Origin of the sequence: Streptomyces sp. NPDC059248, from assembly GCF_042753905.1 — a bacterium.
Classification (GTDB): domain Bacteria; phylum Actinomycetota; class Actinomycetes; order Streptomycetales; family Streptomycetaceae; genus Streptomyces.
On sequence record NZ_JBHYZV010000037.1, the window covers coordinates 1 to 56,966 of the forward strand.

Genomic DNA, 56,966 nt, shown 5'->3' on the forward strand with positions numbered 1-56,966 from the left:
GTACGGGACCGGGCCGTGGTGGCGTTCATCGCCGAGGGGAGAAGGTACCGGTGTCCACCGGGTGAAAGGCGCCGCGGGCGGTGAGGATGGCACCATGGGATTCCATGTCGACTCCGAGACCGGGCGGCTGCGCCGGGTCATACTGCACCGGCCCGATCTGGAGCTGAAAAGGCTCACCCCCAGCAATAAGGACGCCCTCCTCTTCGACGACGTGCTGTGGGTGCGCCGCGCCCGCGCCGAGCACGACGGATTCGCGGACGTCCTGCGCGACCGGGGCGTCGAGGTCCATCTCTTCGGCGATCTGCTGCGCGAGTCGCTGGAGATCCCCGACGCGCGAGCGCTCGTCCTCGACCGCGTCTTCGACGAGAAGGAGTACGGACCGCTGGCGACCGGCCATCTGCGTGCCGTCTTCGACGACATGGCCGTCCCCGATCTGGTGGAGGCGCTGATCGGAGGGATGACCAAACGGGAGTTCCTCGCCGGGCATCCGGAGCCGACATCCGTACGGTTCCACGCGATGGACCTGGACGAGTTCCTGCTCGATCCGCTGCCCAACCACCTCTTCACCCGTGACACCTCGGCCTGGATCTACGACGGGGTCTCGATCAACGCCATGCGCTGGCCCGCCCGGCGGCGCGAGACGGTGCACTTCGAGGCGATCTACCGGCACCATCCGCTGTTCACCGGGCCCCAGGCCGGGCCGTTCCACCACTGGTCCCAGGGGCAGAGCGACTACCCCTCCACCATCGAGGGCGGGGACGTCCTCGTCATCGGCAACGGCGCCGTGCTCATCGGAATGAGCGAGAGGACCACACCGCAGGCGGTGGAGATGCTGGCGAGAGGGCTGTTCGCGGCCGGCTCGGCGCGGACCATCGTCGCCCTCGACATGCCGAAGCGACGGGCCTTCATGCATCTCGACACCGTGATGACCATGGTCGACCGGGACACCTTCACGCAGTACGCGGGGCTCGGCATGCTCCGGTCGTACACGATCGAACCGGCCGAGGGGCCGCAGGCACTCAAGGTCACCGACCATCCGCCGGAGCAGATGCACAGCGCGATCGCCGCGGCGCTCGGGATGCAGGAGATCCGGGTCCTCACCGCCACCCAGGACGTGCACGCCGCCGAGCGCGAGCAGTGGGACGACGGCTGCAATGTGCTGGCGGTGGAGCCGGGCGTGGTCGTGGCGTATGAACGCAACGCGACCACCAATACGCATCTGCGCAGGCAGGGCATCGAGGTCATCGAGATCCCGGGGAGCGAATTGGGGCGGGGGAGGGGCGGGCCGCGATGCATGAGCTGCCCCGTCGAACGGGAAGCGGTCTGACCGCCTCTGTCCCGCCCCTGCTCCCGGCGCCGTCCCGGCACCGCGCCGCGGGAGGGGCGGGGGTTTGCCGGGGAAGGGCGGAGGGCACTCTGTATACTGATACGGAGAGCCGTATGAACTTCCATTCGGGCAGGGTGGGGCGGGGCGGGCGCGCGACGGGATCGCTCGTCCCGGCCCCGCACCGCTCGTCCCCCGTCCTCGTCCCTGCCCGCTTCGTCCGCCCGTCTTTGTTCCCGATCCCGATCCCGTTCCCGTTCGCGTTTTCGTTTCCGTCCGTCGACCGTCCCGTGTCACCCGACCTACCGCGCCCCAGGAGCACGCCATGGCGATACATCTCGAAGGCCGCCACTTCCTCAAGGAGCTGGACTTCACCGCCGACGAGTTCCGCGGACTCGTCGATCTGGCGGGACGGTTGAAGGCTGCCAAGCGGGCGGGGGCCGAGGAGCGGTTGCTGAGCGGGAAGAACATCGCCCTGATCTTCGAGAAGCCGTCGACCAGGACCCGCTGTGCGTTCGAGGTCGCCGCCGCCGATCAGGGCGCGTCCACGACGTACATCGATCCGTCCGGTTCGCATATCGGCCGCAAGGAGTCCGCGAAGGACTCCGCGCGGGTGCTCGGCCGGATGTTCGACGCCATCGAGTTCCGCGGTGACGAGCAGTCGACGGTGGAGGAACTGGCGGCCCATGCCGGAGTCCCGGTCTACAACGGGCTGACCGACGACTGGCATCCCACCCAGATGCTCGCCGATGTGCTCACCATGGTGGAGCACAGCGACAAGCCGCTGACGGGGATCGCCCTCGCCTATCTCGGGGACGCCCGGTTCAATATGGGCAACTCCTATCTGATCACCGGTGCCCTGCTGGGGATGGATGTCCGGATCGTGGCGCCCCGGGAGTACTGGCCCGCCGAGGAGATCCAGGACAGGGCGCGGGAGCTGGCCGGGGCGAGCGGGGCGCGGATCACCCTCACCGAGGACATCGCCGAGGGCGTCCTGGGCGCGGACTTCGTCGCCACCGACGTCTGGGTCTCCATGGGTGAGCCCAAGGAGGTCTGGGAGGAGCGGATCAAGTCCCTGGGGCCGTACACCGTCACGATGGACGTGCTGCGCGCCACCGGTAATCCGGAGGTCAAGTTCCTGCACTGCCTGCCCGCGTTCCACGATCTGGAGACGGCGGTGGCGCGGGAGATCCATGCCTCGTACGGCCTGACGGAGCTGGAGGTGACGGACGAGGTCTTCGAATCGGCCCACTCCGTCGTCTTCGACGAGGCGGAGAACCGGCTGCACACGATCAAGGCCGTGCTGGTGGCGACGCTCGGGCCCGCCGTCGGAGAGGGCTGATCCGGGGAGGAGTGGTTCCGGGCGTCCCGGCGGCGGCGCGCAGCTCGTCCGCGGGCCGGCCCGGGGCCTTGCTGTGGGGCACCCGGATCCGGTCTATCGCGCACTCGTGACGGAAGTCACGGACGGGTGATAGCTTCGGGAGGAGGCAGAGGCGGGCGGGAACCCCCGCGGCCGGAGGAGGCCCCACTCCATGAGCCCCTTTACCGGATCCGTACGACCCACCGAGGAATGGCGCCATCTCGATCTCACCGTCGAGAACGGCGTCGCGACGGTCACCCTCGCCAGACCGAGGAAGCTCAACGCCCTCACCTTCGGCGCCTACGCGGATCTCCGCGATCTGCTCGCCCAGCTCTCTCGGGAGCGGTCCGTACGGGCGCTGGTGCTCGGCGGTGAGGGGCGCGGCTTCTGCTCGGGCGGTGACGTCGACGAGATCATCGGAGCCACGCTCGCCATGGACACCGCCGAACTGCTCGACTTCAACCGAATGACCGGCCAGACGGTACGCGCCATCCGGGAGTGCCCCTTCCCGGTGATCGCCGCCGTGCACGGGGTCGCCGCCGGGGCGGGCGCCGTACTCGCCCTGGCCGCCGACTTCCGGATCGCCGACCCCACCGCCCGGTTCGCCTTCCTCTTCACCAAGGTGGGGCTGTCCGGCGGGGATATGGGCGCGGCCTATCTGCTGCCCAGGGTTGTGGGGCTCGGCCACGCGACACGGCTGCTGATGCTCGGCGAACCCGTTCTCGCGTCCGAGGCCGAACGGATCGGGCTGGTCTCCGAACTCACCGCCGAGGGCGGGGCCGGTGACCGGGCGGCCGAGCTGGCGGCCCGGCTCGCCGCCGGACCCGCCCTCGCCCAGGCGCAAACGAAGGCGCTGCTCACGGCCGAGCTGGATATGCCACTGGCCGCCGCCGTCGAACTCGACGCCGCCACCCAAGCACTGCTGATGCACGGTGCCGACTACGCCGAGTTCCATGTGGCCTTCACCGAGAAGCGGAAGCCGATATGGCGCGGACGCTGAGGACGCTGAGAGGCACCCGGTCGTGAGCCGCCGCCCGCGCGGGCCGCTGCGGATCGCCGTCATCGGGGGCGGACCCGGTGGGCTCTACGCCGCCGCCCTGCTCAAACGGCTCGACCCGCGCCGCGAGATCACGGTCTGGGAGCGCCGGGCCCCCGACGACACCTTCGGCTTCGGTGTGGTGCTCTCCGACGAGACCCTCGGCGGGATCGAACACGCCGATCCCGTGGTCCACGGGCTGCTCCGGCGGGAGTTCGTCCGTTGGGACACCATCGAGATCGCCCACCGGGGCCGGGTCCTCACCTCCGGCGGACACGGCTTCGCCGCCCTGGGCCGCCATCGGCTGCTGGCCCTGCTGCACCGGCGCTGCGAAGACCTCGGCGTACGGCTCCGCTTCCGGACCTCGGCGCCGCCCGCCGCCGAACTCGCCGCCGGGCACGATCTCGTGGTCGCCGCCGACGGCGCGGGCAGCGGTACCCGGGAGGCGAACCCGGCGCGCTACCGGCCGCGCGTCGTCACCCACCGCTGCCGCTACCGCTGGCTGGCCGCCGACTTCGCCTTCGACGCCTTCCGCTTCGAGATCGCCGAGACGGAGCACGGGGTGATGCAGCTCCACGGCTATCCGTACGCCCCCGACGCCTCCACCGTGATCGTCGAGATGCGGGAGGAGGTGTGGCGGGCCGCCGGATTCGACACCGAGGACGAACCGGATGGCAGGGTTCCGCGATCGGTGGCCCGCTGTGCCGAGATCTTCGCCGGGGCGCTCGGCGGTCGCGCGCTGCGCTCCGGCGACTCGGCGTGGACCGCGTTCCGTACCGTCGTCAACGACCGCTGGTCCCATGGCCGGACCGTCCTCATCGGCGACGCCGCCCATACGGCCCACTTCTCCATCGGATCCGGAACCAAACTGGCGGTCGAGGACGCCCTCGCGCTCGCCGCCTGCGTCGAGGAGCACCCCGCGTCGCTCGCCGACGCGCTCGCCGCGTACGAGACGGAGCGCCGCCCGGTCGTCGAGTCGACCCAGCGCGCCGCGAAGGCCAGCCTGCGCTGGTTCGAGGAGCTGGGTACCTATATCCGGCAGCCACCGCGGCAGTTCGCCTTCAATCTGCTGACCCGCAGCCGTCGGGTCACCCATGACAATCTGCGGCTGCGGGACGAGCGGTTCACCGCCGCCGTCGACCGGGACTTCGGCTGTCCGCCGGACACCCCGCCGATGTTCACCCCGTTCCGGCTGCGCGGGCTGACCCTGCGCAACCGGGTCGTGGTCTCACCGATGGACATGTACACCGCCCGGGACGGCGTGCCCGGCGATTTCCATCTGGTCCATCTGGGGGCACGGGCGCTCGGCGGGGCCGGGCTGGTGATGACCGAGATGGTCTGCGTCACCGCCCAGGGGCGTATCACCCCGGGCTGCGCGGGCCTCTACACCGCCGAGCAGGCGGACGGCTGGCGGCGGATCACCGACTTCGTGCGTGCCCGGGCCCCCGGTACGGCCGTCGGCGTCCAGCTGGGGCACTCCGGCCGCAAGGGATCCACCCGGGTGATGTGGGAGGGGATGGACGAGCCGCTGCCGGACGGCAACTGGCCGCTGGTGGCCGCGTCGGCGCTGCCGTACCGGCCGGGCGGCCGGCCGCCGAAGGCGCTGGACCGGGCGGGGATGACAGAGATCAGGGCCGCGTTCGCCGCCGCGGCGCTCCGGGCCGCCGAAAGCGGCTTCGACCTGCTCGAACTGCACTGCGCCCACGGCTATCTCCTCTCCGGTTTCCTCTCGCCGCTCACCAACCGGCGTACCGACGCCTACGGCGGTGACCTCGCCGGACGGCTCCGCTTCCCGCTGGAGGTGTTCGACGCGGTCCGGGAGGTCTGGCCCGCCGACCGGCCGATGACGGTCCGGATCTCGGCGACCGACTGGGCTCCGGGAGGGACGTCGGACGAGGAGGCCGTGACGATCGCGGGGGCCTTCGCGGCGCACGGCGCCGACGCGATCGACGTGTCCACGGGCCAGGTGGTTGGCGGGGAGCGGCCGGAGTTCGGGCGCTCCTACCAGACGCCGTACGCGGACCGGATCCGCAACACCCTGGGCGTGCCGGTGATCGCGGTGGGGGCGATCTCGTCGTGGGACGACGTCAATTCCCTGCTGCTGGCGGGGCGGGCCGATCTCTGTGCTTTCGCCAGGCCCCATTTGTACGATCCGCACTGGACGCTGCACGCGGCGGCCGAGCAGGGCTACAGCGGACCGGGCGCTCCCTGGCCGCTGCCGTACCGGGCGGGGAGCCGCCGGCCGCCGACGGGGCGTACGGATGTGCCCCGTCCCCGGCTTGCCGCGCCTGTGCCGCGAGCCGAGACGGGTCGGGTGGAGGCCGCGGGACCGGGGTCCGGGCACGCGGCGGACGGCTGAACCCGGGCCCGAGACCCGGGCCCGGAAACCGGTGGTGATGACAACTTGTTAACTGTGTGTGAGTCGAGCGGGTGGGGGCATGCTCTCCGTAGCAAGTGACGGAGCTTTCGTCACTGCCGGTGACGCGGACGGGATGTGGCTCGTCGTCGGGTGGGACGCCGCCCCTTGCTCTATCGTTCCCCGTCCGTTCCGTCGCCGCCCCCGCCCCGGCCCCCGGGTGCGATGGACTCCTCCGTCGTGAAGCCGGTGGTGTCGTCGTCCCCGGTGCCTTCTCCCACGCCGTTGTCTCCGGTGCCATCGGGGGACGGGCCGTCCGGGGCGCCACCGTCCGGCCGGTGGACGAAGGCCGCGCCCGCGTGCCGCAACAGATCGTGCACCTGCCGGAAGACCTCGGCCGAGCGCCCGCCCGGCCAGCCCTCGGGCAGCAGCTCGGTCGGCAGTCCGGGGTCGGTGTAGGGCAGTCGCCGCCAGGAATCAAGGGCGAACAGGTAGTCCCGGTAGGCGTCTTCCGGGGTGCCGGTCCGCCCGGTCGACCACTGGCGGAGCACGGGCTCGTGGGCGTCGAGGAACTCCTCGTGCGCCTTGGCGATGGCGCCCAGGTCCCACCAGCTCGCGACGGCCTCGGAAGTCGCGGCGAAGCCGAGGTGGGCCCCGCGGAACAGCTCGACGTACGGGTCGAGCTGGAGGCGGCGCAGGGTGTGCCGGGTCTCCTCGTACAGCCGGGCGGGGGCGACCCAGACACCCGGAGCCGCCGAGCCGAAGCCGAGGCGGTGGAGACGGGAGCGGAGCAGATGTCGCTTGTGGCGTTCGGCCTCGGGCACGGAGAAGACGGCCAGGACCCAGCCGTCGGAGAGGAGGGGAGTGCGATGGTCGTAGATACGGCGGTCGCCGTCGTCGAGGAGCTGGCGCGCGTCGGCCGACAGGTCGTATCCCGCGGCGCCGTCCGGGGTGCGGGCGGACACCAGCAGCCCGCGCCGTTTGAGCCGGGAGACGGAGGAGCGCACGGAGGGCGCGTCGACCCCGAGCGCAGCCATCAGCCGGATCAGTTCGGCCACGGGGAGCGCGCCGGGGTGCTCGCGCCCATAGGCGCCGTAGAGGGTGACGATGAGCGAGCGGGGAGTGTGCTGGTCGGCCACGTGATCACTCTAGGGTCAGTTCCCGGTCCGCAGCCGGAAGCGCTGGAGCTTGCCGGTCGGCGTGCGGGGGAGCGCGTCGAGGAAGACGAAGAGACGCGGGCATTTGTAGGGGGCGAGCCGGGCCTTGACCGCCGCGCCCAGCACGGCGGCGGTCGCGGCGGTGGCGTCCTCGGCCGGGACGCCGTTCCGCAGGACGACATGGGCGACGACGATCTGGCCGCGGAGTTCGTCGTCGTGGCCGACGACGGCGGCCTCCACCACTTCGGGGTGGGTGAGCAGGGCTTCCTCCACCTCGGGCCCGGCGATGTTGTAGCCGGCCGAGACGATCATGTCGTCGGCGCGGGCGAGATAGCGGAACCAGCCGTCGGGGTCGCGGATATAGGTGTCGCCGGTGAGGTTCCAGCCGTCACGGACGTACTCCCGCTGGCGGGGGTCGGCGAGATAGCGGCAGCCGACGGGGCCGCGGACGGCGAGCAGTCCCGGTCGGCCGTCGGGGACGGGGGAGCCGTCGGTGTCGACGATCCGGGCCTGCCAGCCGGGTACGGGCAGGCCGGTGGCGCCGGGCCGGGCGGCCTCGTCGGCGGCGGAGACGAAGATATGGAGGAGTTCGGTGGCCCCGATGCCGTTGATGATGCGCAGCCCCGTCCGCTCGTACCAGGCGTGCCAGGTGGCGGCGGGCAGGTTCTCCCCGGCGGAGACGCAGCGCCGGAGGGAGCGGAGATCGCCGCCGCGCGGGTCGGCCAGCATCACGCGATAGGCGGTCGGCGCGGTGAAGAGGACCGTTACCCGGTGTTCGGCGACGGCAGGCAGTAGTTGTACGGGGCCCGACTGCTCCAGCAGGAGGGCACAGGCGCCCGCGCGGAGGGGGAAGACGACGAGCGCGCCGAGTCCGAAGGTGAAACCGAGCGGCGGGCTGCCGGCGAAGAGGTCGTCGGGGGAGGGGCGGAGCACATGGGCGGAGAAGGTGTCGGCGACGGCCAGGACGTCGCGGTGGAAGTGCAGACAGCCCTTGGGGCGGCCGGTGGTGCCGGAGGTGAAGGCGATCAGGGCGACATCGTCGGCGGCGGTCGGCACACAGGGGGCGGGAGAGACGGGCGCGCGGGCCGCCAGCCGGAGCAGATCGCCGGGCGTCTCCCCGCCGTACGGGGTGATCCGGAGCCCCGGCACCCCGGCGGCGTACAGCTCGTCGAGGGCGCGGGCGTCGCACAGGGCGTGCTCGACGGCGGCGAGTTCGCAGATCGTGGCCAGTTCCCGGGCGCGGTGCTGGGCCAGGACGGTCACCGCGATCCCGCCCGCCTTCATGACGGCGAGCCAGCAGGCGGCGAGCCAGGGGGTGGTGGGGCCGCGCAGCAGAACGCGCCGGCCGGGGACGACCCCGAGCCGCTCGACGAGGGTGCGGGCGATCCGGTCGACCCGGTCGCGCAGCTCTCCGTACGACCACACCTCACCGGTGGCGGTGCGGAAGGCCGGACGGTCGGGGCCGAACCGTTCGATGGTGCGGTCGAGAAGTTCCTCTCCGCAGTTGAGCCGGTCGGGGTAGGTCAGCTCGGGGAGGTCGAAGAGGAGATCGGGCCACTGCTCGGCGGGCGGGAGACGGTCGCGCGCGAAGGTGTCGAGATGGGCCGAGGGTGTCAGCTCCATGGTGCGCCCCCTTCTCGTGGTGGGGTCGTGCAGGGAGCGTATCGTGATGGTGACGACAGTCAACGGTCCGCGATAGATGAGATGTATGGGGGGCAGATGCCCGTATTCTCGCTCGATCCGGTACAGATCGCCTGGTGTGCGGAGCTGCGTGAGCTGGCCGCCGGGCCCCTGCGGGAGCTGGCGGCACGGGGTGAGCCCGGCCGGGTGAACCGCCCGCTCCTGGCCGAACTCGGTGAACGGGGGCTGCTGCGGCGGATGTTCACCGGCCCACCGCCGCGACCGTCCGGGGCCGGCCCCGGCGAGGGTGCGGGGGGCCGCCCGGACGGTGCCGTCGCCGGCCCGGGGCGGAGCGCTGCGGCCGCTCGCGGCGGGGGCACGGCAGGCGGTCCGGGAGTGGGGCCGGGCGCGATGTCGCGGATAAGCCCCAGCGCCCTGGAGTTGTGTCTGCTGCGGGAGTCGCTGGCGTACGGCTGTACCGAGGCGGAGACCGCCCTCGCCCTCCAGGGGCTGGGGGCGTGGCCGGTTGTCCGATCGGGAAGTGCCGCCCAGCGGGAGCGCTGGCTGCCGGGGGTGGCGGCGGGTCGGACCGTCGCGGCCTTCGCGCTGAGCGAGCCGGGCGCGGGGTCGGACGCGGCGGCGCTGTCGCTGCGGGCGGTGCCCGACCGGCGGGCGGGCCGGGACGGCTGGCGGCTGACCGGGCGGAAGCGGTGGATATCCAACGCGCCCGAGGCCGATGTCTATACGGTCTTCGCCAGGACGGCGGAGGGCGCGGGCGCGCGGGGGATCACCGCGTTCGTGGTGCCGGCGGACCGGCCCGGACTCTCCGGGAGCGCCCTGGAGATGTTGTCGCCGCACCCCGTGGGCTCCCTCGACTTCGACGGCACACCCGTGACCCGGGCCGATGTGATCGGGGAGCCCGACCGGGGGTTCCGGGTCGCGATGGAGACGCTCAATCTGTTCCGGCCGAGCGTCGGGGCGTTCGCCGTGGGGATGGCCCGGGCGGCGCTGGACGCCACCCTCGCCCATACCGCCGTCCGCACGGCCTTCGGCGGGCCGTTGAAGGACCTTCAGTCGGTCGCCCACCAGGTCGCGGAGATGGCGACACGGACCGAGGCGGCCCGGTTGCTGGTCCTCAGCGCCGCGGAGGCGTACGACGCGGGCGCCCCCGATGTGCCCCGGCGGTCGGCGATGGCCAAGCTGCTCGCCACGGAGACGGCGCAGTACGTGGTGGACACCGCCGTTCAGCTCCACGGGGCGCGGGCGTTGCAGCGGGGGCATGTGCTGGAACATCTCTACCGGGAGGTCCGGGCCCCGAGGATCTACGAGGGGGCGACGGAGATCCAGCGGTCGGTCATCGCGAAGGAGTTGTACCGGGAGTGGGAGGCGGAGAGGGCGCGGCCGTCCGGGGTGCAGGAGCAGGAGCAGGAGCAGGAGCAAGGGCAGGAGCAGAGGCAGGAGCAAGGGCAGGGGCAGATGCGGTGGAAGGGGGCGGGGGCGTGACGATACGACGACATGATCCGGTGGAGCTGGCGCCGGCCACGGGGTTCTCGCACGCCGTCACGGCCACCGGGTCGCGGCTGGTGTTCCTCGCCGGGCAGACCGCCCTCGACCCCCGGGGGACGGTGGTGGGGGAGACGCTGCCCGAGCAGTTCGGGACGGCGCTGGGCAATCTGCTGACGGCGCTGGCCGCGGCCGGGGGATCGCCCGGGGACCTCTGCCGGGTCACCGTCTATGTGACCGATGTCGACGGCTACCGTGGCCACACCGCCGAGCTGGGACGCGTCTGGAGGCGGCTGGTGGGCCGGGAGTATCCGGCGATGGCCGTGATCGGAGTCGTACGGCTCTGGGACGAGCGGGCGCTGGTGGAGCTGGACGGGATCGCCGTCCTGCCCTGAGCGGTCGCCGGGTGATCGACCGGCGGTCGACCGGCGGTCGACCGGCGATCGACAGGTGATCGACTGGTGGGGGTGGCGGGCCGGGCTTAGGGTCGTTGGGTGGGCGTCGCGTGTCGCGCGGCGGCCCCTTCGCCACCAGGCACGATGCGCTATGACGACCCCGAACTCCGGACCGACCCAGGACACGGCCGCCGCACCGGTCAGGACCGGTGGAGACGGCAAGGGAGTCGCGCTCTTCGTGATCGCCTCCTGCCAGCTGATGGTCGTCCTCGACATCACCATCGTGAACATCGCCCTGCCGCATATCCAGAGCGATCTGGGTTTCTCCACCACAAGCCTGGCCTGGGTGGTCAACGCCTATACGCTCACCTTCGGCGGGCTGCTCCTCCTCGGTGGCAGGACCGGGGACATCCTCGGCCGGCGGCGGGTCTTCATGTGCGGGGTCGCGCTCTTCGCACTCGCGTCGCTGCTCGGGGGGCTCTCCCAGGAGCCGGGCCAACTCCTCGCCGCCCGTGCCGTACAGGGCGTCGGCGGGGCGGTGGCCTCGCCGACGGCGCTTGCGCTGATCACCACCACATTCCGGGAGGGGCCGGAACGGAACCGGGCGTTCGGGGTGTTCGCCGCCGTCTCGGCCGGCGGCGGCGCCATCGGGGTACTGGCGGGCGGCATGCTCGTCGAATGGCTCGACTGGCGGTGGGTGTTCTTCGTGAACGTCCCGATCGCCCTGCTGATCCTGTTCGCGACCCCGCGCCATATCGAGGAGTCCGAGAAGCACCCCGGACACTTCGACCTCCTCGGCGCGCTCACCGCGACGCTCGGAATGGTCTCCCTGGTCTACGGCTTCATCCGGGCGGCGCAGCACGGCTGGAGCGATACCGTCACCCTGCTCTCGTTCGCCGCCGCCGTCGTGCTGCTCACCCTCTTCCTACTGGTGGAGCGGCGCTCCCCGCAGCCGATCACACCCCTGCACATGTTCGCCCAACGCAATCGCGCCGGAAGCTACGGGATCATGCTCTGCCTGGCCGCCGCGATCTTCGGGATGTTCTTCTTCCTGACCCTCTACGTCCAGGACGTCCTGGGCTTCAGCCCGCTCGCCGCGGGGCTGGCCTTCCTCCCGGTCAGTGTGGTGATCGCGGTCGGTGCCACCATCACCTCCAGGCTGCTGCCGCGCTACGGCCCCAAGCCCTTCATGGTCTGCGGAGCGCTGCTGGCGGCGGGCGGGCTGAGCTGGCTGACCCAGATCCGGGTCGACTCCACCTATGCCGGCAGCGTCCTCGGGCCGATGCTGGTGTTCAGCGCCGGCATGGGGATGCAGTTCGTGTCCCTGACCCTGACCGCGGTCTCCGGGGTGGCCCAGCGGGAGACGGGGGCCGCGACCGGCCTGCTGAACACCATGCAGCAGGTCGGCGGGTCGCTCGGGCTGTCGATCCTGGTCACGGTCTTCGGTACGGCCAGCGGCAACGAGGCCGCGCGGCTGGTGCCCCGGTTCCTCGCACAGGCGAGTCCCGCGGAGCGGATCGCGTTCCGGCGCACCGGGCGGCTTCCCCAGCCCTGGGCGGCCGAGGTCCTCACCCACGGCATCGCCACGGCGTTCATCGCCGCGACGGCCTTCGCCGTGGTCGCCGCCGTCATCGCCCTCGTCGTCATCCGGGTCCGGGCCGTCGATCTGGAGCGCTTGCAGGGCCAGGGCCCCGGCGGCGGCTGAACACGGCGGGCGTCCCGCCGGGGCGGGGCCCCCGCCCCCTGGCCCGCCCCATGGGCCCCACCCCCCTCAATGGAACGTCCCGACGGCGGTTGTAGCATGCACCGCGGCAAGATTGCGCGGTCGTGAAACACGGGGGGCGGGAAATGGTGAACGGTGCTGCCGTTTTCACCGCGAAAGCGGGGGAAAAGAAACGTACGGGCAGATATGCCGGGTACGGACGAAGGGGCGGTACGACAGCGGGACCTGAGCCGCGGCATATGCCCGGCGCGCCCCGTGCGGCCCTCGGGCGCGGGCGCCGGGACCACGTCGGATGAGCGGCATACGGGCCCTCGCGGCCCTCGCGACGCCCTATCAGGACACCGACGCCGACCAGCTCTCCTTCGCCCTCGGCCTGCCGCCGCTGCCCGCGCTCGCCGTCCGTGACCTCACCGTCGGCGGGATCGGTGTTCAGCTGCGGCTCCTGGGAGCGTCGCACCAGGTCTTCGCCGGACCGGTCACCGAGACCGTGGCCTGTCTGCCCGGCGGGGCGGGCGGGCTCCCGGAGACGGCCCGGGAGATCGACGGCTGGACGTATCGATTCAGCGCGGAGGTGCGCCGCCATACCCGCGAGGAGTTCAGCCACCGGGTGGCCGACGTCCTGCGCCGTACCGAAGCCCATCCCCATGCCCTGTACGGGGTCTTCCCCGGTGACCCGGAGGCGGTGACGGCCCTCGTCGTGGACCCGGTCGACTCCGACGCCCTCGGCGACACCGCGAGCCCCGGCGCGTCCGGCGGTCCCGGAGCCCTCGGGACACCCGGAGCCCCCGGGACACCCGGGCTGAGCTGGCAGACCTGGCACACCTATCCGCAGAGCCGCCGGATCGTGGCGACGCGCACCCGGCTGGAGGCCCGATGAAGACCACCCGACGTATCACCGCGATTTTGCTCGCCGGTGCCGCGCTCACCGCCTGCTCCGGCGACGGCGACAGCGACAAGGCGGAGCGTCACAACGACGTACCGATGTCGTGGATCCGCTCCACCTACACCGCGAACACCTCGGGGTATCTCGACCGGGTCGACGCCCCGCCCGCCGTCGCGAACGAGATCCACACCAACACCCCGGCCCGCGACCAGTTCACGGACACCGCGGGGAAGGTCTACCTCCGCTACGACGACGACATCGTCGCCGTCTCCAAGCACCCGCAGGGCACGCTGATCGAGATCGACGACTACCGCACCGGCTACCAGCGGCACTACACCCACCTCCGCAGCAGCGCCTGGCCCGACCCGGCGTACCAGGAGTTCCGCGGCGGAGGCCCCGGCTCCGGCAAGTGACCGCCGCCGTCGCCCCCGTACTTCCACCACGTCCCCGAAAGGCACCCCCGTGGCAGAGATAATCGAGTCGGCAGGCACCGCCCTGCTCTACGGACTCGTCGGATTCGTCGTCATGGCGGCCGGTTTCATCGCCCTCGACCTCGTCACCCCCGGCAAGCTCTTCCACGTCGTGTGGTCCGAGCGCAATCGCGGCGCCGCCGTACTCCTCGCCGGTCAGACCATCGCCATCGGGCTCGTCATCGGGGAGTCCATCCGCGCCAGCGAGTCGGAGCAGGGGCTGGGCCACGGTCTCGCCAGCACCCTGCTCTACGGACTCGCGGGCGTCGTCGTGATGACGCTGATCTCCCTCGTCGTCGGCCTCCTGACGCCCGGCAAGCTCGGCGCCGCGGCCCTGGAGGACGAGGGCGACCGCCCCCACCCGGCGGCCTGGGTGATGGCTGCCACCTACCTCGGCGCGGCCTTCATGGTCGGCGCCGCGGTCTCCTGACCACCCGGTGAGCACCACCACGGCGGAACCCGGGGCCCCGGCGGCGGCCCCGGAGGAGCCGATGCGGATCCCCACGTCCCGGGGAGCCCGGTTCCTGCTGATGCTCGCGGTCTTCATCTGCGCGGCCTGCGGACTGGTCTACGAGCTGGCGCTGACCGCCCTCGGCAGCTATCTCATCGGCAACTCCGTGATGCAGACCTCCGTGGTCCTGTCCGTCATGGTCTTCGCCATGGGCATCGGCTCCCTCGCCGCCAAACCCCTCCAGAAGCGCGCGGTCGGCGGATTCGCCCTCGTCGAGGGCGCCCTGGCGCTCGTCGGCGGACTCTCGGTCCTCATCCTGTACGTGGCCTTCGCCTGGCTGCGCATCTACATGCCCGCCATGGTCGTGGTCTGCTTCGTGGTGGGGCTGCTGATCGGCGCCGAGATCCCGCTGCTGATGACCCTCCTCCAGCGGATCCGGCGGCAGGAGGCGGGAAGCGCCGTCGCCGATATGTTCGCCGTGGACTACATCGGCGCCCTCGTCGGCGGACTCGCCTTCCCACTGCTGCTGCTCCCGGCCTTCGGCCAGCTCAAGGGGGCGTTGGTGGTCGGATCCATCAATGCCGTCGCGGGGGTTATCGTCGTCTTGTGGATCTTCCGCCGGGAGACCCGGCGGATCGTCCGCTTCTCATTGATCGCCGGGATGGCCGGAGTCCTCGCCGTCCTGGGCACGGTCTACGTCCTGGCGGACGACATCGAGATCACCGCCCGACAGCAGCTCTACCGCGACCCGATCGTCCACGCGGAGACCACGCCCTACCAGGACATCGTCATCACCCGCTCCACCGCGTTCACCGGCTCGCCCGATGTGCGGCTCTTCCTCAACGGTGATCTGCAGTTCTCCTCCGTGGACGAGTACCGCTACCACGAGGCCCTGGTCCATCCGGCGATGTCGGGCGCCCGGTCGTCCGTACTCGTCCTCGGCGGCGGGGACGCGCTGGCGCTGCGGGAGGTACTGCGCTACGACGACGTCGAGCGGGTCACCTTGGTCGACCTCGACCCCGCGGTCACCCGGCTCGCCCGGAACTACGGGCCGCTGCGCGAGCTGAACGGCGACGCGCTCGGCGATCCGCGGGTGACCGCCGTCAACGCCGACGCCTTCAATTGGCTGCGGGACGCGGACCAGCGCTACGACACGGTGATCGTCGACTTCCCGGACCCCGACACCGCCGCCCTCGCCAAGCTGTACAGCGTCGAGTTCTACCATCTGCTCGGCCGGGTGCTGAATCCCGGGGCGCGGGTGCTGGTCCAGGGCGGCTCGCCCTTCTTCGCCCCCAAGACGTACTGGTCCATCGCGGAGACCGTCGCCGAGGCCGGCTACGCCACCACGCCGTACCAGGTCGACGTCCCGAGCTTCGGCAACTGGGGCTTCGTCCTCGCCACCCGCGGCAGGAGCGGCCCGCCCCCCGAGCCCCGGCTGGCCGCCGACGCGCCGAGGCTGCGGTTCCTCGACGCCGCCGTACTGAAGGCGTCCACCGTCTTCCCCGTCGACCGCCGCCCCCGCGACGTCCGCGCCAGTACCCTCATGGATCCTGTGGTCGTCGAGTACACCCGCCACGAGTGGCGCGACTACTGACGGATGGGTGGACACCGGGGCGGGCAGCCTGCGGGTCCGGGTCACACCGACCGTGAGCGACACCGTGTCCCTGCTGATCGCCGACCTGTCGGGCGCGCCCGTCGCGTCCGTGGACTCTCTGGTGATCCGCGCCGCCGACTACACCGACGTCGGGGGAGCGGCCCGGGGACGCCACGACTCCCTCTACGGCTTCGCCCGGACCCGGGTCCCCGTCGGCGCCCCCGACCAGGCGACCCGCTGGGCCGTCGTCGGCACCGACCCGGTCGTCGCGGCGACCGGCCTGCGCTCGACCGGGCTGACCGTCGACGAGTACGCCGACGTCACGGCGCTGCCGGCGAGCGGGGACCGGCCCGGAGCCGTACTGCTGGACCGTACGAACGCACGGTCCGAAGCCTCCGGGGCTCGTGAGGACGCCGATGCCGCCACCCACACCGCGACCGCCGACGCCCTGGCCGACGTCCGCGACCGGCTCGGCGCCGAACACCCGGCCGCGGCACCCCTGGTGCTCCTCACTGGGGGCGCCGCCGCACTCGACGGCGATGACGTCACCGACCCGGCCGGGGCGGCGGTACGGGGTCTGCTGCGGTCCGCCCAGTCCGAGAACCCCGACCGGGTCGTCCTCGTTGACATCGACGACCACCCCGCGTCCCTGCGGCTGCCGCCCGCCGTCCTCGCGGGCGGCGAACCGCAGGTCCTGCTCCGCGAGGGCGAGGCGTACGGCGGACGGCTCGTCAGGGCCCCGCCACCGTGCCCGACGGCGGCCCCGCGGCCGTCTTCGGGCCCGAAGGTACGACCCTCGCCGCCTGCGACACCGGTGCCATCGGCCGGCTGCTGACCCGGCAGCTCGTCGCCCACCAGGGCGTACGACGGCTGCTGCTGCTCTCCCGGAGCGGCGAGGCCCCCGGGCTCGGCGCCACCGAAATCTCCCTCGCCGCCTGCGACACCGCCGACCGGGACGCGCTCGCCGCCGCCCTGGCGACCGTCCCCTGACGGCCATCGTTCACATCGCGGCCGTCGTCGACGACGGCACCGTCGCGAGCCTCACCGAGGACAAGCTCTGTACCGTCCTCGGACCCAAGGCGGACACGGCGTGGCATCTGCCTCCAGGGTCGCTTCCGCGGCGTCGGACGCGGCCGGACCGCGCCGCCGCCTCGCCGGACTCGCCCCGGAGCCGCTGGAGAAGGCCCTGGTCGCCCTGGTGCTGGAGCACGCGGGCGCGCTCCTCGGCTACAGCGACGACGAGACCATCGAGACGCACCGCACCTTCCTGGAGTCCGGCTTCGACTCGCTGACCGCCGTCGAACTCCGCAACCGGCTCAACAGCGTCATCGCCCTCTGCACCCCCTCGGCGATGGGCGGCCCCTACCAGTTCGCCCGGCTCGGCGCCTCCTTCCGCGGCGTCCGGGGCCTGTCGGCGCTGCCCGTACCCGGGTTCGCGCCGGACGAGGGCCTGCCGGAGACGGCCGACGCGGTCGTGAACGTCCTCGCCGAGGCCGTCCGGCGTGCCGCGGGCGACCGACCGCCGGTCCTCCTCGGCTACTCCTCGTCCGGCGTCATCGCCTACGCGGTCGCCGAACGGCCGGAGCGCATCGGCAGCCCGGCCCGCGCGGTCGTCCTGCTCGACACTCCCCGACTTCCCCGCCCCGGAGATCGCCACGCCGACGCTTCTGGTCCGCGGCCGACCGGTTCGTCCCGGCCGACGCCGAGACGACCGTGCCCGGCGACCACTTCAGCATGGTCGAGGGCGACGCGGCGACGACCGCGGCCGCGGTGGAGGAGTGGCTCGACGGCCTGAAGTGACGCAAGCCGCCGGGCCCCGGGAAACCCCCGGGCCCCGGCACCCCGCCGGAGTCGTCAGGACACCCAGTCCCGGGTATCCCCGTACCAACTCCCCAACACCCGCTCTGTCCGCGCCCCTTGATCAGGAGGCGGTACGGACACCCCAGGCGCCCGTGCCCCGTAACCCGCGGGGCGCCGGGTGCACCTGCCACCCCTGCGCCCCCCGTCGCACGGGCTGACCGAAAGGAACCCTCATGCGTCGCACGATCACGGCAACCCTCGCCACGGCCGCGTCGGCCGTCCTGGCGGGCACCGTCCTCGCGACCCCCGCCACCGCAGCCCCCGCCGACAAGCCCCGGGTCCTCTCCAGCTGGACGCAGACGAGCGCCTCTAGCTACAACGCCTGGGCCGCGGCCAACCGCAACCAGGGCGCGTGGTCCGCGTATGGCTTCAACTGGTCCACGGACTACTGCTCCAGCTCCCCCGACAACCCCTTCGGCTTCCCCTTCGCCTCCTCCTGCGCCCGCCACGACTTCGGCTACCGCAACTACAAGGCCGCGGGCTCCTTCACCGCCAACAAGGCCCGCCTCGACAGCGCGTTCTACGAGGACCTGAAGCGCGTCTGCAACGGCTACTCGGGCGCCTCGAAGACGGCCTGCAACAGCACGGCCTGGACCTACTACCAGGCGGTCCGCGTCCTGGGCTGACCCGTCCTGCCCTAGAGACCGGGGCGCCTCGGAACCCTCCACGAGGGTTTCGGGGCGCCCTTGCGCGTGCGTGGGCTCGTAGGATCGTGGCGAGGTGTGCGGCTTGAGCTTCTTCGGGTCTTCTTTCGGAGTCGGTGGAAGTAATACGAAACCGTGCCGGGGCCGGAAGAAGTAGCAGGTCGTGGAGTGGTCCCCGCGCCCGCGGGGTGTGGTCCCGCCGACCTGGCCACCCAGTCCAACCTCTCCCAGGTACGGGGGGTCTGAGGCGGCTGATGGGAAGGGGACGGTTGTGGCCCGGATCGGGCGCAGCAGGGGGAGAAGACCGGGCCGGGCGGGTAGGGCCAGCTGGTGTCCGTGTCGTGCGCGGCTCGTTCGTCAGTGGTCGAGCCGGCGTCACCGTCCACGACGGCGGCGAGGCCGCCTGATGGCCTACCGCATCGCCTACGCCTCCCAGGCCTACGCCGCCCGCCAACGGCTCCCAGCCCAGCGTCGTACCGCGCCGGACAAGGCCGTGAAGTCCACGATCGGCGCCAACCCGTACGGGCTCGGGTCGGTGGAGGCCAAGCCCGGCGAACGGGACTACCGCGAGGTAACGTAACCATCGCCGGAGCCGACGCCATCGTCGTCTACCAGAAGGATCACGCCGTAGCGGCGCTTCGCGGTAGTGATCGCGGCAGTCGGTGGCGACTTGGGCACCTGCCCCACCTCGACGTCGCCCCGGGCGGCACGCCGTCCAGCGGCTGGCGGTGGAGAGCGGGGGCGGCGGTGACGTGCAGTTATCGACTATCACGCGATTGCTCTGGTCCGGCTGCTCCTATGGATGGCCCCGACAGAGGAGCCTATAGATGGTCGACACCCATGTACCCCACCCGGCCGAGCCGCACGGGTGACGTCGAGCCACGTTGGTCCACTCGCACAGGAGTGCTTCATGAAGATTCTGATCGTCCTCACCTCGCACGACGATCTGGGGGAAACCGGCCGTAAGACCGGGTTCTGGCTGGAAGAGCTGGCAGCGCCGTACTACCGGTTCAAGGAGTCCGGCGCGCAGATCGTGCTCGCCTCCCCCGGAGGCGGGCAGCCGCCGCTGGACCCCAAGAGCAACGAGCCCCAGTTCCAGACCGATCTGACCCGACGCTTCGAGGCCGATCCGGAGGCGACAGGGGCGCTGGCGCACACCGTGCGCCTCGACACGGTCTCGGCCGGCGACTTCGACGCGGTCTTCTACCCCGGGGGCCACGGTCCCCTCTGGGACCTGGCCGAGGACCGGGTCTCGGCGCGGCTGATCGAGACCACCCTGCGCTCCGGCAGGCCGGTGGCGCTGGTGTGCCACGCCCCGGGCGTCCTGCGGCACGTCGTCGACGAGGATGGCACTCCGCTGGTCTCGGGCAAGCGGGTCACCGGGTTCACCAACTCCGAGGAGGAGGCCGTCCAACTCACCGACGTCGTTCCGTTCCTGGTCGAGGACGAGTTGGTCAGGCTTGGCGGGGCGTACTCGAAGGCCGGGGACTGGCAGCCGTACGTCCAGCGGGACGGCTTCCTGATCACCGGGCAGAACCCGGCGTCCTCGGCTCCCGCGGCCGATGCCCTGGTCGCGCTGCTCAACGACGGCGGGGCGTAAGGTCCGCGCCCTGACCCGGGTGGCCGGTTCCGGTGGCGCGGAGCGTGACCAGGCATACAGCCGGTAGTCCTGTAGATCTGGTGCCCGGGGGTGGTGCGCGGTAGTGCGGAGGAAGGTGCGGGAACAGCGGGTTCGACCGAGGGTGGATTACTACGGATTGTGCCTGCAGGAGGCGTACAACGAGGATATTCCGGTGCGATGGCCTGATGAGTGAAGTGTGGAGCAATTGTCAAGACCTGTGGATGACTTGATCACAACGGCGGGTTGACGCCCCGGATGGACTGCCAGCCCGAGTGCGGGGCGCCCGATCTCAGGAGCCGGATTCCCGTGCCCCGCAGGGTCACCAGGGCGGTGTGGACCGGATCGAGTTCCTCGACGAAGCGGCTGCCCCAGGCCTCGATCCGCACCAGTTGCAGATCGACGGCCTGCGCCGGGTCGCCCACGAGGGTGAAGCGGGCGCCGCGGCGAACCGGCCCGAGGATACAGCGCACGGTGGCGGTGGCCTCGACCGCGCTGGCGGACCTGACCTCGTCGATCTGCAGCTCCACGACCTCTGCGGGCCGGCCGGGGCCGGCGGGCCCGATCATGCCGCCGTCTCCCCGTCCCCCGACAGGACCACGTCCTGCGCCGCCTTCGGCACCGGACGCGCGTCCGCCTGCCGCACCAGCGTCGTGTCCACCGGAACCCGGCCACCGCCCCGGCGCACCCGCTCCACCACCGGCGACGACTCCAGCGTGAACGTCCCATCGCTGTTCGCCGGCACCCGGCTCGTCTCACCGGTCAACGCCGACACCTCGACACCGCGCCCCTCGGCCACGGCCTTCCGCGACGCCACCTGCTCAGGACCGGCCTCCGGCAACCCGTCGTCGTGCCAGAACGCCTTCCCGCGCGCCTCATCGGTAGCCGCAGTGCCACCCAGGTCGACCGGCGCCTCCGCGCCACCTGGGGAAGGACCGGTCACGGCCGCAGCCGCCAGGGCCTCCGCGGACAACCCGCCGACAAGCAGCAGCGCCAGACCAGCCGACGCGACCCCGCGAACCGTTCTCCGGCCCTGCGCAATCCTGTTCACCGCACCCCCGAACGTTAAACATCATGTGAAGATCGCGGCGACTTTACCTCCGCCTGCACAGTGGTCCAGACGCCCTACCTCGCCACGACCAGCCAATATTCAAGCCAGGCGCACACTTGGTCCTTCGCCGCGATACTCGGCCCTGTGAACACGAGGTGTGCCGGACGGCCAGCTTCCGCCCTGCTTTTGAGGTGGGCATGAGGCACTTCCGGATGCGAAGATCACGATCAGCCGGACCCGGCCCGCGACGGGACCTCGTCGCCCGGCTGTCCCATCCCCGCCCGCCCATGAATCGCCCGGAGCCGTCACTCCATGCCTGTCACTACAGCCACCGTGCCCCGCAGAGTCGCCCTCGGCCTGGCTCTCCTCGCCCTCGGCGCGACCGCCTGCGGCGGAGGCGACAACAACGGCGGAGCAGACGAGGCAACCCGGCCAGGGCAGGACAAGCCCACCCCGGCAACCAGCGCCACCGCCACAACGGCCATCAGCGTGGACGAAGCATGGAAGAAGACCGGGGGACCGGCACTCCGGGCCTTTGCCGAGGCCCCTTCTTTCACCCTCGACATGGCCCTGGCGCAAAAAGGGCGCGAGGTCCGGTTCATCGCACGAATAGGCCCGGGCCAGGAGTGCCTGGTGGAAACGCGGGACGTCGGCGGCATTGCGATCGTCGTGATGAGAACGAGCGACAACGCCCACTACATGAAAGTGAACGAGGCACAGGTCAGGGCCGCCACCAAGGGGATGAGCCCGGAACGGGTGGAAGCCGATGTCGAGCTGTTCGCGGACCGCTGGATGCAGAGTCCCGCTCAGCCGACCAAAGCGGTGAAGAAATTGACGCGAACATGCGAGTTCCGGAACGAAGTACTGCTCAAGCCCTCGTCCGAGAAGCAGACCGAAGCCACCGCAGTCGAGACCGTCACCGAGAACGGACAACGCCTCCTGCGCTTCGCCATTCAGGACAGCGGCCAGACCGGGGAGCTCTACGTCACCACCGGACCGAACCCGACGGTACACAGACTCAAGATGCGAGACGGCGACCTGTCCATCACCATGAATGTCTCCGACTACGGAAAGCCCGTCCCCGTCTACCACCCCGACCCCGAAGACACCCTCACCAAAGACGAACTCACCACCGCCTACGAACAGATCATCGATCCAACACTGAGCGCCTGAGCCCCTCGGACAGAGGCCAAGCGGCGGACCACCGCCATGAGCACACGGAGAGGACGAGACTGCCAAGAGCCGCATACGCTCCACCCGCGTCCGTCATCGACAGCTCCAGCGCCAAAGGCTGCCGACTGGATCCGGCTCGACACGGGCACCGGGTGCGGCGCGTCCGCAGCGGCACCTGGGAGGCCGACGACGCCGATCCCCACGGCGAGATCAATGTCCGGCTCCGTCTTCCGGACGGATCCATCATGTGGCCGGTGCAACGGGTGATGAAGCGGATTTCCAACGGCCCGGCTGACAGTCTCGTCGCCTACGGACAGGCCCTGCTGCCGGACAGCCTCCCCTTCCACCGGGCCCGGCAAGTAGCGCCGGAATGGGGGATCCGCCGCGTCCGCCCGCGCGCGAGGATGCCCCGGCGTCGCCGGTGCTCGACCGCAGTGACCGAAACGGCGAGACGTCGGCCAGGCGGCTGGTGGACCGGGCGTAGCGGATCTCCGGGCTCGGGTTTCTGAGCCCCGCCATTCCGTGCGTGCGTGGGGATGTGGCGGTGAGGCTCCTGGCATGGACCTGGCCCGGGTCGGTGGCCGGGTCGGAGATCTCTCCGGCTTCCGGGTGTGGTGTCCGGTTACCCGGCGTCGGGGAGTACGGCGATGGTGGCCGCGTACTCGTCCCGGCGTTGCCCGCTGTCCGCGTGTTCGAGTGCGAGCCGGAGGGCCTGCCCCGGCTGGGCGCCGTGGTCGAGCAGGAGTTGTGCCGTCCCGGCCTGGCCGTGCTGGGCGGCCCACTCCAGCGCGGTCTTCCCGCGGCCGACCAGTTCCGTCGACGCACCGTGGTGGAGCAGCAGACGGGCGATCTCCACGTGCCCCGTGCCGGCGGCAACCATGAGCGCGGTGGCCCGGGCCCGCCACACCCGGCCGTCGGGCTCCGCGCCCGCGTCGAGCAGCAGCCGCGTCAGATCCGCCCGGCCGTGCCCGGTCTCGTCCGGGAGCCGGCCGTGCCGAACTCGTCTTCGCTGAAGCCGGGGAACCGTGACGCCCCGACAACTGCGCTAGGCCGAGCAGCCCTCCGCCCGAAGTCACCGGGCGGCGCCGTAGTGGGAGCTGGTCGCCGCTCACGGCCCTGTGCCGCGTTGGCCGCGCAGCCCTCGCCGGTCACTGAACGCCTCGGCAGGTCTCAGGTCCGCGGAGGTGCCAACCACCTGTCTGCACGGTTCTGCTTGTCGGGGTCTCCCGAGCGGTGGGCATGCGCCAGCAGTCGGGCGCGCAGCGGCTGGGGCAGGCCGGCGACGTCCTGCCTCTGGCGTGGGCGAGTCTTCCAGCCCACCAGATGCCGCACGGCGCCGGCGTCGTGCTGTTCCTCGGCCCGCTGGTCGGCCAGGGCGGCGAGCAGGTCGGCGATCGGCACCCTGCCGAGGAGTTCGCCGGGCACGTCCTCGTGGGCGGGGTAGCCGGAGCAGCGTCCGCTGCCGGAGCCGTACCAGTAGAGCAGGGCCAGCACCCGATCCACCGGGTCGGGGAACGTCAGCCGGAGGCGTTCCGTGAGTTCCGTGAGCAATTCGGGGGAGGGCCTGCCGCCGGTGCGGGAGAGGTCGAGAATCCGGTCGGCGGTCCCCTTCAGTCCGACGGGCATCGCGGCCAGCCAGTTGCGCTCGTCTTCGTCATCTTCTTCCGCTCGTAGCCGGTCGGCCTCGAACTGCTGCATGGGGCCGGGTATGCCGTGCCCGTCCAGCCACTTCAAGAGCAGACGTCCGTCGTTGAGGACTGCGTCGCCCTCCCACTGCCCCCACCTCAGTGTCGCCCCGTGGTGCAGGACAACGACGGTGAGCCGCTCGCCGTCCCGGTCGAACACCTCGAAGCGGACGTCCCCGGGGCACATGCAGTGGAACCCGGGCAGCGATACCACGGCCATCGCCGTCCTGAGCCGGGCAGACTCGGCCGGGTCGGAGAGGTCCACCCGGATCTCTCCGACCACCCCGAACCCGCTCACAGAGCTCACCAGGACCATGTGTGCCTGCTGCAGCACGCTGTCCAGCGCTGTCGTCCCGTCCACGGACCGATCCCCTCCCCGCCCTGACTGCAGGTACACAGCCCGCCCGATTCCACCGCAGCGCCGACCGCCTCGCAACCCGCGTCCCGCGCTCGTTACCGGGAATGGCTTCAAGCTCGGATGAGCGGTCGGCGTTCCGCGGCCGGTATGGGGAGTACGGTGGCGGTACCGAGCGCACCTCGCACGCCGTCATCCGCTTCGGCGTCGCCCTCGGGGAACGGCAATGCCGGAGCGCATCGCGTCCGGCCGGAGATGAGCCGCCCCACATGAGCCTGATGAGTCTCGGAGTGATCGCCTCCTCTCGCAAGGAGAACGAGTTCCGATTGCCGCTGCACCCTCACCATCTCGGCCGGATCGCCCCGGACGTACGCGAGAGAATCTTCCTCGAACAGGGCTACGGCCAACGCTTCGGCGTCGCGGACGATGCGCTGCGACCACTCGTGGGCGGCCTGCGCTCCCGCGAGCAACTCCTCGCCGAGTGCGACATCCTGGTGCTGCCGAAACCGATGCACGACGACATCGCCGAGCTGCGCGAGGGCCAGGTGCTGTGGGGATGGCCGCACTGCGTGCAGGACGAGAAGATGACCCAGATCGGCATCGACCGACGGCTGACCCTGATCGCCTGGGAGGCCATGAACCACTGGACCTCCACAGGTGCCTTTAGCGTCCATGTGTTCCACAAGAACAACGAGCTCGCCGGCTACTGCTCGGTGCTGCAAGCCCTCCAGCTCGGTGGACTGACCGGCAGCTACGGCCGCCGGCTGCGCGCGGTGGTCATCAGCTTCGGCGCCACGGCGCGCGGAGCGGTCACAGGCCTGGGCGCCATGGGGGTCTCCGATGTCACGGTGCTCACCCAGCGCGCTGCCGCGGCGGTGGCCTCGCCGATGCCCTCGGTCGTGATGGGCCACTTCGCGGAGCAGGAGGACGACCCCACCCGCCTCCAGGCCTTCGCCGCGGGCGGTTCCATGCCGTTGGTGGAATACCTCGCCGGATTCGACATCATCGTCAACTGCGTACTCCAGGACACCGATGCGCCGCTGATGTTCGCCACCAATGAGGATCTCGCGCTCTTCCGGCCGGGAACCTTCTTCATCGACGTCGCCTGCGACGAGGGCATGGGCTTCGAATGGGCCCGCCCGACCACCTTCGGCGAGCCCATGTTCCCGGTCGGACAGGGCTGCCACTACTACGCGGTGGATCACAGCCCGTCTCATCTGTGGAACTCCGCCACCTGGGAGAACAGTGAGGCGCTCCTTCCCCATCTGCGCACGGTCATGAGCGGCCCCGAGGCATGGGACAGCGACGTCACGATCCGCAAGGCCATCGAGATCCGCGACGGCGTCGTCCAGAATCCCAAGATCCTCTCCTTCCAGCACCGGTCGGCTGCCTACCCCCACACTTCCCAGGCCCCGGCGAAACCGCTCGGCCGGGCGACCGAAGCGGCGATCCCGCTGTCGTAGCCGTCATTCCGACCGTGTCGCCTCCGTGGAGGCGCGGAGGAGCGGGATCGGCCACTGTTCGACGCGGTCCGCGGTCCGCGGTCCGCGGCCCGGAGTGACCCGGCACCTCCGCCCCGCACGCAGCGCGACGGCCCGCCGGGCGAGTTCCGGTGGGTCCGCGCGCTGTGTGCGGATCAGTCCGGCACACCGGCATGTCCGACGTGTGAGCCGGGCGCCCCTGGCGTGCCGACTCGCACGTCGGGCCTGGTGGCTTTGTTGGTGAGTTACGGTTCTGGCCGACTTCTGTGGAGCTCTGGCGCTCTGTAACCTGCTTGGACTGGATGGGCCTTCGTGACTCGTTGAGAGATCTGTTGGGGATCATGCCCACATGGACTTCGACCTCGCCCCGCCGACCGGCGTTGGCCCGTTGCGGATCGGTATGAATCGGCACGCGGCCAATACGGCGCTGGACTCGCTCCGCGATCTCTCTGCGATCTCGGAGTCTGATCGGCCGGGGCAGCACGTCTTCCGTCCCAGCGGGCTGATGATCAGCATCCACTGCATGCGAGACAGTCTTGAAGCCATCGAGCTGGGAAGGCCGTCGTCCCAGATGGACCGAGTGTTGTTTCAAGGTGTGGACGTGTTCGCGCTTCCAGCCCGCGAGGTGGTCCGGTGCATGGGTGAGTTCACCTCAATCGAGGAAGATCCTGACGACGATGCTTCATTCATCGCCCCGGACTTGCTGCTGAGCTTCTGGCGTCCGTTCGCAGCCGATGATGAGCCCGAGGAAGAACAGGGCTACCACTTCAGCTCGGTCCTGCTGGCACGGCCTGGCTACTACGACACCCCTGCTCAGGCTGCGGAGCGACTCCAGCAGAGCTCGTGACCGGCGCGTCAAGATGCCGGCAGGACTCGTTTCCGCAGCAGGTCAAAGCCGGCTCGGCCGTACATCTGGTGCTTGATCATTTTGAACCGGTTGACGTGACCTTCGACGACGCCGGAGCTCCACGCCAGTGTGAGGCCGGCGGTGACGGCGGCGAGATCGCGTTCGAGGCCGTTGACGAGGGCGTGGAGGCTGGGCAGGTCGTCGGCGCGGACCGACTTGGTCCATTGCGGGAGCTGGTCGCCTTGGAGCTGGGGTGAGCATCTTCCCGAACGCGCGGACGTGTCCGGTGAGGGCATCCAGTTCGGGGCAGCCCGCGAGGACGGATTTGAGCTTCAGGCGCTCGCTCTCCGGCAAGGGAGACGTCTTCGCACGTGAAGCGCCGGACACGAAGCCGCAGCACCACCCGCCATCCAGCTACGGGGAGGTCAGCGGGAAACCGCAGGTAAAGACCGATGTACCCGCCCCGACCAGCTTCCGCACTCCGGGCACCGAGCCCTGGCCGTCCTGCATCTGACACCGACTCGGATCACTTCGTCATCGTCCTGCACCGACTCCACCCTGATCCCCGGATCCGCCAGGAAGAGCAGCTCTTCCAGCCGGAGCAGTACCTCGCGCACAGTCCAGAATCATCAGCCCGAACACGATCGGCACCGGCAGTTTCCGGACGATCTCGCGAGACCTATCAGCGAGACCAATGGTCACAGGGAGTTGCCAAACCATAGAAGTTGGGCCAGAACCGTTATGGGGTGGAATGCGCCTGCTGCGGGAAGACGGCGACATCGTCTTCGTCGTTGCCGGGGGAGGAGCCTGACTGCTCGGTATCGGCATGCTCGCCGACTACATCGACGGCGACCCCGGCAGTCCCCTCTACGTTGCCTTGCCGTCTACGTGATCTTCTGTTCCGTGCTTCCGAGGGATGACGAGTCGCGGAGGTCATAGCCTGCGCGGGGACGGCTCCGTCCCCGCCGCACGAGGCCCGGCCGGGGCACGGGTCGGAAGGTGGGGGCAAGACGTGGATGGCGATTCCCGTGGACGGGTCGAGGAAGTCGACGGTGCAGCAGAGGGCTGGGACAGCGGCGGAACACGGTCGTGTGCGTCTGACGGCCCGCGCCGCCCGCGATCCCCAGTGCTTCACGGCCGCCTCCACCAACAGGCCGCCGCGACCGGAACCTCACCACGGCGAACCGAGCCGCCGACGCCGCGCAGGCGCCGCCCAAGAGGCCGCCCGTACGCTGCACCCGTATCGGCTCCGCGGACGCGGGGATGTTCCTACATCTGGCGAGCCCGGGCTGGGCAGTCGGCGGAGGCGCGGTTGTGGCGGCAGTCGGCAAGGTCATCATGGACGGGTGATCACATGGATGCGCTGCTACTGGGACGAGGAAGACGTCTGGTACTACTTCGAGGTCGATGCCGACGGCTGGGTGGTCCGGCAGGTCGAGTTCGCAGGGCCCGGGCTGACCCCGATTGCGGCTGCTTCCCTCGCCGAATGGCAGCAGGCCTACGACGCGGGCCGTGTCGACAAGTACGACAGCAGGTTCGGGATCACGGCCGAGGCGCCCGTCTCGGAGTGGGAAGGCCACGACCCCGAGGAACTCACCTCCGAGGAGTTCGAGAAGGTCTGGGATTCGGCCCGTCGGCAGATCACCTCCCAGGTCTGCTGACCCCTCTGCCCCACACAGGCTTCTCACCACGTCAGCCCGACTCGCCACCGCCCTGCCCCCACCGACGTCTGACCGGAGCCGTGGAAGCGGCGTCGCGGGATACCGGATGCTGGGTTCGGCGACCGCGGGCTTGGCAGTCCTCCTGGGGCGCCCGCAGGCAACCAGAGCAGTACGAGATGCCGGACGCCGACCGTGGAACCTCGGCTTCCTCTGATACGAGCCGCCGGCCACCCGGTCCTGATGCGGTACCTGCGCCGTGTATTCGCCAGTCGGTGTTGAGTTTTCGACAGTCAAGAGGAACGGGGGCATTCCTGTTCCGTTTCGGGGCATCCAGTGATGAGCCTCTTCGCTTTGCCCTTTCGGGCCGGTGAAGGCCATCTCCCGGTGATACAGTTGGCGCGTTCCCGTGCATGGCGGCCGATTCCATCCGGTTGCACGTGTGCCGCGTATATCGACGGCTTGTTCTGACTGTTCGCCAGCTACGGCATATGCAAAACATTCGAATGCGTGTCGCCCGTGACGTTGTTCACCGAACGCGCTCGTTGATCAGGCCCTGAAATCCGGGATAACTTCCACAGGCACGCCCCGGTCGGACCAATCGAGTCCAGCACACGGGGAGCCAAACGGGGAAGAAGACCGCGGGAGCACGGGCCTTGCGTGGAAGCATCGCCTGCGCTCCTGCATGGCCCTCTTCCCCGGCTATGCATCAAGGAGTGCACGTGAAGCGCACTACCATGCGCGCGGTCGGAGTTTCGGTCGCCGCCGCCATCGCCTTAGGCATCGCCGGACCTGTGGCCAACGCCTCCACCGCCACGCCTGTCCCGTCCGCTGTGTCCGTCGTATCCGTTCCGGTCGACACGCACCCCGCCTCGGCGCCGGCGCCCGCCGCCTCGGACGTGACGCCGGAGTCGATCAAGGCGATCTGGAACGCCATCAAGAAGGCGGGCCTGGCCAAAAAGGCATGGGAAGCGGCGAAGAAGGGCCGCGCCGCTTTCATGAAGTGGGTCGACAACCTGTCCAGCTTCAATCCGGTCAAGTGGATGATCAAGGCTCTGCCCACAGCGGCGATCGATGCTCTAATCCGTTACATCCTCAGTCAGTACTGACACTGAAGAACCACTGCGGTTGAATTGAGCCCTGCCCGCCGGATGGCCACTCCCCTATCCGGCGGGCGGGGCCCCTTGCCTGACACGGAAGGTGATCCCGTGGTCTTGAAGTCGGAGACCGTCTTACGTAATCTCTGGGCAGCACCGGCGATGTTCATCATGGCGTCATTTATCTCCTTCGCCCTGGGGCGGGAGGATGGTGATCTGCGCTTCGGATGGATGTTCTACTTTGCCGGATGGATTCCGCCCCTGGTCGCGCTCGTGTGGTGCGGAGCCCGTCGGGAGAATCCCGGTGTCGGCGGGGTCTTCGCGCTGGTCGTCCTGCTCTTCTTCGGCCTTCTGTACTGGCTGACTTATGGCTGACGTGGTGCGCGCGGAGGGCCTGGTGTGGCAGCGGCGGGGCAGGCGGATCGTGGACGATGTCCGGCTGATCGTGCCCGCCGGGGCGGTGACGGGTTTTCTCGGGGCCAACGGGGCGGGCAAGACGACGACCCTGCGGCTGATGCTCGGACTGATCGCCGGAGGCGGAACGACGACGTACTTCGGCCACCCCCTGGACCACTGGCGGGATCCGGCCCGGGTCGTCGGTGCCGTTATGGGCGGGGTCGCCGGGCACTCCCGGCACACCCTCACCTCCCATCTGCGGATGGTCGCCGCCGGAGCCGGCGTACCGGACAGCCGGGTCGCCGAGGTCATCGACGCCGTAGGCCTGGCCGACACCGCCGACAAGCAACTCGACACCCTCTCCCTCGGAATGGCGCAGCGTGCCGGTATCGCCCAGGCCCTGCTCGGCGACCCGCCCGTGCTGGTTCTCGACGAACCGGCCAACGGGCTCGACCCCCATTCCATCCGCTGGCTGCGCGACATCCTGCGGCGGATGGCGTCGGAGCAGGGGAAGGCGATCCTCGTCTCCAGCCATCTGCTCGCGGAGATGCAGCACCTCGCCGACCGGGTCGTCGTCCTCGCCCGGGGCAGGGTAGTGGCACAGACCACCATCGACGACCTGGCCCAGTACGGCGGCGAAGTGACACTTCAAAGCCCCCGGGCGGGTGAGCTGGCGGAGTCCGTACGACGGCTGAACGGCACCTTCACACCCTTTGACGACGGCCGGGTGAGCATCCGGGGCATCTCCCGCTTCCTGATCGGCGACCTCGCGGCAGAGCGGGGTATCCCCGTCCACTGGCTCGACGAACGGCCGCCCTCGTTGGAGGACTTCTACCTCTCGGTGGCCGAGGAGGAGTTCCGGATCACATGACGTCCACGGCCCTCACCCCGGCCACCGGCACACCGGTCACCCGGGCCACCGCATTACGCCGGGCAGTCCACTACCACTGGCGCCATCTGGCCGCCCTGCGCTCCACCTGGATCCTCCTGGGCTCCGTTGCCGCCCTCAGCCTGCTGGCGGGCGCGGGCACGCCCCTCGGGGTCGGGGACGGCGAAGCCCCCACCGGCTGGGGCACGGTGACAGCGGTCCAACTGGACGCGGTCTCCCTCCAGCTTCCGCCGGCCGCGCTGCTTGTGCTGACGCTGGCCACGGGCCCGGTCGCGACCGAGTTCGGCCGGGGCGCGGCGCGGACCACCTGGCTGACCCTGGCCGACCGGCGCACCGCCTACCACGCCAGACTCCTGCTCGGCGCGGGAATCGGCGCGGTCACCGCGCTCGGCGGCGCGATGGTGACCATGCTGGCGAGCACCGTCTCCCTGGCCCTCGGCGGATACGACCAGCCCCATTGGGGCCGGGCCGTACCGGGCCTCCTCGGCTACACCCTCTTCATGATCTGCTGGCCGGTGATCGCCACCGCCACCGCCGTCCTGGTCCGCAACCGCGTCGGCACAGTCCTGCTGCTGGTGCTCTGGCCGCTGATCGGCGAACGGCTCGCCGGGGCCCTGCTCGGTCTCGTCCCCGGCCTCGATGCCGTCACCGGCCGGCTGCCCTTCGCGGCGGGCCGCGCCGCCCTGGCCGCGGGCTCGCACCTCCAGCCGGAGGACGGCCGGACCCTGACCGACGCCCTCGTCGGCAGCGACCTTTCCCCCGCCGCCGGAGCCGCCGTCTTCCTCGCCTTCGCCGCCGTCATGGCCTACGCGGGCCTCAGGGCCTACCGAACCCATGACGCGACCTGAACATCTGTTCCGACTATGTGGTGATCGCAGAATGAATGCATCGTCCGTCCGCGTGGACGACCTGGCCTTCGGGATATTCGACAACGGGGAGATCCCGATCGAGACGGCGAACTGGAGCACACCCCTGATCGCAGTCATGTCCGCCGGCGCGATCATCCGCACCGCCATCCACACCGGCTACGTCTGCGTCGGGGTCGACCGCCGTCCGGGACGACCCGACAAAGACGGCACCTCCTGGGAAGGCATCGTCGAAGGCAACATCCACAGCCGCTGCGGCAACCTGCGCGTCGACTCCTTCCAAGAAGGACATCCCGCCGGCCTGCCCCTCCTCAGCACCGCGGGCCCCGGCTGGTATCGGATCCGCGTCTACGCCCGCGGCCGCGCGACCGCCCCCGGCGCCGTCCGCAACGAACCCACCGAGCACTACCTTCTCCGTATCTGGCCCGCACCTCCCTCACCCTCCACAATCCTTCGCAAAAGCACCTCTATTGGCAGATGGCATGACAAACTGACGGCGGCCGCCCCGGAGTCCGTAGGGCCGGCGATGGTCCCGGATCCGTCCCGGGACCGGCAGAACCCTCCCGCTGACGCGGCTCGTACACGTCCGAGAACCTCTTGGTTTGTCGTTTATCCAGTTCTCTGCGGTTTCGTCCCCACCTTATGGTGGGCGGGACGGCTGTACGCCTCGCCGGTGGCGAGCACTCTTCCCACGTCGTGCCGGGTGGCGGGACGGTTTCGGTGCGCTGGCCGGAGAACCGGTCTTCGCGGGATCGTGGCGTGGTGAACGATCGGGTTTGTGACTTGGGACTCTTCGGGGGTTTTGCCGGAGTCGGTGGAAGTGATGCGAAACGGTGCCGGTGCCGGGAGAAGTAGCAGGTCGCGAAGTGTGGTGCCCGCGCACGCGGGGTTGGTCCGCGATCGACCGCGCCGCGGCGTGGCTGGTCGATGTGGTCCCCGCGCACGCGGGGTTGGTCCCGTCGTCGACATAGGTTCGAGACAGCTCCTTCTGTGGTCCCCGCGCACGCGGGGTTGGTCCCCAGGGCAGGGCGGACCGGCGCGCATCGACCGTGTGGTCCCCGCGCACGCGGGGTTGGTCCAGTCGGAATCCTGGTGCTGGTCACCCTGGCGGTGTGGTTCCCGCGCACGCGGGGTTGGTCCCACGGTGTCGATCTCGTCCAGCAGCACGACCGGGTGGTCCCCGCGCATGCGGGGTGGTGGTCTTTTGCCGGAGCTGTGGATTGGCAGGGGGGCACCAGGTCGGGCGGGTTCACAGTCAGGACGCCAGGTACATGTTGGCGGTCACCGGGGCGTAGGCGTACGTCCTCGGTGGCGGGGCCGGGTGGGGTGTAGGTGAGGGCGGCTTGGTTTCGGCGGGGAGGGGTTCGGGATGCCTTCGTACCGGCAGGGATCTCGGTCGGGAAACGGGTGGCCGTCGGGGCGGTTCTGGAGGTTCTCGTCCTGGAGTTCCGGATACGGGATCAGCCGGGTTTCCCCGGGTGCCGTTGCCTAGAATGACCTCCATGGTGAAGGCCGAGGGACGCCTGGTGGGTGGGCGCTACCGATTAGTCGAGCCGGTGGGGCAAGGCGGCATGGGGCGGGTGTGGCGGGGGCACGATCAGACTCTCCACCGCCGGGTCGCGGTCAAAGAGGTGGTGTTGCCCGCCGGGATACCGCCCGAGGAGCGGGAGCAGTTGCTTCGGCGGACCATGCGCGAGGCGCGGCTGGCCGGCAAGCTGAGCCACCCCGGGATCATCACCGTCCACGACGTGGTCAAGGACGGTGATACGCCGTGGATCGTCATGGAGTTCATCCCCGGGCAATCCCTGGGGAACCTGATCACGGAGAACGGCCGTCTCCCCTGGGAGCGTGTCGCCGCGATCGGGCTGGAAATCGCCGAAGCGCTCGCGCACGCCCATGCCGTCGGCATCGTCCATCGAGACCTCAAGCCCGACAACATCCTCATCCACGGGTCCCGTACCGTTCTCACCGACTTCGGCATCGCCCGAGCCCTCGACGACTCCGCGGGCACCCGGCTCACCCGTACCGGAACCGTCATCGGAACGCCCCAGTACATGCCGCCCGAGCAGCTCCGAGGCGCGGATGTCACCACCGCCGGCGACCTCTGGTCACTCGGGGCCACCCTCTACACCGCCGTGGAAGGCAGGGCCCCCTTCGACGCCGCCACCCTCGCGTCCCTCTTCCACGCCATCCTCTACCAGCCCGTTCCCGCGCCTCGTTACGCCGGCCACCTCACCTCCGTCCTCGACGGTCTCCTCGCGAAGAATCCCGATCAGCGACCTACTGCCAGGACACTGGTCTCCCTGCTGAACACCCTCCACCACGTCCGTACCCGACCGCGGTACCAGCCCGCCGTTCGTCCCGGTGGGATGCCCCGACGACCGGAATGGCCCAGATCCGACGCAGGCACGACCGGACGGAACGGGTCGGGTCGCCGGACCCTCGTCCTGGCCTTGATCGCGACGGCCGTCATGGGAATCGCCGCAGCCATGCGGGCGGCGTTCGAGCCCGACGAGGACGGGCCCTCCCATCGTGCCGACACCGCGGGTCTCGCGGACTACACCGCCGAGGTGTACTCGGTGGTGTTCAGCCCCGACGGGAAGACCCTGGCCAGCGGCAGCCGGGACTACACCCTCGACCTGTGGAACGCGGCGGACGCATCCCTCGTCGCCACGATCCTCGCGCGTTCCGTCGTGCACGCTGTGGCGTTCAGTCCCGATGGAAAGAACATCGCCACGGGGGACTGGGACAACAGGGTCCGACTGTGGCGCGTGGCCGACCGCAGGCTGGTCACGACGATCACCCGTCATACCAACTCCGTTTACGCGGTCGCTTTCAGCCCGGACGGCGGGACGCTCGCCAGTGCGGGTCTGGACCGAACGGTGCGCCTGTGGAGCGTGCCGGGCGGAGCTCCCGTCGCGACCTTCGGCGGCCACACCGACAACGTCGGTTCGGTCGCCTTCAGCCCTGACGGGAAGACCCTCGCCAGTGGCGGCTGGGACGGTACGGTCCGCCTCTGGGATGTGGCCGGCGAAAGCCCCCTCGCCACGCTCACCGGTCATACCGACCGTGTGTTGTCGGTGGCCTTCAGCCCTGACGGACAATCGATCGCCAGTGGCGGACAGGACGGCAGAGTCCGACTGTGGGATATGGCCTCCCGGACCACTACCACCACCTTCGGCGGCCACACCGGAAGCGTGACGGGAGTCGCGTACACCCCGGATGGAAAAAAGATCGCCGGCGCGGGCGTGGACGGGACCGTTCGTATCTGGGACATCGCCGGCCGGAGCGAGACCATCGTCCTCCCCGGCAACGCCGGGGCTCTGCACTCCGTCGCCATCAGCCCGGACGGGAAAACCGTGGCCAGTGCCGGAACAGAGGGCGTAGACCTGGAGAGTCTTCGGTAGGCGGCCGCCCGGTTCGGGATGACCGTGATGACGCTCCGGCGCGGCAGGTTCCCGCACGTACCCGAGCGGCGGTGGACTTGGCGGACGTACTGACGTACTGACGTGGTGACGTGGTGGGGGCGCCGGGCTGGCGGGTGTTGGGTTCGTGGGCGCTTCCGTGGCCGTGTCGCTCATCGCGAAGGGGGCCCGTGGTCGCTGCCTGGGGCCCGGGGGAAGGGCCGTTGTCCGGCGGAGGTCCGTCCTCGGGGCGCGAATCGGGCGATTCGGTGGGGTGGTGGTGCCTCATCCGTCCCGGAGATCGCCCTTCGCCTCCATGAGGGCTTGCTGTCGCACCTCCAGGGCCGGAGCTTTGGCCATTCCTTTCCGTGATCGCATGGTCGCACAGCGTCCGGGATATGGATGGCGCAGCCCGGTCTTCTTCGGGCCGCCCTCGGTGGACAACGGAGGTTCAGTCGCGTGATCGCCTCTTCGGACGTCGCAGCACAGATCGGGGAGTTCGGTGTGAAGGGATTCCTGGTGCTTCCGGGGCTGCTGCCGGCCCCTTTCGTCGAGCGTCTGACGCGGGAGGTCGATCATTGGGTGGACTCCGGGCTGCGGCAACGGTCCATCGACGCCTGCTTACGCCCGGAGCGTTGTCCCGAGCCGGAGATGGTCGAGCTGGAGCTGGCGGCCCACGGGGAGCTGGCGGTGTTCCCGCCGCTGTTGGAGCTGCTGGCGGACGAGCACCTGCTCGGGCCGTCCTTCGTATTTCATCATCTGCACAGTGACCGCCGTCCCGCCGGCGCGCCCGGCAAGGCCTGGCATCACGACTTCGAGCAGCGGCCCCAGCGCCACCGGCGGCTTCCGATGGTGCATACGCTGCACTATCTCCATGGGCTGCGGCCGGATATGGGCGCTCTCGCGGTGCTGCCCGGGTCGCATCACGAGGTCGCGGAGAAGGATGCCCGTGGTCATCTGGGGACGGGTGTCCTGCCGGGGGAGGTGCTGATCGACGAGCTGCCTCCGGGGTCCACGGTGGTCCTCCACTCGGCACTGTTCCACGCCCGGCGCGCCGGTGACACGGCCCGCGCCGGGGACGCGGCCGGGTCCGATGGGGAGAGTCGGTACATGATCGACGCGTCGTACTGCCGTACGGGTGAGCCGTGGCCGCCCGTGAAACCGTACTGGCGCCGGATACTCGCGGTCGGCCGGGAGCGCGGACCGAGACCGGGGCCGGGGGCGGAGCTGTTCGAGGAACGCCATTTCAGCGCGTACGAGCCGGTCGGCGCCGGGCGGCGGGCATGAGAGTCCTGGAGGCCGTCCCCTTCGACGGCGCCCTGGCCCACTTCGCGCGGTACCACCCGTACCGCCCCGACGACCCCGCCAACTCCAACGACGAGGCGGAGACCCATATCCGTGGTGCGGAGGCCCTCGCGGCGGGCCGCTGGCACCGGGTGCTGCTGACGGGCCCGGAGGTCCGGGCGGTGGTGCTGCCCTGGCATCTGGGCGAGGACGGGGAGTTCGAGCTGATCCCGAGGACGGGGCTCACCGTAGCGGCGGCCGCCGCCCGGCTGGCGGAGTTGGGCGAGGCGTACTCCGTGTCCAATCCGCTGTGCGCCCGCAAGGTGGACCGTCAGCTCCGCTCCGGGGCCACGCCGCTATTTCTGAGCACCAGGGCGGTGGGAGGGCCGGACTACGCGGAACTGACGGTACGGGACGGGCTGATCCACTTGGACGGGCTGCACCGGATGCTCGCCTGGGAGGTGGCCGGACGGCTGTCGCCCGGCCACCGGGTGGAGGCGTATGTGGCGGGACTATCCCCGGCCGACGTAGGGCATGGAGCTGGGCATGACGAGGACGGACTGGATGTTCACCCCGATCGGAAGAGCAGCCATGGCCCGGACCGTGTCGACCACATGCCGGACGTCCATGGTGGGTTCCACCCGGAGTGAGCCGTCGGGCTGCCGGACGGCGGGCTGCGGGCGGTCGGCGGGGGTCACGTTGCCGATGTCGATCTGGCCGCAGGAGATGTCGTAGCGGCGACCGTCGAGGGAGAGGGAGCGGGTCATACCGGCCACGGCGTGTTTGGCGGCGGTGAAGGCGATCGAGTCCGGTCGCGGCATCTGGGCCGAGGGGGCTCCGTTGTTGATGATCCGTCCGCCCCGGGGGGTCTGCGCCTTCATGATCCGGAAGGCCGCCCGTGAGCACAGGAAGGTGCCCGTGGCGACCGAGTCCATGACCCGGTGCCAGTCCGCCGGGCTCACGTCCTCGGTCGGTGTATACGGCATCGTGTCGGCGGCGTTGTTGAACAGCAGATCCAGTCGGCCGAACCGCTCCACCACCGTGGTGAACAGCGCGTCCACGGCATCGGGGTCGGTGATGTCCACCGTCAGTACCACCGCGCGGTCCCGTTCGTGCGCGGGGGCGAGCCGGGCCGATTCGTACAGCGGTCCCTCCCGTCTGCCGGTCAGGACGACCGTCCAGCCGTCGGCCAGAAGACCGAGGGCGCAGGCCCTGCCGATACCGCTGCCCGCTCCCGTGACGACGGCCGTCCTCAGCACACCGCACCACCCCTTCGTAGCACTGCCTCACGCCGTCCACGGCGCCGGTCAGGACACCCGGAACTGTGTCCCCGGGCATACCTCGACAAACAGGAGCAACCATGAATGGCCGTTTACCGGCGCCGCACGGGACCGACCGCAGCAACGCGTGGTTCGAGCGGGCCCGGGAGTCCCTCGCGGGCGGGGTCAGCTCGTCGTCCCGCCTCACCTCCACGGGGCCGCATCCGTATCCGCTCTATATGAGCAGCGGGGACGGGGCCCGGATCCGGGACGTCGACGGGAACGAGTACGTCGACTATCTGATCTCGTACGGCAGCGCCGTTCTCGGCCATGCCCCGCCCGTGCTGACGGAGGCCCTCACCAAGGTCCTGCGCACCGGGACGATGTTCGGGACGTGCAATGTCGCGGAGGTGGAGCTGGCGGAGGAGATCTGCCGGATGGTGCCCTGCGCGGAACTCGTCCGCTTCGCGAACTCGGGCACCGAGGCCGTGCAGGGCGCCGTGCGCGCGGCCCGCGGACACACCGGGCGCTCCCGGGTCCTGAAGTTCGAGGGCCACTACCACGGGTGGTCAGACACCCTGGCGATCTCGAACCGTCCCACGGAGGACGAAGGCGGGCCCTACGGAGCCCCGCGGTCCGTGCCGCACTCCCCGGGGATTCCCGCAGGTGTCGTGGACGACGTGGTGGTCTGCCCGTGGAACGACCCGGTGGCGCTCCGGGCGGTGCTCGACGCCCACGCCCGCGACCTCGCGGCCGTCATCTGCGAACCGATCGTCGCCAACAACGCGTGCACCATGCCGGAGGCGGGGTATCTGGAGGTCCTGCGCGACGAGTGTGCCGCGCGCGGCATCGTGCTGATCTTCGACGAGGTCTGTACGGGGTTCCGCACCGGCCCCGGCGGGGCCCAGGACCTCTTCGGCGTGGTGCCCGACCTCGCCGTGTTCTCCAAGGCGCTCGGCGGCGGGCTGCCCATCGCCGCGTTCGCCGGCCGGCGGGAGATCATGGAGGCGCTCGCCTCGGGGCGCGTCAAGCACGGCGGCACGTACAACGCCTCACCGCTGTGCGCGACGGCCGCCCTGGTGACCCTGCGGGAACTCGGGGATCCCGCCGTCGTCCGGCGGATCGACGAGACCGGCCGTCAGGTGATGGAAGCGGTACGGAAAGCCGCCCACGACCGGGGGATCCCCTGCGCCGTGCAGGGGGTCGGGGCGATGTTCCAGGCCGTGTTCACCCCCGACGGCCGCGCCACCCGCCACTACCGCGACCTGCTCCGTGTCGACCAGGCCCGTTCCCACGCCTTCCGGCACGAACTCCTCAAACGCGGAGTCCACGCCAACGCCTTCCCCATGGCCTGCTGGTTCGTCCCGAGTGTCACCACGGACGACGACCTCGCGGCCACCTGCGCGGCGGTCGCCGGGGCCTTCGCGGCTCTGTGACGTGACGATGCCGGGCCTGTCGGTGGAGGCGGCCCGTGCGCCCTCGCGCGTGGGCGGGCTCGTAGGATTGTGGCGTGGTGGGCGATCGAGTTGGCGACTTGGGTTTCTTCGGGGTTTTTGCCGGAGTCGGTGGAAGTGACGAGAAACGCTGCCGGGGCCGGGAGAAGTAGCAGGTCGCGAAGTGTGGTCCCCGCACGCGCGGGGGTGGCCCCGTCAGCAGCTGCGACCACACCTCGTCACCGAGGTGGTCCCCGCGCACGCGGGGGTGGTCCCTTGGGGCACGTGCTGCTCTCCGATCCGCGCGAGTGGTCCCCGCGCGCGCGGGGGTGGTCCCGGTGGCGTACCCATTTCTGGGGGCCGCGCCCGGGAGTAGGGGGAACGCGCGGCCCCCGGCCCCGTACCACCCCCGTCCGAACCTCCGTTCCGGGCGGGTGTGCAGGCGTTCCCGGCTGATCAGACTGCCGTGGTCCCGGGCTCCGCCTGCCGTGCCGTGCGGCGGGTGCGGACATATGACTCGACTCCGTCCAGCAGGCGCCGGAGACCGAACTCCAGGCTCGGCACGATGTCGTTGTACGGGACCTCCGACGGCTCGAAGACCCCCGCCGCCACGACCCGGGACAGGGCGGGGAAGCGGGTGCCGTCCGCGAGGTCCTTCAGGGCGTGGGAGTACCCCTCGGCCATCTGCTCCACGGACACCCCGGTCCGGTCCGGGGACTGTGCGATCGCGCTCGACGTCCGCGCCAGGTCGCGTACGGCGCCGGTGACGAACAGCACGAGATGCACCATCTCGTCGTCGCCCAGGCCGATGTCCGACACCTCCTGGAGGAGCGCGTCGAACCAGGCGAGCTGGTTGGGGCCGAGCGGCGGGGCGCTGGTGGTGATGTCGAGCAGCCACGGATGGTCGTGGTACACCCCCAGCATCGCCCGCACCCACCGGTACACGCCCGAGCGCCAGTCCCGCTCGCCCTCCCCGGCGGGCGCGATGGCGGGCGCGGTGGCGTCGGCGGTCTCCTCGGAGCCCTCCCGGCCCGGCGGCGGGCCGAGAGCCCGGTCGTACACGATGTCGACGAGCTGCTCCTTGCCCGGCACGTAGCGGTAGAGCGACATCGCCGTGTAGCCCAGGTGCCCGGCGACGTGCTGCATGGAGAGCCCGTCGAGCCCCTTCTCGTCGGCGATCTTGATGGCCGCCGCGGCGATCTTCTCCACGGACAGACCCCGCTTGGGTCCCCGGGCCGAGCGGCCGGGCTCACTGCCCCACAACACTTCCAGGGTCTTGACCTGGATTTCTTTATTTCTTCGGCTGGCGGTCATCGCTCTCCGTGATCGGCTTGACAGTGCTGAGGGAAACCCTGTATCACTTATACCTGAGTTTAGGGCGTATACGGTTTCGGGTGCGAGGTTCTCGTGGGGGATGTGTCTGGATGACCGGTAGCTACGCGATCGAAGTGAAAGGACTGCGGAAGTCGTTCGGCGACACGGCGGTTCTGGAGTCGGTCGATCTGCGAGTCGAGCGCGGCACGATGCTCGCGCTGCTGGGGCCCAATGGCGCCGGCAAGACCACTACGGTGCGGATCATCGCCACGCTCCTCAAGGCGGACGGCGGCACGGCCCTGGTCGAGGGCCACGATGTGGTCCGCGACCCGAAGGCCGTGCGCCGGCTGATCGGTCTCACCGGTCAGTCCACCGCCGTGGACGGACTCCTCACCGGTGAGGAGAACCTCGTCATGATGGGGCAGCTCTTCGGCCTCGGCGCGCGGGGTGCCCGGCGCCGGGCGGCGGAGCTGCTGGCCCGGTTCGATCTGGAGAAGGCCGCCAAGCGGCCCGCCAAGACGTACTCGGGCGGTATGCGCCGCCGGCTCGACCTGGCGGTCAGCCTGATCAACGAGCCGCCGGTGCTCTTCCTCGACGAGCCGACCACGGGTCTCGACCCCACCAGTCGGATGGCGATGTGGGAGACCATCCGCCGGCTGATGGCGGACGGCACCACGGTCCTGCTGACCACCCAGTATCTGGAGGAGGCCGACCAACTCGCCCACCGGGTCGCGGTGATCGACGGCGGCCGGGTGGTCGCCGACGGCACCGCCGCCGAGCTGAAGGGCCGGATCGGCTCCGAGCGGGTCGAGTTGACCTTCGCCCCCGGTGATCTCGCCATGGCGCACGCCCTGTTCGACGGCGAGCGGATGAACGAGAACACCATCAGCGTCCCCGTCAACGGTGCCGAGGACATCCGCCGCCTGCTCAACCGGGCGGCGGAGACCCATACGGAGGTTGTCGGTATGGCGCTGCATCAGCCCACCCTCGACGACGTCTTCCGCCTGCTGACCAGCGACACCCACTCCGGCTCGGTCGCCGCGACCACCCGAGGGGGAGTCGCATGAGCCGGGCCGTAGCCGTTCGGGACCGCTCCGGTATCGGTTCGGTCCTCGCCGACTGTGTGGTGATGAGCCGCCGCAGCCTGCGGCATCTGACCCGGAGCATGGACGAGGTCATCCAGGCCGTCATCCTGCCGATCATGCTGCTGCTGCTGTTCCGCTATCTCTTCGGCGGCGCGATCGACACCGGCGGTCCCAGCTATGTGAACTATCTGATCTCCGGCGTCATCGTGCTCAGCGTGTCGTTCAGCGCCTCGGCGACCGCCGTCGGGGTCGCCAACGACCTCCGGAACGGCCTGGTCGAGCGGTTCCGGACGATGCCGATGTTCGGCGCGGCGATCCTCGTCGGTCATGTCGTCTCCGCGGTGCTGCGCAACATCCTCTCCGTCGCGCTGGTCATCGGCGTCGGCTGTCTGGTGGACTTCCGGCCCGAGGCGTCGCCCGCGGAGTGGGTGACCGCCTTCGCGGTCCTGCTGGTCTTCATGCTCGCGGTGTCCTGGATGGCCACCCTGCTCGGGGTGGTCTCCGGGGGTGTCGAGGCCGCCGGCGGATACTCGATGATCCTGGTCTTCCTGCCGTACGCGAGCAGCGCGCTGGTCCCGTCGGACAACATGCCCACGGTCCTGAAGGCCGTGGTCGATCACCAGCCCTTCACCTCCGTGGTCAACGCGGTCCGCGGCCTGCTGATCGACGTCCCCGTCGGCGACGACGTATGGATCGCCTTCGCCTGGTGGGGGCCGATCCTGGTGCTGACCGCCGCCTTCACCGTGAACCGTTTCTCCCGGCACACCAGCCGGTAACCGGGAACCCTGGTCCGGACGGTCCTTCCCCCGGCCGCCCGGACCGGCTTCTTCGCCCCCGGTGTCGCACCGATTGTTCCCGGCGGCCGTGCGGCCGTCACCGTGGATCACCCGGTGATACGACCCGGGGGCGGCGCTGCGGGCCCGACAGGGGTGGGCCTGACAAGGGGAGGGCCCCTCCTGCCGGGAGGGGCCCACCCCGGGCCCTACGGGGCCATCGCGTCGGGTCCTACGGCGCCACCGCGTCCGCCACCGCCGACCAGCGGGCGATATGACCCGCGACGGCGGTGGTCACCTCCGCGGGCCGGTCGTTGAGATAGAAGTGCCCACCGGGGAAGACCCGCAGGTCGAACCCGCCGGAGGTATGTCCCTCCCAGGCCCGCGCCTCGTCGATGGTGGCCCTGGAGTCCGAGTCGCCGACCATGACCGCGATCGGATAGGGGATCCGTACCTCCGGCGCGCAGCGGTAGTTGGCCACGGCCGCGTAGTCGCCGCGGATCGCGGGCAGGACCATCCGCACCAGTTCGTCGTCCCCGAGGAACTCGGTGTCGGTGCCGTCCAGCTCCCGCAGCTCCCGCAGGATCCCCTCGTCGTCACGGAGATGTATGTTCTCCACCCGGTCGGTGGAGGGCGCGCGCCGACCCGACGCGATCACCCCCAGCACCGGTACGTCCGTCTCCGCCAGCAGCCGGGCCACTTCGAACGCCACACTGGCGCCCATACTGTGCCCGAAGAGGGTCAGCGGCTTCTCCGGCAACAGGGACAGCTCTCCGGCGAGCCGGCGGGCCAGTTCGGGGATCGAGTCGAGACACGGCTCCGACCGCCGGTCCTGGCGGCCCGGGTACTGCGCCGCCAGCACCTCCACACCCGGTGACAGGGTCCTCGACACCGGGAAGTAGTACGACGCCGACCCACCGGCGTGCGGCAGGCACACCAGACGGGTGGGCGCCGCGGGGGCGGGATGGAAGCTTCGGAGCCACAGGCTCGACGGCATCGAAGTTGACATTTCCGCAGCCTCATTCGCGTGCACACATCACGGGCAAATTGTAGTGGTCCAGGTTCCGGCCTCGACCCCGTACCCCGCAACCCCTACCGGTCGCCCGCCGGCCGCCGGTGGGGGCCGACTCCCGCCGTCCCGCCGCAGGTTAGGGGTGGTACGACCGATTTCCCGTCGGTAGCGTGCGGCCGGTATCGAGCTGGGAAAGCTCGGGGCGAGCCGTTCACGGATACAACCACGCACACCCGTCGCGGTCCTTGTTCCACCACCCGATAGCCGGACTGCTGCCGTTATCGAGTACCAGGCGTGGGAAACACCGGGGAGTTCACCGGTGGCTCCCGGCTGCCGGGACGAGCGGACCGGGAAACCGCGCCGCATTCCGTTGTCGACGGCGGACCCGTAAAGGTTCGACTCGCCGTGCACCGGCGCGCCCTGGGGCTGCCCGCCCACTCCATCGCCTGAGGTCTCTGGGAGCGGGCCCCGGCGGCCCCTAAAACCCCTGACGGGAGCGTTTTTCGGGTCCTCTTTCGCCCCTCATCTCCCGGTGACCCGGTGACCCGGCGACCCGGCGGTGACCCGGCGCTCCCGGTCTCCTCCGGCTTTCCCGGGAGGTCTCGGACGGGGCTGTCCCGCCGGTACGGCGCTGGTACGGCGACGGCCCGGCCGCCCCCGTCGGGGGCCGGCCGGGCCGGGACACGGCTTCGCGGACGCGTCCTAGAACGAGCCTCCGTTCTTCGCCGCGAGTTCGGGCTGGCGCAGGCTCAGCTTGTTCGCCAGGGCGCTGCGCCCGCTGATGCCCAGCTTGCGGTAGGCCCGCGTCAGATGCTGCTCGACCGTGCTCACGGTGATGAAGAGCGCGTTGCTGATCTGCCGGTTGGTGTGGCCCAGGGCGGCGAGGTGGGCCACGCGCAGTTCCGCTTCGCTCAGGACGGTGCTCTCGCCCGCGTCCTGCCGCGCCCGCTCGGGCTCCCGTACCGGGACGTCCGTCCGGCCGGTGACCGAGGCCGATGTGACCAGCAGGTCCCGGCCCGGTGCCCGGGGCACCATGACCCGGCGCTGCGCGGGCAGCCCGGGCGCCCGTACCGGCCGTTCGCCGTCACGCCGTGCCGCGGTACGTTCCGCGATCCCCGGACCGGTGGGCCGGGACCGCTCCAGCAGCTTCGGCGTACGGTCCAGCTCCAGTTGGTGACCGGCCTCGCGGAAGTACGTGGCGGCCCGGCTGGAGATGCCGGCCGACTCCTGCGGGGCCGCCGCCATCGCCAGGACCCGCAGTGCCAGGCCGCAGGCGTACGGGTCGGTGTCGACCGCCAGCTTCACCTGCTGCCTGGCCAGGTCGCGGGCCATCGGCACATTGCCCAGCTGGAGGTTGGCCTCCGCCAGGTCGCTGCGCCAGGGCACCAGGGGCGCCGCCTCCTGGTCCCAGCCCCGGGTGAACTGCTCGCACCGCTGGAAGAGGCTGACCGCCGCCAGCGGCCGGTTGGTCGCCAGGTGGAAGTGGCCCCACGCCCTGAGGTACTGGAGCCCGCCCAGGGTGCTGAAGGCGGCGGTGGGCACCGGTCGCTTCAGTGTTCTCGCCGCCTCCTCCAGGTTCCCGGCGGCGATGTTCGCCATCAGGAGGGTGGAGAGGGGGTGGACGATGGACGCGCCCCAGTTCTGGTCGCCCAGCATGTCGAGGGCGGCCCGGGCCCGGTCCTCGGCGCAGGCGATGTCGCCGCGCCGCAGCACGATATCGGCCCGCAGCGCGACCAGCATCGCCTCCCAGGTGACCGCCGACCGCTGGTGCGCCTCCCGGCTGAGGGTCACGCACCACCGCTCGGCGCTGTCCACCCGGCCGGCCCGGACGAGCGCCGAGATGGCCATGGCGATCGCCTCCAGGGCGGTGTCGCCGAGGCGGCAGTTGCGCAGGATCCTTTCGGCCCCGGCGATCGTCGCGCCGTCGCCCCGCTGCCGCCACATCCGCAGCAGGGTGTCCGCGGTGTGGCTCCAGGGGGTGGCGCGCTGGGGGACCGTCCGCGGCGCGCCGGCACCCCCGGGCCCCTCGGCTCCGGCGCCCTCTGGCCTCGTACCGTCGTCGCCCGTCGTCGCGGGCCGCGGCCCGAAGTGCCAGCGGTAGGCCAGGTCGAGTTCGACCATGGTCTGCGGGTCGACCGGCTCACCGCCGGCCAGCAGCGCCGTCCGCGCGCGCAGGTAGGTCTGCCGGTCGCCCTGCCACAGGGCGTGGCGCATCACGGCGAAGCAGTCGGCGTGATCCGAGACCCCGTCGAGTACGGCCTCCCGCAGCGGAGCCGCGTAGGGGTTCACCGCCGATGGGTTCACCCGGAACAGGCTCCGGGCGATCGACCGGCGCAGGGCCCGGCGCTCCCGCTCGTCCTGGGTGGCGTTGAGAGCCAATTCCAGACACTTGGTTGCGAACTGTACGTCGTCGGCGGTCATCGCCTGCTCCGCGGCCCTGCGCAGCAGCGGGACGGACCAGGTCGCCGAGGCGTCCGCCGCGGTGATCAGGTGGGTCGCCACATCGGTCGCCGCGGCCGCCGCCCGGTACTTCAGCTCCGCAGCGGCGGTGTGCAGCCGAGTTCTGGCGGAGGGCGTGAGGACGTTGAGGACGGCCGTGCCCGCCGCCGGGTGCCGGAAGGCGCCGTCGACCAGCAGCCCCGCCTGCTGGAGCGCGCCGCGCAGGGTGGCGACCGTGTCCGGGTCGATCCCGGTCAGCTTGGCGAGGTGCGGGATGTCGCCGTGCCGGCCCAGGACCGCCACCGCCGACGCGACGTCGAGCAGTTGGGTGTCGGGCCGCTCCAGCAGGGTCTGTACGGCGGCGCTGTACGCCGGGCCCGCCGCGACCCGGCGGCGGGCGCCGCTGTCCCGGTAGTCCTCGGCCAGGGCGTGGACCAGGAGCGGGTTCCCGGCGCTCAGGACATGGATCCGGCCCGCCACCTCGTCCGCCGCCGCGTCCGCCGCGCCGTCCGGCGACTCCTGGAGGAGCCGGGCGATCGAGCGGGGCGGCAGCGGCGCCAGCTGGACCGCCTGGAAGCGGGGCTGCCGGGCGAAGTGGCTGCTCAGCCGGGTGGGTGAGTGCTGCCAGTCCGGCTGGGTGAGCACGATCATCAGCCGGGTGCGCCGGATCCGGCGCTGGAGCTGGGAGAGCAGCTTGAGCGATGTCTCGTCGGCGAAGTGCAGATCGTCGACGCCGATCACGACGGGCCGGGTGCGGGCGAGTCCCAGAAGGGTGTCGCACACGTCCCGGACGAGCCGGGCTCCCGCGTACTCGTCGGGCCCGTCGGGGGCGGCGGTGCCGCCGCCCGGCCGGGCGGAGGTGGACGGGATCTCGATCGGCAGCGACGAATTCGTCAGCAGCTGATCGATGACGGCCGCGCCGATGTGCTGTTCGTCGCGGGCGCCGGTGGCGCTGAGGGTCAACGCCCCCGCGCCGGCCGCCTCGTCGAGCAGATCCTCCTGGAGGGCCGTTTTACCACTGGCTATTCCACCGCTGACCATGATCAGTCGACCGGCCCCGGCGGAACTCTGCTGGAATTGTTTCCACAAATACTTCCTGGCACCGTCAGGTGCTATGTAAAGTTGGGTACTTCGAACGGATCCCATACGTTTATTCCCCCGTACTGATCGAGAGATGATCCGCGTATCACCCCTCGTTCCGTTAGTTACCGCGTTGGAACCATATCAGAGCCTTTATCACAGCTGTAGCCGTCATTAAGCGAATGCCCGGTGGAGAACTCCCGGCATTATGTGAAGATTGAACGAACCGAGGTGGCGGTCGGTGTGCCGTGCCGAAGACGGTGATCGGCTCGTCGGCCAGGGCCTGCTGGGCGAAGCGCGGCACGACCATGCCGTACCGGCCGCTCTGCAGGTGGACCCGCCGTGTTCTTCCCGTAGATCTCACTCGTCGACGCGACCAGGATCGGCACCCGGTGCCGGCCGGGCAGCCCGGAGAGACTCTCCTCGCGGCCCGTGCCCAGATCGTCCAGCACCACCACCTCGTGTCCCAGGCCGAGCGGATACTCCGCCAAGTGCGAGCCGATGAACCCGGCGCCGCCGGTGATCAGACAGTGCACGGCCGTCCCCTTTCATGGATTCCAGAGGTGCTTTGGGCTCTGCGGGTTCCATGGGGTTCGTGAGTCACGGTGTCGCGCCCGCCCTCGATCCGTCGGCCGGCAGGAAGCGGTAGGTGGCGTCGACCACCAAGGGGCCGCCGCCGACCCAGTCGTAGTCGTGACCGGGGTGGACGGTATGGAGCAGGACCAGTTCCCACTCGCCGTCGCCCGGGTGCGACACGGACTCCAGCGTCCCGCCGGCGGGCAGGGCCGGCGCCGGGATCAGCGGGTCGTGGTACTCCACCAGGGCTCCTCGGCGGGCCATTTCCTCGCGATACGGCGGCGGTGTCCGGCGCATGGGCGGACGCCCTCGTCGGCGAGCCGGGCGATGGTGCCGTCGGCTCCCAGGGTCTCGTCGTCGCCGTGGACGACCGCCACCACGAGTCCGCGTATCGTCCGGTGCAGCGTTCTTGCCCTTCCCCCGGAGTGGACCGCATCGACTGCGGTGCCCGTTCCACCGCTGTCCGGGGGAATCCCGCGAATACCGGTCTCGCTGTCACGGTGCGGAGAATTGCAAAAGCGGAGGGAAGAACGCGGGCTCGTGCGTTGATCTTCCTGCCGCTGGGAGGCTGAAATTGCCAGTTGCCCTCATCTGCGTCAACCCCTATTCGGTGGCCACCGTGTTTGCCGTCTCCCGCCCCTATCGCTCCGGATCATTCGGGCCCACTCCGGCTCGAACGTCGGTGCCTGGGTGCCGCGGCGGCGAGGGGTCCTGACCGTTCCACTACGGGGCCTGAACGGCCTTGTCGGACATAGTGGTTCGGGCCGGTCGCCTCCGCCGCGCGGAGCGTCCGGCCCGGCGGGGGCGAATGCACGGGGCCGTCCGGAAATCCGGGACACCCCGGGCCCCGGGCGGTGGACGGGACGGCATCTTGCCCGAGCGTCCCGGACTCGGCGATCATGCCGTCGTACGGCTGTCCCATCGCCGACGGCTCCCTCGTCGACCAGGCGTCCGGCGGGCGTCGGCGCCCGAGCCCGAAGCCCGAGCCCGAAGCCCGAGCCCGAAGCCCGAGCCCGAAGCCCGAGCCCGAAGCCCGAGCCCGAAGCCCGAGTCCGAAAGCGTGAGTCCGAAAGCCCGAGAAGCCCGAGCAGCCAGACAAGCCCGCGAAGAAGGGAAACCGCGTATGAGCGCCAATCCGTTCGACGACGAGGACGGCCGGTTCTCCGTACTGGTCAACGACGAGGACCAGCACTCCCTGTGGCCGACGTTCGCCCCCGTCCCCGAAGGCTGGCGGGTCGTCTTCGGCGAGGAGTCCCGCCAGAGCTGCCTCGACTACGTGGAGCAGCACTGGACCGATATGCGGCCCAGGAGCCTGCGCGAGGCCATGGAGGGCACCGCCCCGTAACACCCCCCGGTGCCGTGGCGGACTCCGCGCCACGGCACCGGGCACGGGGCGCGCCGTCCCGGCCGGTCCCGGCTGTCCTGTCCCGTCCCGCCGGGTGTCGCTGCCCCGTACCCGGTGCCCCGGCGTGGGACGCTCGGCACACATGGAACGGGTACGCCCGACCGCCCGACGCGGTCGCGGGGGACGGCCGCCCCGATCCCCGATCGCCCGCGGGAGGCCGCCCGGTGGACGTCAGTACGTTTTACGCGCTCTTCTCGGCGACGTGCTTCACGCTGGTCGGCCTCTGGTGGAACGTGGTCCAGAACCACGCGGAGTGGCTGCGCGAACCCGCGGTCCGCCGGGTCGTGGGCGGGATCTACCTCTCCTTCCTGCTCCCCGCGGTCATGGGGCTGTTCGCCCAGGTCGGCGGAGCCGCCACCCCGGAGGTCTGGCGGGCCAGCTTCGTCGTGATCGCGGTGGTCGGCTGCGCGTCGACACTGCGACTGCTGACGTACGCCGCCCGCGACCGGACCTTCGCCCACCTCGCCCTGCCGCAACTGGCCGCCGCGGCCGTCTATGTCCTGATCGCCGTCGTCGGTACCACTCCCTCACTCGCCGACACGGTGTCCCTCCGGCCGATCCAGGCCGAGGCGATCCTGCTGTCCCTGCTGGTCCTGCTCGGCCACGGACTGGTGTGGCGCTTCATGGCGGGCGAGGGCCGCCCCGACGCGGCCTAGGTTTCTTCCGAACCGGTTCCGGCTACCGGAGGTCAGCCGGGCACGATCGTCACGCCCAGGGCGCTCGCCACCCTGCCCCAGGGCGTCACGTAACACGACGTACCACTGGTCGCGAAGACCCGGCCGCGGGCATGGGCGCCGTTCTCGTCCTTGGCGTAGAAGGGCGCGCCGGAGGTACAGGGCGCGGTCGTGCCCGCACCGCCGGGCCCGGCCTTCCCCGCGGAGGACAGCGTCCCCGTGGCCCGTCGTCCGGCCACCGCGGTCACGACGTCCGGCGGGGCGACGGACTCCAGGACGATCCGCCCGGTGGTGGCGTCGAGATAGCCGGCGAAGCCGTACCCGTCCCCGTGGTCGGCGAACCGCGCCTCGATCCGCGCCTGCAGCCGGGCCAGTTCGCGCGCCGCGCCCGACGACTCGGGCCGCACGACGATGGCGACGACCACTCCGACCGGTCTGTGCCACGTCCCCGCTCCGCCTCGCGTTCCGTGCATGGGAACTTCCTGGATCCGAGGGTCGGCCCGTATCGTCGAAGCGGGCGCCCCCTGCCGACAGGGGGCGCGAGGGTGGGTATTCCGCCCGACGGGCGCACCCGGAGGAGTGCGCCCGTCGGGCCCGTGAGCCGTGTGTGCGCCCCGGCGCCGTCCCCGATGCGCGACGCACGGGGAGTGCGCGGTGAACACCCGGGTAGGCGCGGCGCATGACAGTGACGAAGACGACTGTGCTCGTACTGGACTGTGCGGAACCCGTGGAGTTGGCCGAGTTCTACGCGGCGCTGCTCGGCGCGGAGATCCACCGCGGCGACGACCCCGACTTCGTGGAGATCATCGGTCACCGCGGGGTCCATCTCGCCGTCTGCAGAGACCCCGGGCACGCCCCGCCGAGCTGGCCGCGGCCGGAAGACTCCCTCCAGTCGCATCTGCGGATCCTGGTGGACCGCGCCGACCTGGACGAGGCGGAACGGGAGGCGATCGGCCTCGGCGCCCGCCCCGTGGACACCGAGAACAGGGGAGGCCCGCGCGAAGTCCGGCTCTACTCCGACCCGGCGGGCCACTCCTTCTCCCTCGCGGTCTCCCCGCAACCCGCCTCCTGATAGCGGGGAGACCGGGCCGATGCGCCCCCGAACGGATCGGCCCGGTCTCCCCGGACGCAAGGGCGCCCCGCCGTCGTGGGGCACCGACTCCAGCCGTCCCGGTACCGGGACGACCGCTCGGGCACGACGACCGCGACCCGGTCCTCGGGATCGCCGTGGCGGAAATCCGCCCCGTGACAACCGGACCGGGCGGAATCCGGCCAACGAAGGTCATGAGGGCAACCGCGCCCCGTGCCCGCCGGGTTCACCGTCGTACGCCGGACCGAGTGGAGGACCGGCTCCGTACAGCGGTATCCGTATCTGGAGGAAGCCTTGCGAAGAAGACGCCATGCCGTGTCGGCGGGTCTCGCGGTGACGCTCGCCCTGGCCGTGGGGGCGGCGCCCGCCGTGACCGCCGTACCGGCAGCACCCGGGTCGTCCGACGCGGTACGGGACGGGCGGGGCACGCCGCTGCGCTGGGTCACGCTGATCACCGGGGACCGGGTCGGGGTGGACGGGAAGGAGCGGCCCGTCGCCGTGGAGCGGGGCGCGGGGCGCGAGCGGGTGCCCGTGCAGATACGCCGGGCCGGGAAGCGGCTGCTGGTGGTGCCGCTCGACGCGGGGCGGGCGCTCGCCGCCGGGCGGCTGGACCCCCGGCTCTTCGACCCCGCCGAACTCGTCGGGGCCCAGCACCGGAAGGCGCGGCGGGACCGGGCCGAGGTAGGGGTCGTCGTACGGTACCGGGGCGGCGCGAGCGCTGCCCGTACCGCCGTACGCGCCGCCGACGGGGCCGAGGTCCGCCGGACCTTCGCCCGGCTGGACGCGGAGGCCGTACGCGCCCCGGCCCGGGACGCCGCCGGGCTGTGGGCCGCGCTCACCGCCGGGGCCGCCCCCGGCGCCCTCGCGCCGGGCGTCGACAAGGTGTGGCTCGACGGGGTGCGCACGGGCACGCTGGAGCGGAGCACCGGCCAGGTCGGCGCGCCCGCCGCCTGGCGGGCCGGGCTCGACGGTACGGGCGTACGGGTCGCCGTCCTCGACAGCGGGGTGGACCAGGACCATCCCGATCTCGCGGGACGGCAGATCGCCGAACGGAACTTCTCCGGCGCCCCCGACGCCGTCGACCGGGTCGGCCACGGCACCCATGTGGCGTCCATCGCGCTCGGTACGGGCGCCGCGTCCGGCGGGCGGAACAAGGGCGTGGCGCCCGGGGCGCGCTTCCTGGACGGCAAGGTGCTCGACGACGACAACACGGGCCTCGACTCGTCGATACTCGCCGGTCTCGAATGGGCCGTCGCCCAGGGCGCCGACATCGTCAACCTGAGCCTCGGCGGCCCGAACGATCCGGGTACGGATCCCCTGGAGGAGGCCGTGGACCGGCTCTCCGAAGCGCACGGCACCCTGTTCGTCGCCGCCGCGGGCAACGCGGGCCGCGGCGGACCCGGGCACATCGCGTCCCCCGGCAGCGCGCGGTCGGCGCTGACCGTGGGCGCCGTCGACCGGGACGACGTCCTCGCGCCGTTCTCCAGCCGCGGCCCCCTGCCCGGCGCGGGCCTGGTGAAGCCGGATGTCACGGCGCCCGGTACGGATATCGAAGCCGCGCGGGCGGGCGGCGGCTCCGGCTATATCGCCCACAGCGGTACGTCGATGGCCGCCCCCCATGTCACCGGCGCCGCGGCCCTGCTGGCGCAGCACCGGCCCGACTGGCGCGGCGAGCGGATCAAGAACATGCTGACGGGCTCCGCCAGGACCGGCGCGCACACCCCCTTCGAACAGGGCACCGGGCGCGTCGATTTGGCCGCAGCCCTGAAGGGGACCGTCGTCGCCGAAGGCGGCCCTCTCGACTTCGGAGTCCAGCGGTACCCGCATACCGACGACACCCCCGTCACCCGGAACGTCACCTACCGCAACCTCGGTACGGAGCCCGTCGACCTGGAGGTGACGGCCGTCGCGACCGGGCCCGACGGCAAGCCCGCGCCCGCCGGCTTCGTCACCGGGGGCGGGACGCTGACCGTACCCGCCGGGGGGACCGCGACGGTCGGCGTCACCGTCGACACCCGGATCGGCGGCGACACGAACGGCGGCTACGCGATCGAGGTGACGGCCACCGGCGGCGGTACGACCGTGCGCGGTACCGGCGCCGTCGAGCGGGAGATCGAGTCGTACGACCTGACCATCCGCCACCTCGGCCGGAACGGGGCGCCCACGGGCGACGCCGAGTCCTATCTCGAAGGCATGAGCGGCCCCGCCCGCGGCAGGTCGTACGCGATCTCCGGCGGCGACGGCTCCCGTACCCTCCGGGTCCCGCGCGGCGCCTACTTCCTGGGCGGCGCGGTCTACAGCGACCCGCTGGACCCGGCGCAGGGCTTCGACGTGCTCGGAGCGCCCCATCTCGACGTCATCGCCGACACCACCGTCACGCTCGACGCCCGCACCACCCGGCCCGTCTCGGTCTCGGCGCCCGTCGCCGGGGCGAAAGCGCGCTCCGCCCGCTTCGGGTTCACCCGGCTCGTCGGCTCCGGAGCCGATGAGCACTGGACCATGGCCGAGTGGGAGCTGCCGTCCTTCCAGGGGCTGCGCAGCGCCCACACCGGACCGGCGGTCCCTCCGGCGGGGCTGTTCCACCAGGGCGTCAACGGGGCGTGGACCAAGGGCACGGACACGTACGCCCTCAGCTACAACCCGAGCCGCTCCCGGCTGGTCACCGGCTTCCGGCGGACCCCCACGGTCCGGGATCTCGCCGAGGTGACCGTCCGGCTCGGCTCACCGGCGACGGGCCGGACCGCGCAGTTCGCCGTGGCGCCGGTGGGCGACGGCGAGATCGTGAGCACGTTCGTCAGCGCGTTCGTACCGCTGCCCGCCACCAGGAAGGTGTACACGGGCGGGGAGCGCGTCGCGTGGAACCACTGGAACTTCCAGCGCCGGGATCTCGGCAACGGCGAGTCGACCGAGGAGGGCTTCTACGGGACGCCGCAGTACCGCTACCGCGCGGGCGAACGGTACGTCCACACCCTCGGCGCCGGGGTCTTCGGCCCGAAGATCGCGGAGGACAGCGGGCTGTACCGCGAGGGCGACCGGATCAAGGGCGCCGTACGGATGTTCTCCGACGGGGACGGCAACAATCCGGGCCTCGGGGAGATGGGGACGATCTCCAACACCCTGTACCGCGACGGTGTCGAGATCGCCACGACCCCGGCCGAGCCGGGCCTCGTCCCCTTCACGGTGCCCGCCGACCGGTCCTCGTACCGGCTGGTGACGACCGCCACCCGGGACGCCGATGCCTATCCGGTGTCCGACCGGATCACCGCGGAGTGGACCTTCGACTCCGCGCGGACCCCGGCGGCCGAGCCGGTACCGGTGTCGGCGGTACGGTTCACCCCCGCCCTCGCCCTCGACAGCACCGCCCCGGCGGGCAGGCCGGTCCGGGTGCCCGTCACAGTCCAGGGCGCCGCCGCGGGGGCCGGTACCGCGTCGCTCGCCGTGTCCGTCAGCTACGACGACGGACGCACCTGGCGGGCCGTCCCGGTCCGCGACGGCGCGGCCCGGGTCGTCTCCCCGGCCGCCGGACGGGGCGTCGCCCTGCGCGCCGACGTCGCCGACCTGCACGGCAACACCCTGAGGCAGACCGTCCACAACGCCTTCCGCGGGAAGTAGGCCCCCGGGCCGCGGGGTAGCGCCGGGGCAGGACCGAGAGCCGCCGCGTGCCGCCGAGCGGCGGCATGCGGCGGCGGGACGGGGTCGGGTCGTCAGGCGGGCCGGACGGTGATGGTGCAGAGGCGCTTGGAGGCGCGGGTCATGGCCACGTACAAGTCCCTTTCCCCACCGGGGCGGGCCGTGACGATCTCCTCGGGGTCCACGACGACGACCCCGTCGAACTCCAGGCCGCGCGCTTCGGACGCCGGCACGATCCGCGCGTGGTGGGCGACGCCCCGGGCGGTCAGCTCGCGCACCCTGGCGTCCGCGCAGATCACTCCCAGCAGCTCGCCCGGGTGCGCGGCGCTCTGGGCGCGGAGTTCCGCCACGACGGCGGTCACCCGGCCGTCCGGGGGAGTGGTCACGGTGCGGGGGATCTCACCGCTGCGCAGCGACCGGGTGGGCTGTTGGCCCGGAGCGATCCGCGTGCGGAGGTCCCGGACGCTCTCCAGGATCTCCCGCGTGGTGCGGTAGCCCACGGTCAGGTCGTGCAGGGCGAACCGCGGTCCGACATGGGGGCTCAGCGCTTCCTCCCAGTCGCGTGCCCTCGTGACCGGGCCCGCCTGGGCGAAGTCGCCCACCAGTGTCATCGCCCTCGCCGGGCAGCGGCGGACGATCATCCGCCACTGCATGGCGGTCAGTTCCTGCGCCTCGTCGACGACGACGTGCCCGTTACGTCCGCTCCGGGGGACCGTCGACCAGGCTCGCGGCCTCGTCCAGCAACGGCCCGTCGGCGTCGGTCCACGGGTCGTCCGGGCCGCGGAGCAGAAGGGACCGCTCCCACGCGGTCAGCCGGGGCAGGTGCCCGGCGAGAGCGCCGGCGTCCGTCAGGAGCGCTTTTACGAGGTCACCGGGTACCAGCCGCGGCCACAACACCTCGACCGCCCGGTCTACACCGGCGTCGTCGAGGAGATCGGCCCGGACGGCGTCCAGGTCCAGCTCATGGGCCGGACCCGCGTCGGCCGCGCCCTCGGCACGGCGCCGGGCGGCTCCCGTGAACCGGTCGATATCGATACCCGTCATCCGCTCGGCGTCGGCGTCGATCCGCTCCAGGAGGTCGCCCATGTCCCGTCGCATCGCGTCGGTGACGGCGTCGACCAACAGCTCTTTGAACACCTGGCGCGCGGGGTTGTGTCCCGGTCCGGTCGCCACGGCGGCGTTGCGTGCCGTGGCGACTTCCCCGCCGGACAGATGGACCAGTTCCCGTCCGACCCGCACGGTGAAGTCACCGGCGGGCGCCTGGTGGACGCGCAGCAGGCCGGCCAGGGCGTCGGCCAGGTCGGAGCCGCCCTTGAGGCGTGCCGTGTCGAACGCGTCCACCGTGTCCGTGGACACTCCGGCCAGCTCCCGGCAGGTCGCCAGAACGACGTCGTTCTCCCCGAGGGAGGGCAGGACCCGGGAGATGTAGTCGATGAACCGGGCGTTCGGGCCCACCACCAGGACACCCTCCTCCGCGGCGCGCGGGAACGCGTACAGGACATAGGCCGCCCGGTGCAGGGCGACCACCGTCTTGCCGGTGCCGGGCCCGCCCTGCACCACGGTCACCCCGCGGTGGGGGGAGCGGACGATCGCGTCCTGTTCGGCCTGCAGCGTCGCGACGGCCGTGCGCATCCTGCCCGTACGCCGCGCCGACAGCGCCTCGGTCAACGGGCCGTCCCTCACGACGTCCTCGTCGGTCGGGGCGGACCCGTCCAGCAGTTCGTCGCTCACCGAGACGACCGTGCGCTCCTCAAGGCGCAGGTGTCGGCGCCGCCGCAGGTCCATCGGGTGGGCCGGTGTCGCCTCGTAGAAGGGTCGCGCCGCGTTCGCGCGCCAGTCCACGAGCAGGGGCAGGTCGTCCTCCTCCGTATGCAGTCCGATCCGCCCGATGCGCAGGGCCGTGCCGTCCGTCCCGTCGATACGCCCGAAGACCAGTCCCTTCCCGGCTCCCTCCAGCCGGCCGATTTCCTCGGTGAGACGCTCGGCGGCCCTTTCTCTCTCGTATGCCTCACCGGCGCTGTCCGCCGGGGCCTTCAGCACACGCGCCCGGTGTACTCGCGCCTCGGAAAGCCGCTCGGTGAGCAGCTCGTAAAGGGAGGACACATAATCCCGCTCCGACGCAACCGCACGCGCGATGGGATCAATTGTTTCCGACAACAGGGGGCTCCTTCGATTCGAGCCACACCATACGGTCGGAGTTCCCCGAAGATAAGTCTTGACGTGGTTGGTGGAGTTATGGCCTTGTGGCGGAATTCATGGCGGGGGTAATTCCGCCGGTTCCGCTTCCGGTTCCGCCTCCGCCGTCGCGCCCTTCTGGAAGCGGTCCAGCAGCGGACCGGCCATGACGGTGGTGACGATCGCCATCACAACCATGGCGCTGAACAGCTGCCCGTCGATGACCCCGAGCCCCAGACCGACATTGAGGATGACCAGTTCCGTCAGTCCGCGGGTGTTCATCAGGGTGCCGAGGACGGCCGCCTCCCGGCGGGTCGACCCCGTGAGCCGGGCCGCGCCTGCCGCGCCCGCGAACTTGCCGGCGCAGGCCACCGCCAGGACGGCCAGCAGAATGAGCACCCCCTGTCCGCCCAGGCCGCCGAGGTCCACCGCCAGACCCGTGACCACGAAGAACACCGGCAGCAGGAACAGGCTGGTCTGCTCGATGCGTTCCGGGACCTCCGGGGCGCTCGCGTCGACCCGGTCCCGGGGGACCACGGCCCCGAAGGCGAAGGCCCTGAACACCACGTGCAGCCCGATGGCCTCGGTCGCCCAGGCGCTCAGCAGCAGCCCCATGACGAGCACGGCGTGGGTGACGGCGGTACCCGACCACGGCCTGGCCGGGTCCAGCGCCCAGGCCAGTGCCGGACGGACGACCAGGACCAGGCCGATCACCAGCGCCACGGAGCCGATCAGCATCCGGGCGAAGGGCCAGGGTCCGTGCTCTCCGCGAGCGCGACGACCACCGCGAGGACGATCCACGCCAGGAAGTCCTGGATGGCGGCGCAGGCCACCGCGATCG

At 71.1% G+C, this 56,966-nt stretch carries 52 protein-coding genes, 3 pseudogenes and 1 CRISPR repeat array (1 of these 56 running past the window's edge); of the genes and pseudogenes, 37 read left to right on the forward strand and 18 right to left on the reverse strand.

Annotated features, from left to right (window positions below; genetic code table 11):
- The first annotated feature begins 94 nt into the window (after window positions 1-94).
- The 4 genes from ACFXG1_RS17810 (at window position 95) to ACFXG1_RS17825 (ending at window position 6,079) form a co-directional block, all read left to right on the forward strand.
- The gene (locus ACFXG1_RS17810) at window positions 95-1,327 is read left to right on the forward strand and encodes an arginine deiminase (RefSeq protein WP_384713156.1); all 1,233 of its coding nucleotides are present in this window, start codon (window positions 95-97) and stop codon (window positions 1,325-1,327) included.
- A 322-nt stretch (window positions 1,328-1,649) separates the two neighbouring features.
- Window positions 1,650-2,666, forward strand: a complete 1,017-nt coding sequence (gene argF, locus ACFXG1_RS17815; protein ID WP_384743421.1) for an ornithine carbamoyltransferase — start codon at window positions 1,650-1,652, stop codon at window positions 2,664-2,666.
- A gap of 190 nt (window positions 2,667-2,856) precedes the next feature.
- A complete protein-coding gene (locus ACFXG1_RS17820; protein WP_384713162.1) occupies window positions 2,857-3,684 on the forward strand; it encodes an enoyl-CoA hydratase family protein in 828 nt (275 codons plus the stop codon).
- Window positions 3,638-6,079 carry a bifunctional salicylyl-CoA 5-hydroxylase/oxidoreductase gene (locus ACFXG1_RS17825; RefSeq protein WP_384743424.1) on the forward strand — a complete coding sequence of 814 codons (2,442 nt, stop codon included), beginning with the start codon at window positions 3,638-3,640 and terminating at the stop codon, window positions 6,077-6,079. Before ACFXG1_RS17820 ends, ACFXG1_RS17825 begins: the two co-directional genes overlap by 47 nt.
- A gap of 170 nt (window positions 6,080-6,249) precedes the next feature.
- Here ACFXG1_RS17825 and ACFXG1_RS17830 read toward each other — a convergent pair whose 3' ends face one another.
- Complete coding sequence (locus ACFXG1_RS17830) at window positions 6,250-7,215, reverse strand: PaaX family transcriptional regulator C-terminal domain-containing protein (RefSeq protein ID WP_384713167.1); 966 nt, start codon at window positions 7,213-7,215, stop codon at window positions 6,250-6,252.
- 15 nt (window positions 7,216-7,230) lie between these two features.
- Window positions 7,231-8,856: an AMP-binding protein gene (locus ACFXG1_RS17835; RefSeq protein ID WP_384713170.1), complete on the reverse strand. Its 1,626-nt coding sequence runs from the start codon at window positions 8,854-8,856 to the stop codon at window positions 7,231-7,233.
- Window positions 8,857-8,952: 96 nt separating this feature from the next.
- Between ACFXG1_RS17835 and ACFXG1_RS17840 the strand changes: the two genes are divergently transcribed.
- From ACFXG1_RS17840 to ACFXG1_RS17900, 13 genes are all read left to right on the forward strand, one after another.
- Window positions 8,953-10,356, forward strand: a complete 1,404-nt coding sequence (locus ACFXG1_RS17840) for an acyl-CoA dehydrogenase family protein (RefSeq protein WP_384743429.1) — start codon at window positions 8,953-8,955, stop codon at window positions 10,354-10,356.
- Window positions 10,353-10,751, forward strand: coding sequence for a RidA family protein (locus tag ACFXG1_RS17845; protein ID WP_384713176.1), 399 nt, complete (start codon window positions 10,353-10,355; stop codon window positions 10,749-10,751). Before ACFXG1_RS17840 ends, ACFXG1_RS17845 begins: the two co-directional genes overlap by 4 nt.
- 151 nt (window positions 10,752-10,902) lie before the next feature.
- Window positions 10,903-12,456: an MFS transporter gene (locus tag ACFXG1_RS17850; RefSeq protein WP_384718434.1), complete on the forward strand. Its 1,554-nt coding sequence runs from the start codon at window positions 10,903-10,905 to the stop codon at window positions 12,454-12,456.
- A gap of 310 nt (window positions 12,457-12,766) precedes the next feature.
- Entirely contained in the window at window positions 12,767-13,351 is a 585-nt protein-coding gene (locus ACFXG1_RS17855) for a DUF2617 family protein (RefSeq protein ID WP_384718432.1), read from the forward strand.
- A complete protein-coding gene (locus ACFXG1_RS17860; RefSeq protein ID WP_384718430.1) occupies window positions 13,348-13,770 on the forward strand; it encodes a DUF4247 domain-containing protein in 423 nt (140 codons plus the stop codon). Before ACFXG1_RS17855 ends, ACFXG1_RS17860 begins: the two co-directional genes overlap by 4 nt.
- A gap of 49 nt (window positions 13,771-13,819) precedes the next feature.
- Window positions 13,820-14,257, forward strand: coding sequence for a DUF350 domain-containing protein (locus ACFXG1_RS17865; RefSeq protein WP_384718428.1), 438 nt, complete (start codon window positions 13,820-13,822; stop codon window positions 14,255-14,257).
- Window positions 14,258-14,318: 61 nt separating this feature from the next.
- Window positions 14,319-15,872, forward strand: a complete 1,554-nt coding sequence (locus tag ACFXG1_RS17870; protein WP_384718436.1) for a polyamine aminopropyltransferase — start codon at window positions 14,319-14,321, stop codon at window positions 15,870-15,872.
- A 7-nt stretch (window positions 15,873-15,879) separates the two neighbouring features.
- Entirely contained in the window at window positions 15,880-16,707 is an 828-nt protein-coding gene (locus ACFXG1_RS17875; protein ID WP_384743435.1) for a hypothetical protein, read from the forward strand.
- Window positions 16,620-16,862: a hypothetical protein gene (locus ACFXG1_RS17880; RefSeq protein WP_384743438.1), complete on the forward strand. Its 243-nt coding sequence runs from the start codon at window positions 16,620-16,622 to the stop codon at window positions 16,860-16,862. The genes ACFXG1_RS17875 and ACFXG1_RS17880 overlap by 88 nt, the downstream gene beginning before the upstream one ends.
- A 100-nt stretch (window positions 16,863-16,962) precedes the next feature.
- On the forward strand, window positions 16,963-17,667 hold the full coding sequence (locus tag ACFXG1_RS17885; protein WP_384743441.1) for a thioesterase domain-containing protein: 705 nt from the start codon (window positions 16,963-16,965) through the stop codon (window positions 17,665-17,667).
- A 238-nt stretch (window positions 17,668-17,905) separates the two neighbouring features.
- Window positions 17,906-18,358: a phospholipase gene (locus tag ACFXG1_RS17890; protein WP_384710501.1), complete on the forward strand. Its 453-nt coding sequence runs from the start codon at window positions 17,906-17,908 to the stop codon at window positions 18,356-18,358.
- A gap of 424 nt (window positions 18,359-18,782) precedes the next feature.
- Window positions 18,783-18,956: a hypothetical protein gene (locus ACFXG1_RS17895; protein WP_384710498.1), complete on the forward strand. Its 174-nt coding sequence runs from the start codon at window positions 18,783-18,785 to the stop codon at window positions 18,954-18,956.
- Window positions 18,957-19,286: 330 nt separating this feature from the next.
- Window positions 19,287-19,976: a type 1 glutamine amidotransferase domain-containing protein gene (locus ACFXG1_RS17900; protein ID WP_384710495.1), complete on the forward strand. Its 690-nt coding sequence runs from the start codon at window positions 19,287-19,289 to the stop codon at window positions 19,974-19,976.
- Between the two features lie 251 nt (window positions 19,977-20,227).
- Here ACFXG1_RS17900 and ACFXG1_RS17905 read toward each other — a convergent pair whose 3' ends face one another.
- On the reverse strand, window positions 20,228-20,563 hold the full coding sequence (locus ACFXG1_RS17905; protein ID WP_384743445.1) for a hypothetical protein: 336 nt from the start codon (window positions 20,561-20,563) through the stop codon (window positions 20,228-20,230).
- Window positions 20,560-20,937 carry a hypothetical protein gene (locus ACFXG1_RS17910; protein WP_384743448.1) on the reverse strand — a complete coding sequence of 126 codons (378 nt, stop codon included), beginning with the start codon at window positions 20,935-20,937 and terminating at the stop codon, window positions 20,560-20,562. Before ACFXG1_RS17910 ends, ACFXG1_RS17905 begins: the two co-directional genes overlap by 4 nt.
- 441 nt (window positions 20,938-21,378) lie before the next feature.
- On the opposite strand from ACFXG1_RS17910, the gene ACFXG1_RS17915 reads away from it, so the two are divergent.
- The gene (locus ACFXG1_RS17915) at window positions 21,379-22,218 is read left to right on the forward strand and encodes a hypothetical protein (RefSeq protein ID WP_384710486.1); all 840 of its coding nucleotides are present in this window, start codon (window positions 21,379-21,381) and stop codon (window positions 22,216-22,218) included.
- 622 nt (window positions 22,219-22,840) lie between these two features.
- On the opposite strand, the pseudogene ACFXG1_RS17920 reads toward ACFXG1_RS17915, so the two are convergent.
- Window positions 22,841-23,173: pseudogene (locus ACFXG1_RS17920) on the reverse strand (ankyrin repeat domain-containing protein); the annotation flags it as partial.
- A 215-nt stretch (window positions 23,174-23,388) separates the two neighbouring features.
- Window positions 23,389-24,264, reverse strand: coding sequence for a hypothetical protein (locus ACFXG1_RS17925; RefSeq protein ID WP_384710483.1), 876 nt, complete (start codon window positions 24,262-24,264; stop codon window positions 23,389-23,391).
- Window positions 24,265-24,527: 263 nt separating this feature from the next.
- Between ACFXG1_RS17925 and ACFXG1_RS17930 the strand changes: the two genes are divergently transcribed.
- A complete protein-coding gene (locus ACFXG1_RS17930) occupies window positions 24,528-25,721 on the forward strand; it encodes a N(5)-(carboxyethyl)ornithine synthase (protein ID WP_384710480.1) in 1,194 nt (397 codons plus the stop codon).
- A gap of 367 nt (window positions 25,722-26,088) precedes the next feature.
- Window positions 26,089-26,586, forward strand: coding sequence for a hypothetical protein (locus ACFXG1_RS17935; RefSeq protein WP_384710477.1), 498 nt, complete (start codon window positions 26,089-26,091; stop codon window positions 26,584-26,586).
- 8 nt (window positions 26,587-26,594) lie between these two features.
- Here ACFXG1_RS17935 and ACFXG1_RS17940 read toward each other — a convergent pair whose 3' ends face one another.
- Window positions 26,595-26,882, reverse strand: coding sequence for a transposase (locus tag ACFXG1_RS17940; RefSeq protein WP_384710474.1), 288 nt, complete (start codon window positions 26,880-26,882; stop codon window positions 26,595-26,597).
- A 1,062-nt stretch (window positions 26,883-27,944) separates the two neighbouring features.
- Between ACFXG1_RS17940 and ACFXG1_RS17945 the strand changes: the two genes are divergently transcribed.
- From ACFXG1_RS17945 to ACFXG1_RS17985, 9 genes and pseudogenes are all read left to right on the forward strand, one after another.
- Window positions 27,945-28,247 (forward strand): hypothetical protein, encoded by a 303-nt coding sequence (locus ACFXG1_RS17945; protein ID WP_384710507.1) that lies wholly within the window; start codon window positions 27,945-27,947, stop codon window positions 28,245-28,247.
- Between the two features lie 719 nt (window positions 28,248-28,966).
- The gene (locus ACFXG1_RS17950) at window positions 28,967-29,353 is read left to right on the forward strand and encodes a hypothetical protein (RefSeq protein ID WP_384710471.1); all 387 of its coding nucleotides are present in this window, start codon (window positions 28,967-28,969) and stop codon (window positions 29,351-29,353) included.
- Between the two features lie 99 nt (window positions 29,354-29,452).
- Window positions 29,453-29,716 carry a hypothetical protein gene (locus ACFXG1_RS17955; protein ID WP_384710468.1) on the forward strand — a complete coding sequence of 88 codons (264 nt, stop codon included), beginning with the start codon at window positions 29,453-29,455 and terminating at the stop codon, window positions 29,714-29,716.
- Window positions 29,709-30,608: an ABC transporter ATP-binding protein gene (locus tag ACFXG1_RS17960; RefSeq protein WP_384710465.1), complete on the forward strand. Its 900-nt coding sequence runs from the start codon at window positions 29,709-29,711 to the stop codon at window positions 30,606-30,608. The genes ACFXG1_RS17955 and ACFXG1_RS17960 overlap by 8 nt, the downstream gene beginning before the upstream one ends.
- Window positions 30,605-31,474, forward strand: coding sequence for a hypothetical protein (locus tag ACFXG1_RS17965; RefSeq protein WP_384710462.1), 870 nt, complete (start codon window positions 30,605-30,607; stop codon window positions 31,472-31,474). Before ACFXG1_RS17960 ends, ACFXG1_RS17965 begins: the two co-directional genes overlap by 4 nt.
- Window positions 31,475-31,526: 52 nt before the next feature.
- Entirely contained in the window at window positions 31,527-32,258 is a 732-nt protein-coding gene (locus ACFXG1_RS17970; protein ID WP_384710459.1) for a hypothetical protein, read from the forward strand.
- Between the two features lie 101 nt (window positions 32,259-32,359).
- Window positions 32,360-32,693: a CRISPR direct-repeat array (repeat unit 22 nt; unit sequence CCCGCGCACGCGGGGTTGGTCC).
- Window positions 32,694-32,994: 301 nt separating this feature from the next.
- Window positions 32,995-34,899 (forward strand): WD40 repeat domain-containing serine/threonine protein kinase, encoded by a 1,905-nt coding sequence (locus tag ACFXG1_RS17975; protein ID WP_384743455.1) that lies wholly within the window; start codon window positions 32,995-32,997, stop codon window positions 34,897-34,899.
- Between the two features lie 456 nt (window positions 34,900-35,355).
- A complete protein-coding gene (locus tag ACFXG1_RS17980; RefSeq protein ID WP_384718118.1) occupies window positions 35,356-36,183 on the forward strand; it encodes a phytanoyl-CoA dioxygenase family protein in 828 nt (275 codons plus the stop codon).
- Window positions 36,180-36,650, forward strand: a pseudogene (locus tag ACFXG1_RS17985) (DUF6309 family protein); the annotation flags it as partial. The gene ACFXG1_RS17980 and the pseudogene ACFXG1_RS17985, both read left to right, overlap by 4 nt.
- A 42-nt stretch (window positions 36,651-36,692) precedes the next feature.
- Here the strand turns inward: ACFXG1_RS17985 and ACFXG1_RS17990 are convergent.
- Window positions 36,693-37,439 (reverse strand): SDR family oxidoreductase, encoded by a 747-nt coding sequence (locus ACFXG1_RS17990; RefSeq protein ID WP_384718120.1) that lies wholly within the window; start codon window positions 37,437-37,439, stop codon window positions 36,693-36,695.
- A gap of 101 nt (window positions 37,440-37,540) precedes the next feature.
- On the opposite strand from ACFXG1_RS17990, the gene ACFXG1_RS17995 reads away from it, so the two are divergent.
- Window positions 37,541-38,875 carry an aspartate aminotransferase family protein gene (locus tag ACFXG1_RS17995; protein WP_384718122.1) on the forward strand — a complete coding sequence of 445 codons (1,335 nt, stop codon included), beginning with the start codon at window positions 37,541-37,543 and terminating at the stop codon, window positions 38,873-38,875.
- Between the two features lie 453 nt (window positions 38,876-39,328).
- Here ACFXG1_RS17995 and ACFXG1_RS18000 read toward each other — a convergent pair whose 3' ends face one another.
- A complete protein-coding gene (locus tag ACFXG1_RS18000; protein WP_384723503.1) occupies window positions 39,329-40,186 on the reverse strand; it encodes a TetR/AcrR family transcriptional regulator in 858 nt (285 codons plus the stop codon).
- A 110-nt stretch (window positions 40,187-40,296) separates the two neighbouring features.
- Between ACFXG1_RS18000 and ACFXG1_RS18005 the strand changes: the two genes are divergently transcribed.
- A complete protein-coding gene (locus ACFXG1_RS18005; protein ID WP_384743460.1) occupies window positions 40,297-41,253 on the forward strand; it encodes an ATP-binding cassette domain-containing protein in 957 nt (318 codons plus the stop codon).
- Complete coding sequence (locus tag ACFXG1_RS18010) at window positions 41,250-42,047, forward strand: ABC transporter permease (RefSeq protein WP_384722262.1); 798 nt, start codon at window positions 41,250-41,252, stop codon at window positions 42,045-42,047. The genes ACFXG1_RS18005 and ACFXG1_RS18010 overlap by 4 nt, the downstream gene beginning before the upstream one ends.
- Window positions 42,048-42,276: 229 nt before the next feature.
- On the opposite strand, the gene ACFXG1_RS18015 is transcribed toward ACFXG1_RS18010, so the two are convergent.
- Window positions 42,277-43,053: a thioesterase II family protein gene (locus tag ACFXG1_RS18015; protein WP_384722259.1), complete on the reverse strand. Its 777-nt coding sequence runs from the start codon at window positions 43,051-43,053 to the stop codon at window positions 42,277-42,279.
- Between the two features lie 297 nt (window positions 43,054-43,350).
- On the opposite strand from ACFXG1_RS18015, the gene ACFXG1_RS18020 reads away from it, so the two are divergent.
- The gene (locus ACFXG1_RS18020; protein ID WP_384722256.1) at window positions 43,351-43,506 is read left to right on the forward strand and encodes a hypothetical protein; all 156 of its coding nucleotides are present in this window, start codon (window positions 43,351-43,353) and stop codon (window positions 43,504-43,506) included.
- A gap of 252 nt (window positions 43,507-43,758) precedes the next feature.
- Here ACFXG1_RS18020 and ACFXG1_RS18025 read toward each other — a convergent pair whose 3' ends face one another.
- The 4 genes from ACFXG1_RS18025 to ACFXG1_RS18040 form a co-directional block, all read right to left on the reverse strand.
- Window positions 43,759-46,584, reverse strand: coding sequence for an AAA family ATPase (locus tag ACFXG1_RS18025; RefSeq protein ID WP_384743465.1), 2,826 nt, complete (start codon window positions 46,582-46,584; stop codon window positions 43,759-43,761).
- A 197-nt stretch (window positions 46,585-46,781) separates the two neighbouring features.
- Window positions 46,782-47,111 (reverse strand): NAD-dependent epimerase/dehydratase family protein, encoded by a 330-nt coding sequence (locus tag ACFXG1_RS18030; protein ID WP_384721016.1) that lies wholly within the window; start codon window positions 47,109-47,111, stop codon window positions 46,782-46,784.
- Window positions 47,112-47,175: 64 nt separating this feature from the next.
- Window positions 47,176-47,394 carry a hypothetical protein gene (locus ACFXG1_RS18035; RefSeq protein WP_384721019.1) on the reverse strand — a complete coding sequence of 73 codons (219 nt, stop codon included), beginning with the start codon at window positions 47,392-47,394 and terminating at the stop codon, window positions 47,176-47,178.
- A complete protein-coding gene (locus ACFXG1_RS18040; RefSeq protein WP_384721022.1) occupies window positions 47,373-47,528 on the reverse strand; it encodes a hypothetical protein in 156 nt (51 codons plus the stop codon). The genes ACFXG1_RS18035 and ACFXG1_RS18040 overlap by 22 nt, the downstream gene beginning before the upstream one ends.
- 746 nt (window positions 47,529-48,274) lie before the next feature.
- Between ACFXG1_RS18040 and ACFXG1_RS18045 the strand changes: the two genes are divergently transcribed.
- Entirely contained in the window at window positions 48,275-48,496 is a 222-nt protein-coding gene (locus ACFXG1_RS18045; RefSeq protein ID WP_384723761.1) for an MbtH family protein, read from the forward strand.
- A 224-nt stretch (window positions 48,497-48,720) separates the two neighbouring features.
- A complete protein-coding gene (locus tag ACFXG1_RS18050) occupies window positions 48,721-49,212 on the forward strand; it encodes a hypothetical protein (protein WP_384723758.1) in 492 nt (163 codons plus the stop codon).
- Window positions 49,213-49,244: 32 nt separating this feature from the next.
- Here ACFXG1_RS18050 and ACFXG1_RS18055 read toward each other — a convergent pair whose 3' ends face one another.
- Window positions 49,245-49,703, reverse strand: coding sequence for a hypothetical protein (locus tag ACFXG1_RS18055; RefSeq protein WP_384723755.1), 459 nt, complete (start codon window positions 49,701-49,703; stop codon window positions 49,245-49,247).
- Window positions 49,704-49,909: 206 nt separating this feature from the next.
- On the opposite strand from ACFXG1_RS18055, the gene ACFXG1_RS18060 reads away from it, so the two are divergent.
- Complete coding sequence (locus ACFXG1_RS18060; protein WP_384743471.1) at window positions 49,910-50,302, forward strand: VOC family protein; 393 nt, start codon at window positions 49,910-49,912, stop codon at window positions 50,300-50,302.
- 231 nt (window positions 50,303-50,533) lie between these two features.
- Window positions 50,534-53,932: a S8 family serine peptidase gene (locus ACFXG1_RS18065; RefSeq protein WP_384743475.1), complete on the forward strand. Its 3,399-nt coding sequence runs from the start codon at window positions 50,534-50,536 to the stop codon at window positions 53,930-53,932.
- Between the two features lie 92 nt (window positions 53,933-54,024).
- Here the strand turns inward: ACFXG1_RS18065 and ACFXG1_RS18070 are convergent.
- The 3 genes and pseudogenes from ACFXG1_RS18070 to ACFXG1_RS18080 form a co-directional block, all read right to left on the reverse strand.
- Window positions 54,025-56,053: pseudogene (locus ACFXG1_RS18070) on the reverse strand (HelD family protein).
- Between the two features lie 150 nt (window positions 56,054-56,203).
- Window positions 56,204-56,863: a cation:proton antiporter gene (locus ACFXG1_RS18075; protein WP_384721994.1), complete on the reverse strand. Its 660-nt coding sequence runs from the start codon at window positions 56,861-56,863 to the stop codon at window positions 56,204-56,206.
- Window positions 56,857-56,966: the end of a cation:proton antiporter gene (locus tag ACFXG1_RS18080; protein WP_384721997.1), read on the reverse strand. Its footprint extends 505 nt past the window's final position; 110 of the gene's 615 nt are visible here — the last part of the coding sequence; the start codon falls outside the window, past its right edge; the stop codon is at window positions 56,857-56,859. The genes ACFXG1_RS18075 and ACFXG1_RS18080 overlap by 7 nt, the downstream gene beginning before the upstream one ends.

Bases quoted from the DNA above. Each gene is read 5' to 3' on its own strand.
- ACFXG1_RS17820 (WP_384713162.1), top strand. From the start codon at position 2,857: ATGAGCCCCTTTACCGGATCCGTACGACCCACCGAGGAATGGCGCCAT.
- ACFXG1_RS17905 (WP_384743445.1), bottom strand. From the start codon at position 20,563: ATGATCGGGCCCGCCGGCCCCGGCCGGCCCGCAGAGGTCGTGGAGCTG.
- ACFXG1_RS17850 (WP_384718434.1), top strand. From the start codon at position 10,903: ATGACGACCCCGAACTCCGGACCGACCCAGGACACGGCCGCCGCACCG.
- ACFXG1_RS18075 (WP_384721994.1), bottom strand. From the start codon at position 56,863: ATGCTGATCGGCTCCGTGGCGCTGGTGATCGGCCTGGTCCTGGTCGTC.
- ACFXG1_RS18055 (WP_384723755.1), bottom strand. From the start codon at position 49,703: ATGCACGGAACGCGAGGCGGAGCGGGGACGTGGCACAGACCGGTCGGA.
- ACFXG1_RS18005 (WP_384743460.1), top strand. From the start codon at position 40,297: ATGACCGGTAGCTACGCGATCGAAGTGAAAGGACTGCGGAAGTCGTTC.
- ACFXG1_RS18000 (WP_384723503.1), bottom strand. From the start codon at position 40,186: ATGACCGCCAGCCGAAGAAATAAAGAAATCCAGGTCAAGACCCTGGAA.
- ACFXG1_RS17895 (WP_384710498.1), top strand. From the start codon at position 18,783: ATGGCCTACCGCATCGCCTACGCCTCCCAGGCCTACGCCGCCCGCCAA.
- ACFXG1_RS18045 (WP_384723761.1), top strand. From the start codon at position 48,275: ATGAGCGCCAATCCGTTCGACGACGAGGACGGCCGGTTCTCCGTACTG.
- ACFXG1_RS17840 (WP_384743429.1), top strand. From the start codon at position 8,953: ATGCCCGTATTCTCGCTCGATCCGGTACAGATCGCCTGGTGTGCGGAG.
- ACFXG1_RS17960 (WP_384710465.1), top strand. From the start codon at position 29,709: ATGGCTGACGTGGTGCGCGCGGAGGGCCTGGTGTGGCAGCGGCGGGGC.
- ACFXG1_RS17940 (WP_384710474.1), bottom strand. From the start codon at position 26,882: ATGCCCTCACCGGACACGTCCGCGCGTTCGGGAAGATGCTCACCCCAG.
- ACFXG1_RS17900 (WP_384710495.1), top strand. From the start codon at position 19,287: ATGAAGATTCTGATCGTCCTCACCTCGCACGACGATCTGGGGGAAACC.
- ACFXG1_RS17835 (WP_384713170.1), bottom strand. From the start codon at position 8,856: ATGGAGCTGACACCCTCGGCCCATCTCGACACCTTCGCGCGCGACCGT.
- argF (WP_384743421.1), top strand. From the start codon at position 1,650: ATGGCGATACATCTCGAAGGCCGCCACTTCCTCAAGGAGCTGGACTTC.
- ACFXG1_RS17810 (WP_384713156.1), top strand. From the start codon at position 95: ATGGGATTCCATGTCGACTCCGAGACCGGGCGGCTGCGCCGGGTCATA.
- ACFXG1_RS17945 (WP_384710507.1), top strand. From the start codon at position 27,945: ATGCGCTGCTACTGGGACGAGGAAGACGTCTGGTACTACTTCGAGGTC.
- ACFXG1_RS17975 (WP_384743455.1), top strand. From the start codon at position 32,995: ATGGTGAAGGCCGAGGGACGCCTGGTGGGTGGGCGCTACCGATTAGTC.
- ACFXG1_RS17870 (WP_384718436.1), top strand. From the start codon at position 14,319: ATGCGGATCCCCACGTCCCGGGGAGCCCGGTTCCTGCTGATGCTCGCG.
- ACFXG1_RS17825 (WP_384743424.1), top strand. From the start codon at position 3,638: ATGTGGCCTTCACCGAGAAGCGGAAGCCGATATGGCGCGGACGCTGAG.
- ACFXG1_RS18015 (WP_384722259.1), bottom strand. From the start codon at position 43,053: ATGTCAACTTCGATGCCGTCGAGCCTGTGGCTCCGAAGCTTCCATCCC.
- ACFXG1_RS17935 (WP_384710477.1), top strand. From the start codon at position 26,089: ATGGACTTCGACCTCGCCCCGCCGACCGGCGTTGGCCCGTTGCGGATC.
- ACFXG1_RS17860 (WP_384718430.1), top strand. From the start codon at position 13,348: ATGAAGACCACCCGACGTATCACCGCGATTTTGCTCGCCGGTGCCGCG.
- ACFXG1_RS18060 (WP_384743471.1), top strand. From the start codon at position 49,910: ATGACAGTGACGAAGACGACTGTGCTCGTACTGGACTGTGCGGAACCC.
- ACFXG1_RS17855 (WP_384718432.1), top strand. From the start codon at position 12,767: ATGAGCGGCATACGGGCCCTCGCGGCCCTCGCGACGCCCTATCAGGAC.
- ACFXG1_RS18010 (WP_384722262.1), top strand. From the start codon at position 41,250: ATGAGCCGGGCCGTAGCCGTTCGGGACCGCTCCGGTATCGGTTCGGTC.
- ACFXG1_RS17995 (WP_384718122.1), top strand. From the start codon at position 37,541: ATGAATGGCCGTTTACCGGCGCCGCACGGGACCGACCGCAGCAACGCG.
- ACFXG1_RS17890 (WP_384710501.1), top strand. From the start codon at position 17,906: ATGCGTCGCACGATCACGGCAACCCTCGCCACGGCCGCGTCGGCCGTC.
- ACFXG1_RS17965 (WP_384710462.1), top strand. From the start codon at position 30,605: ATGACGTCCACGGCCCTCACCCCGGCCACCGGCACACCGGTCACCCGG.
- ACFXG1_RS17930 (WP_384710480.1), top strand. From the start codon at position 24,528: ATGAGCCTGATGAGTCTCGGAGTGATCGCCTCCTCTCGCAAGGAGAAC.